Genomic DNA, 46,342 nt, shown 5'->3' with positions numbered 1-46,342 from the left:
CCATGCTGGGCACACTAACAAAAAAAAGTGGTTTTAACCACTTTTACGGGAACAGATATTCCATTCTACTAATTTTTCGGTTTCCTTTAATGCTTTGCCTACTCGGTACCCTTTATCGATAACAGTTTGCGTTTGAGTCGATCTTTCTTGAATAAAACGCGCTTCTAAAATATGCTCGACCAATGACAATTGTTCAATTAATAGTTCAATTCTTCTCATCGTGCATCCCTCCAGTTGCTATCAAATTCTGCATTTAATGAAGAATACCTCTCTCCATGACAAAACTAGAAGTATTATGCTAATACCTTTGATAATTCGACACACAAACTTGAAACCTTCAAGATAGAATCTCGTCTAGTAGTATGTGGTTATGATACACTGATACCCGAGGTGACGAGCTTGGAAATTAACTACCCGAACGGTAAAATTTACACTCCTAAAAAAAATAATAGTGAAATTCGCTCAAAAAAGGATTATTCCTATAGTAATAGGGGAAAAACGTTAGAGGATGAGATTAATGAAACGAATGACTACTACATGCAAAAGGGTACAGCCGTCATCCACAAGAAACCAGTACCGATTCAAGTAGTCAAAGTAGAATATCCATCCAGAAGTGCCGCTGTCATAAAGGAAGCTTATTACCGTATTGCTTCGACGACAGATTTCAATGGGGTCTGGAAAGGGCTACATGTGGATTTTGAAGCGAAAGAAACAAAAAATAAAACCTCGTTTCCTTTAAAAAATATCCACGCTCACCAAATTGACCACATGCGACTAGTCACAGAACAAAAAGGAATTACCTTTTTAATTGTTCGGTTTTCATTGATTAACCGCTATTTCATTCTACCATTTCAACCCTTGCAAGATGCTTGGAATGTAATGTGTAATGGTGGTAAAAAATCAATACCGTTCGATTTTTTTGAACAACACGCCTTTGAAGTAGTCCCAGGAGCATACCCTCCGATAGACTATTTACAAGGAGTAACAAAGATGCTTTCAGAGTAATCTGTAAAGCCACGAAAGTGAGGCGTCGATCGTGAGCGAAAATATTAACTCTCGTGGACAACGAAGAAAAGAATTAGAGAAACAGAAGAAAACCAAAAAGATATCTAAAACAGGTTGGATTCGACGCATTGTAGTTGCCATTTTTATCATCGGATTAGCCGGTTTATTATTCGGTGGAGGACTTTTTGCATTTTACGCTAGCTCTGCCCCAAAATTAGATGAAGAATCGTTGAAAGATCCAATTACATCCGTAATTTTAGATAAAAATGATGATGTATTCGCTACAATTGGATCATCAGAAAAACGTGATTATGTCAATTATAAGGATATACCGAAAGGTATGGAAGATGCGATTTTAGCAACTGAAGATGTGCGTTTCTATAAACATAATGGAATAGACTTTTATCGTTTAGGTGGAGCAGTTCTTGCAAACATTACAAGTGGTTTTGGTTCACAAGGTGCAAGTACAATAACACAGCAAGTGATTAAAAATTCATTTCTTCAAAATGAAAAAACGCTAAAACGTAAAGCACAAGAAGCCTATCTTTCCTACCAACTAGAAAAGAAATACGAAAAAGAAGAAATTTTTGAAATGTACTTTAACAAAGTATTAATGTCAGGTAATATATACGGATTTGGTACGGCTTCAAATAGCTTTTTCGGTAGAGATATTAAAGATTTGAAGTTACATGAGATGGCATTGTTAGCTGGTATGCCACAAAGTCCAAACAACTATCACCCTTTTGATGACCCAGAGGCTGCAGAAAAACGCCGTAATATTGTGTTACGACTTATGGAACAACATGGAAAAATAACGAAAGCAGAAATGGAAGAACAACAAGCGATTCCTATTGCAGAAGGATTGTTGCCTGAAGAAAAACGTCAAATTTCTAAAGAAAATAAATACGACGCTTATATAGATATTGTAAAAAAAGAATTAGCTGCAAAAGGTGAAGATGATTCACTAAATTATGGAATAAAAATTTACACCACCCTTGATCCACAAGCTCAAGTTTCGGTTGAAGAAGCATTAGCTAGTGCAAACTTCCCTACTGAAAGCATGCAAGCTGGTATGACCGTACTCGATACCAAAACAGGTGCAATCGTCGCAGTTGGTGGCGGTAGAAATTATGAAAATGGAACAAATTATGCGAGACAAACCGATCGTTCAATAGGCTCCACTGTTAAGCCTATTCTTGATTATGGTCCTGCAATCGAATATTTAGACTGGTCAACCGGACATACAATTGTAGATGAAAAGATGACTTACACAGGAACAGATCAACAAATTCGCAATTTTGACGGGGAATATTTAGGTTCTATGACGATAAGAGAAGCATTATTTCGTTCTAGAAATATTCCAGCTGTAAAAGTATTTAAAGAAGTAGATGCAGGAAAGCGAAATGAGTTTGCAAATAAGTTAGGTTTTACAGGAGATTCTCTTGATTTTGAAGCTGCAGCAATCGGGGGAACGTATAATAAAATTAATACAATGAAATTAGCTGCCTCATATGCAGCATTCGGTAATGCAGGGATTTATTCAGAACCTTACACTATTAGAGAAATTGTCTTCCGTGATGGAGAAACGAAAAAAACCTATAAACCAAAATCTACACCTGCCATGAAGGATTCAACTGCTTTTATGGTAACTGATATGTTGCGTGATGTAGTAAGTGAGCGAAGTGGTTCAACCGGTAAAGCAGCAAACATTTCGGGACTTGATGTGGCTGGTAAAACGGGTACAACTAATTATGATGCAGATGAATTTAATAAGTACAATTTAAAAGATGGATCAGCACCTGATGTTTGGTTTGCTGGTTACACATCAAACTATTCAATCGCAGTTTGGACAGGATATCATACACGAAAAGACGCAATTGATACAACTAATCAAAATGAGCGTACATTTGCTCAAAGATTATTTAAAAACGTTATGACAAGTGTATCCGATGGCAAAAACACAGCAAGTTTCAAACGTCCAAATTCAGTTATTGAAGCAACCGTTGAAGTAGGCACTTCCCCTCTTCGACTTGCAAGTGAATTTACACCTGCAAGCTTAAAGCGCACGGAATTATTCGTTCGCGGGTCAGAGCCAACACAAGTATCTTATGAATACGAAAAAGTTGAAGTCGATGCTCCAACTAAACTAAAAGCAGACTATAGTGAAGGCGATCAAACTGCTACCTTATCTTGGGACCATAAAGCACCTTCTAAACGTGGCAAAAAGAGTAATCTTGATGTAGCATTTGAAGTTTCCTATGCGATTGATGGAGGTACCCCTACCGTTCTTCAGAGTACAAGCCAAAAAGGTTTAATTGTTACAGGGATTGCACCAGGAAGTACGTATACATTTACTGTTGTAGCAATAGCAGATAATATCAGAAGTTCACCAGCAAGCACCACTTTAGAAATTGATGCTGTTGAAGTACCTGAACCGGTTGAAGAAGAAATTCCCGAAGAAGATAAAGACGTGGAAAAAGACAAAGAAAAAGATAAAGATAAAGATAAAGATAAAGATAAAGAAGCACCACCTGAAGAGGAACCTGCACCACCTGCAGAAGAACCAACACCTCCTGAAGAAGAACCAACACCACCAGTAGAAGAGCCAACGCCACCTATAGAAGAACCAACACCACCTGAAGATGGCGATGATGATTCTGCTGATGAAGCAACAGCAGCTTTATCTAACAGACAAAATAACTGACGTTACATCCTTAACTCCATAACGAAAAAAAGAAGCAGATCTGTGAAAAGATCTGCTTCTTTTTTATTTAAATTTATTTAAATAAAGCTATTTTATCATTTCTTTAACTGGCTAATCTAGTTGCTAATGTGGAATTCTGCTTGAACTATTGAAGTGCAAGAACAATTGAATTAATTGGATACCAACACTTTATTCATACGTTTTTTACCTTCTCTACATATTGATAAAAGTGGACACACTGAGCATTGTGGATTTTGTGCTTTACAATGATAACGACCGAAGAATATAAGTTGATGATGTGTTCGCGTCCACTTGTCCTTTGGCGTCTTCTTCATAATTGTTTCTTCTACTTGGAGAACTGAATCTTTCCATCTGCAAAGTCCCAATCGTTTAGACACACGTTCTACATGCGTATCAACTGCTAATGCCGGGATATTAAACGCAACTGACACGACTACATTAGCTGTTTTCCGCCCTACTCCAGGAAGTGTTGTTAACAAATCTCGATTTTCTGGAATTGCTCCGTCAAATTGTTCTATTACCATTCGACTTAAGGCTTGAATGTTTTTGGCTTTGTTACGAAATAATCCAATTGATCGAATATCGTTTTGAAGCTCTTCTATAGGAACGTTCAAATAGTCTTGTGGTGTTTGATACTTTGCAAATAAACTTGGTGTCACTCTATTAACTAGCACATCTGTACATTGTGCGGATAGTAATGTAGCGATTGTCAGCTCAAATGGATTACTGTGAACGAGCTCACAATGAGCATCAGGGAACATTCTGTCCATTTCTGATAAACAGTACTCCCATTGAACTTTTGTTATCATATACTCACTTCCTTACTCTCGCTCTTCTAACCAATTATAAAAAGGAATTTTATTTGTTTTTTGTGGTTGCGTCGGTGCTGTTCTTTCCGGTACTGTTCGGAATTGACTTGCTTGTTTTTCGACGTCTTTCATGGTTTTGACGTTTTTCTTTTTCCATTCAAACAAGATACGATCAATATAACGTAAACTCATTTTTTGACCAAGAACCGCTTCTTTTAATGCTGCACGAATAAGCTCAGGTGATTGCTGATCTTGATCCATCCACATAGTTATGGTTTCACTTTCCATTGGTGAAAGAAAACGACCAAATTCTTGCTCGAACAAGCGGAAAATCTCGCCTTCCTGTTCTTTTTGAGTTAGTTCTTTTTTAGAGGTTTTTTCGCTCAGAATATGGTCAATTAAACGATTCCATAATGCATGAAATGAAAAAGCCTCAAAGAGAATACCGTTTTCGTCGTATCTTTGCTGAATCGATAAATAGCCTTTTTGAAATAGTCTTTGCATATGTTGACTGACTTGATCATGCGAAAAATGAGAACGATCCACTAAATCATCCGGCGTTGGAAAATGGTTTCCCTTTTCAATAAAAGCTAACATATGAAGAATGAGCAAAGCTTCGTCATCTTGTATATCACATTTTTTATAATGTTGAAAAAAGAGCTGGGAAATGGTTACATTTCCCTGCTCTGTCCACATACGGAGCCGATCTGGTTGTTGTTGTTGCATAACCGAAATCCTCCTTTGTTTTTATTATGGGTATAAACGGTTTAACAGACGTGGGAATGGAATTGCTTCACGAACGTGCTCTGCACCACTAATCCATGCTACAGTTCGTTCTAGCCCTAGACCAAATCCTGAATGCGGTACTGAACCTTGTTTACGAAGTTCTAAATACCATGCATATGCTTTTTGATCAAGACCATGTTCATCTAAACGTTGTTTTAATAATTCGTAATCGTGAACACGTTCAGATCCACCAATAATTTCACCGTATCCTTCTGGTGCGATTAAATCCGCACATAATACAACATCGTCACGATCCGGGTGAGGTTGCATGTAAAATGGTTTAATACCAATTGGATAATGCGTAATAAATACCGGTTTCTTATAATGTTCCGCGATTGCAGTTTCATGCGGTGAACCGAAATCTTCTCCCCACTTAATGTCATCAAATCCATTTTCATTTAAGAATATGATGGCATCATCATATGAAATTCGTGGGAACGGAGCTTGAATATGTTCAAGTTTCGTTACATCACGTTCCAAACGCTCTAATTCTAATTTACAGTTTTTTAAAACTGATTGAATGACATAAGATACAAATTGTTCTTGTACTTCTAAGTTTTCTTCAAACTCAACAAACGCCATCTCTGGTTCAATCATCCAGAATTCGATTAGGTGACGACGTGTTTTAGATTTTTCTGCACGGAAAGTAGGGCCAAAAGAAAATACTTTTCCTAGTGCCATTGCAGCGGCTTCCATATAAAGCTGACCTGATTGTGATAGGTATGCGTCTTCATCAAAATATTTAGTTTTGAATAATTCAGATGTCCCTTCAGGAGCAGATCCAGTCAAAATTGGTGGATCTACTTTTGAAAAGCCATTATCATTGAAAAATTCATACGTTGCACGAATTACTTCATTTCTTATTTTCATGATGGCATGTTGTTTGCGTGAACGTAACCATAGATGGCGATTGTCCATTAAAAATTCAGTTCCATGCTCTTTAGGAGTGATAGGATAGTCTACCGCTTCGTGAATGACTTCGATTTCTTTTACTTGAAGTTCAAAACCAAACGAAGAACGCTCGTCTTTCTTCACTTCCCCGATTATATACATAGAAGTTTCTTGTGATAATGATTTTGCAGTGGCAAATAATTCTTCAGATACTTCTGCCTTTACAACGACTCCTTGAACAAATCCAGAGCCATCGCGAAGCTGTAAAAACGCGATTTTTCCACTTGAGCGTTTATTCGCTAACCAAGCGCCTAATTTTATTGTTTCACCTAAATGATTATGCAAATCTTGAATCATAATTTTTTTCATAAGTTCCTCCAGAAATTATAGCAAATCTTCTTGCCATTTTGATCGTACAAATGAATCTATACGTGCAACAGCCGCTTCAAGTAAATCAAGCGAAGTTGCATATGATAAACGAATAGTTGATGGAGCTCCAAAACCAGATCCAGGAATTACCGCAACATTAGCTTCAGTTAGTATGGCTTCCACAAATGCATCTACAGAGTCGTAACCTGTCATTCGTGCTGCTTCAGAAACATCTGGTAATAAATAAAAAGCACCTTGAGGTTTTAATACTTTAAAACCTGGAATAGCAGTGACTTTCGGGAAAATAATTTCTAAGCGCGATTCAAATGCTGCTCGCATTTCTTCAACCGCATCTTGTGTGCCATTATACGCTTCGATTGCAGCATATTGAGATGTTGTCACAGGATTTGAAGTAGAGTGACTTGCTAAATCCGTCATTGCTTTAATGATTTGTTTGTTACCAGCAGCGTAACCAATACGCCAGCCAGTCATTGAATGGGATTTTGAAACTCCATTAATGATTATTGTACGCTCTTTTGCATCATCTGAAACTTGTGCAATCGATACGTGCTGTGCATCTCCATAAATTAATTTTTCATAAATCTCATCTGAAATAATCCAAATGTTTGCTTCTTTACAGACAAGTGCAATCTCTTGTAACTCAGCTTCCGAATAAATCATACCGGAAGGATTGCTAGGGGAATTTAAGATTATCGCGCGTGTTTTATCAGTAATAGCACTTTTAATCTGTTGCGCCGTAATTTTATATTGTTGTTTTGCAGTTCCTTCTATGTATACGGGAACTCCACCTGCAAGTTTGACTTGTTCAGGATAACTCACCCAATAAGGAATTGGAATGATGACTTCTTCTAATTCATTCAAAAAGACTTGGAAAAATGTATAAAGTACGTGTTTTGCTCCGATTCCAACTAAAATTTCAGAAGGTTCATAACTTAACTCTTGATCACGCTGCAGCTTGTCTATAACGGCCTTTTTCAAAGCAGGTAAGCCACCAGCAGGGGTATATTTGGTCTTGCCCTCATTCATGGACTTAAGAGCTGCGTCTAAAATGTTTTGTGGCGTATTATAATCGGGTTCTCCAGCTCCAAGACCAATCACGTCAATACCTTGTTCTTTTAGATCTTTCGCTTTTGCTGTAATAGCAAGTGTCGTTGATGGCGTCAATGTGTGAACACGGTTAGCTAATTGCGGTTTCAAAATCGATCGTCCCCTTTTACAAATTTAAAATACGTTTCCACCATTTTCCGTCTTCGAAAAGTAAGTACACGTAATTTAACTTGTCATTTTGATTCAAAAAAGTAATTTCCCAAACCGCAGTGTCTTGCTCCCAACCAAGTTTAGTATGTAGCACTTCCTTCACTTCAAACTCATCTTGTACCACTGTTAAGGCTTGTTGTTTTGAAATCCCATTTTTTAGTATTACTTCTTCAATAACTAAATTTTCGCGATTAGTTGGGATAAAAACAGCTTTTTCTTCCCCATTTCCATCTTTTCCACGAACAGTAATATATATGGTTGATCCACTGTACACCATTGAATCCGACACTTCTTTTAAATTTCCCTCACTAACTGCTAGTTGTTCAGCTTTTTCTTTGACGTCTGCAAAAGGTTGTCCTGCTTTCCAAATGACAAACAAGCTAATACACAGACTTAGTGAAATAATAAAAACACTTATAAATATAACCCAACTTTTCATGTTTGCACCTTACGTTTTATAAATTGTGAAAACGGCTTTCTCTTGATTGTCTTTCTCTAGTGCAAGTCCAAACATTAAATCTCTATGTTTTAAAGTGCGATTTAGGGCGTCTACAATTTTATACAAGTCTGATTGATAGTCAACCGTAACCGTTGAAATTATTTCAATTTTGCTTTCGATTCTAAACCCCTTCTCTCTTTACTCATACTTTCTCATTATACCAATGTTCTAGGTCTAAGACCATATCTTCTAATGATACTTTCTTTACCTGAATATCAGGTAAAGCTCTAATAAATTCTTTTCCGTACGACTTTGATTGGATACGACGATCGAGCACAATAAAAACACCTCGATCTGAAGATGAGCGAATTAATCGTCCAAAACCTTGTCGGAATCTAAGAATTGCTTCAGGCAATGCTAGTGATGAAAAAGAATTAATTCCTTGCTTTGTTAAACGCTGTGCTTGTGTTTTAAAGACAGGTTCATCTGGAGATGAAAATGGCAATCGCACCATGATAACTGCAGACAACGCATCTCCTGGTACATCGACACCCTCCCAAAAACTATTGGTACCAAATAGCACCGATTTACGAAAGCGTTGGAATGATTTTAACAACTTCATCCGACTACCTGAAGTCATGCCTTGTGCAAATAACATATACCCTTCAAGTAATGTTGTATCTTGAATTAGGTCAACTGTTTTTCTTAACATATCTTGAGATGTAAACAACACAAAACATCGGCCTTCCGTTACAAGGACAGTTTGAATGACTGCATCTGCAACGGCGTCTATAAAGTCAGATTGTGATACATTTTGAATATCAGGCATGTCATCCACAATAAATAAGTTTGCACCTTGGTAAAAATCTCTTGAAGCATTATAGGTTTTGATTTGCACACTTTCAGGAAGTCCTAATTTATTTACAATAAATCGACTATTTCCTGGCACTGATAATGTACCTGAGGTCCAAACTATAGCAGCATCCCCTCGCCACTCATTAAATACTTCATCTACAGCATGTGTACTATTAATTGGCTTTTTATACACATGAAGACTACTAGGAATACTTCTTCGATCAAGCTCTATCCAAACAGAATATTCTTTCGGAGATGATAGAAAAATGTCGACCCATTCTCCAGTTTTAATTTTCATTTCATTTAGCCAATATTGCCATTCTGCTGTTACTAATTTGTCAACATGCGTTGAATCTAATAAACTTTTCGACAATCGGTCAAGTAAATTTTGTGCAATTGTAATCCATCTTTGGAGATACTGGTAAACTTCCTCTAATAAAGCATAATCAATTGAAAGCTCTTCAAGTAATATCGTTTGTTTGGAATGAGATTTATGTGTACTTTTTCCTCTTACATTTTGTACAAGTGATTGGACGGCTTCATCAAACTTACTACTACATCGTGCATAGATTCGATCTAGTTCTTCAAATGACCCTATCGTGTTAAAACCATGATTTTCTAAAACTTTTGCAAAAGATGAAGTTAATTGCTCTTGATCACGTGTCCCTAGTTGTCCAAATACATATCTCCATTGAGTGTAAGAAAAGATTCGCTCTTCACGGGCATTCGCCGCTTGAACAAATTGATGAGCTTCATCGATAACAAACGAAGTAATTTCATTGGTCAACAGTGGCTCTAAACGATGTTTATCTGTAAATAACATCGCATGATTGGTAATGAGTAAATCTGCTTGATGACTTTGAGCTAATGCATATGAATGAAAATCATGGTTACTTACTTCTGATGTTTTTATTGAAAATGCATTTTTCCGTACTTTGTCTAGAAAATATTGACCTCCACTAGACGTATTTAATTCGCCTAGATCTCCTGTTACTGTAGTTGTTAGCCACACTAATAACTGACAAATAGTAAATGTATCATCATAGGATTCATCTTCAGCTCGTAGTAACTCTTCAAATCGATGTAAGTCCATATAATGTCTTGCACCTTTTAGTATGGCCACATTTACTTTACTTTTGACGATTGCTTCTAATTTAGGTACTTCCACTTCAACCAATTGCTCCATCAAATGTGAAGTATATGTACTAATTAATACTTTCTTTCCTTGTTGTTTTGCATGGAAATAACTAGGCATTAAATAACTCAATGTCTTGCCTATACCTGTTGATGCTTCAATCGCTATTTCATCTTTTGCTTGTAAGGTTTTCCATATGGAATCCATCATTTGAAACTGACCATCACGCTCTTTAAAGTCTTTAAGCCCTTCTGAAAAAAACAATCGTTTCTGATTTTTTGTTTCAGGATAATTAATAGATGATTCAACAGGTCCAGGTTGGACTTGTTTTCTACGTAAAGCAATCCCTTTATAGATATCCAAATCATCTTTTACTATCATCAATCTTTTTTTCTGAAGTGCTTCAAAAAATAAAGAAGAACTATCATATTTTAGTTGGAACGATCTTTTATGGATATGTTCCAACGTTTGAATAGGTAGTTTTTCAATTTCTTTCATACATTCAATAAACAGTTCAGCTGTTGCGTATGCATCATCGTCTGCACGATGTGCGTTTGTCATCTCGATGCCTCGTTCTAATGTAATATCTTGTAATTTATAACTAAAAGAAGTGGGAAATAGTAAGCGAGATAATTCAACAGTATCCATCTTTTTACCTTTCCACAAAGGAAATCCAATTCGCTTAAATTCAGCTTGAACAAAAGACAAATCAAAATTAGTATTGTGAGCGACAAATATACAATTTTCAAGCATATCAAAGACGTCTCCTGCAACCTCTTCAAAAATAGGTGCTTGTTTAACATCTTCATCAGAAATATTTGTTAGATCTTGTATGAAAAAAGGAATTTTCTTGCCAGGTTGGATGAAGGTTGTATAGGTTGATTGTATTTTCCAATCTTTAACGAAAACAACAGCAAATTGAATCATTCGATCTCCTTTTGCAGGAGAATGACCCGTTGTTTCAATATCAACGATGGCATAGGTAGGGCTTAACATAAAATATCAACTCACAATTTAGACTTCTTACAAAAAATTGTATCACAAAACATCTATTTAGGTGTAACTGACACTAAGTAAACACGTCTATGTCAACAAAGAGATTTTTGTCAAATAACATATGACTGAAGTATACTTTGATTGGATTATTAGTCTTGTCATTAACTGCTTGTACCACAACATCTGAAGGTGGTATGAATGATGAAATTAAAAGCGGTAATATCTTCTGAGTTATTGAGCTAACGACTCAAGTAGAAGTTGTTTTTAAAGGGTTTTTAGGGAACGGCCAAATAAGGTCACTAACAATTATGAAGGTAAAGAAAAAACCTTTGAAATTACTGAAGATGCAATTGGCGGTTTTGATTACGTTAATGAAATTGATTACATTGCGTACTCTAAAAAAATGGTAAAACATTGCTATTAAATTTACTCTTGGTCTCTTTAGATGAACCGATCTCAAGAATTAAAAATAAAGTAATAGACGAAGTTACTTTCGTCCATTACTTTTTTCATTTTTCTTTACAAGTTTCTTAGCAAATTATTTCTTCTATAGCTAACCATTAGGTAGTAGGAATTATATTATTTAAAGGAATATCTAAAAACTTTCTATATTTATTTGGTTCAATTTCTTGATAAACTCTTACAAATCTAACTTCAAAAGTTGGAAAAGGAATAAGTTCTTTTTCTGCTAAGTTCCCCATTTCTCTAAGTTCCTTGTTTGATAAACCATAATTTATTTTCCCTAAAGTCATATGTGGGACAAAATCGTCAAGTTCAAAAAACTTTTTAATTAAATCATTAGAAGGAGAAATTACTCGCACTATACTTTTATGTAGTTTATATAATTCATTTGAAGTTGCACTTAAATAAAGGATATCCTCACCAAAAAACATTGGTTTTTCCAGTGTTATTTGAAAGGAATTAAAGTTATTACATACTTCTTTAACTTTACTAAGCCACTTCTCATCTGTGGTTAATCCACCTTGTGCCTTCAGAGTTATATGTGGTTCGACAACATCTGTAATACGATTGTTTTTCCATTTATGGTGAAAATCTAGTAGTCTTTTTTTGTATTCATCTGAAGGCACAATTCCAATAAAAAATCGCATTTAATATCACTCCTTAAATAAATCTATTCCTTCATGAGATATACTGACCATTTACAACGATCTCAAAGTAATGCACACCGTAATTTCAATAACGTTCCGTTAGCAAAAAAAGTCTAATTAAAATGCAATATAAAAAGGCTGAAGTTTGTCATCTATACAATATTCAATTCTTTGCCTAAAATTTTTCCACGTGACCATATCCAATGCTTCATCAATAGGAAAATAACCTACTTCTAGACTCTCAGTACTAGTTGTAAGTGCTCCTCCAATCGGTGTACCCAAAAATAATGTATTACAAATTGAACCACTTACATTTTGAAATACTCCACAAAATTTTGTTATTTCAATATCTATTCCCGATTCTTCTTTGGTTTCCCTGATTGCAGCTTCATTCAAGGATTCGCCTTCTTCAACCTGTCCACCAGGCATTTCCCATCCTCTTCTTGGTCCTTTAATCAATAAAATTTCTTTTTGATCATTTAGTACAATCGTTGCTGCTGAAACAATATGTTTTGGTGTCATTATCTCAATCTCCATTTCCATATTTGTTTTTATACCAATCCAACTAACTTCTTTAAAAACACGTGCAAAGATATCGAACCCATTATTTCCTTTTCTTCTCTTAATTTACGTTCCCAATCGTCTTTTATATTTTAACATAAATATCCAATTGGCATTTAACGAAATTTTTTATCAATTTTAATTATGAAAACTGAAAGTCGTGAATCGAATAAAAAACAAAATAACACCTCAATTCGCACGTAGCAACAGCAAATTGAGGTGTTATTTTATCTTCTAAAACATGTACAATCACCAATAACCTACTAGATATCATAAACGAATAGAAAAAATATATTTTAATTATTGTTAAAAATTGTTAATATAATTTTAAGTCTTTTTTATAAAAATGCTATGTTAAAGAAGGATGTTAATTTTTCTTGAAAAACAAACGAGTACATTTGCGCCTAGCAAGCCGCAAGCGCAAATGGACGATAAAACATCATGTTAATTTAACAGAGCTATATAAAAAGATCTATAATTTTTAAAAAATAGAGGTGAGCTATGTGAATGTTGATAATACACAAGAGAATTTGGAATGTTTAGGATGTGCATTGGCGAATCAAGATTTATTAGTTCATGTGGTTTATGAAGATAAGTTTGTCTGTTGTATTTTAGACCATGATCCTTTTAATGAGGGACACGCTTTAATATTACCTAAGAAACACTTTCGTTATGTCGATGAATTTGATCCACAAACAGCCATTGCAATAATGAAGGCATCTCAACTACTTTCAAAGGCTATAAAAAAGCTATATAATCCCGATGGTATAACGATATGTCAAAATGGTGGAACAATTGATGAATTGTCTCATTACCATATGCATGTTGTACCAAGATATGAAAATCAATCTTTTGCTCGTTTTTACACAGAAGAATCTTGGAGCAATGATGATCTTAAAAACAAATTCTTAACTACAAGGAATGAATTATCGAAAATAATTGCTGAGTTATTATAGTGCATTTTCAAATAGGCTGTCTAATAAGTCCCTAAAACACTTGTTACTTGGTTATATGATTGTAGTTAAAGGCGGCGAAAAACATCTGCTCCTGAATTGCACTGCACCGCTGCGGTAGCTTCGTCGCAAAGATTAGGACCAAAAGCAATTTGGCCCTAATCTTTCCAGCGGGAAAAGCGAGTCCAGGTGAAGATCTCGTAGTCGAACAAAGGAACTAAGGCTAAGAACGCCATATCTTATGGCAACTTCTTAGTGACCAACATCCTGTTGACCTAAGGTGGTTCACGGTCCGCCTATTTCTGTTTCTGCATCGCTTCGCTAACTTCGAAACATGAAGGGCTTTGTCACGGAAAACAGTAGAGTTGTTTAATAGAGCCAACAACGTTAAAAAGTCCGCTAATTCAAATGCGAATTAGCGGTCTTTTTTGATGTTTATTTTAAGGTTTGTATCAGAGAACTTCTTCTCTTATTGTTCATTTCATTAAGTTAGAAACCAAAGTGAACATGTAAAGAAGTTTTATTTATGATTACATAACGGTTGCTTCAGGCTCGTGGCTAATGATTTCTCGGATTGAATTGTTTTCATTCATAATTGCGACAGTTGGTTTATGCTCTTTAGCCTCATCGTTCATCATATATACATACGATAAAATAATAACGATATCCCCTTTTTGAACAAGACGAGCTGCTGCACCGTTTACACAAATAACTCCGCTGCCTCTTTCCCCTGCAATTATATAGGTTTCAAAACGCGCTCCGTTATTGTTATTTACAATATGAACTTTCTCATTTGGCAACATACCTACAGCATCTAAAAGGTTTTGATCAATTGTAATACTTCCTACATAATTTAAATCCGCTTCTGTAACTACAGCACGGTGAAGTTTTGAATTTAACATCATACGTAACATCGTTTACTCTCCTTTACGATCCAACAACATATTGTCGATCAGACGTGCTTTTTCGAAAAAGACAGCTACCGCTAATATAACTGTCGTGTCATTTGATACGTCAGTTGTCAGGTTTGGATAGCTTAACAATTCAACATAATCAATTTTTCCTGAAATGGCATTTTCAATGTGTTGGGTGGTAACTTGTTTAGCTTGTTCTATATTTTGATTCAACTTATACTGTTCAATTCCAAGTTGAATTGCTTGATGGATAATTGGTGCATGTGCTCGCTCTGCTTTACTTAAGAAAACGTTTCGAGAACTTTTTGCTAGACCGTCTGGTTCCCGAACTGTGGCTCCCCTGCGAACTTCCAGTGGAAAATTATAATCTCGGACCATTGTCTCGATAATCGCCAATTGTTGTGCATCTTTTTGACCAAAATAAACGGTCGTTGGTTCGACTATATGAAAAAGCTTCGTGACTACTTTTAATACACCATCAAAATGTCCCGGTCTTGAAGCGCCACATAGTACATTTGCTTGAGCTCCTGCATGTATCGAAATACCTCCATCTTGTGGATATATTTCATTTACTTGAGGGAAAAACAATAAGTCTACACCGGCTTCTTTTGCTAATTTTGTATCTCGTTCTAAATCACGAGGATAGCTATCCAAATCTTCATTAGGTCCAAATTGGGCAGGATTAACAAAGATACTCATGACTACATAGTCATTCTCTTCTCTAGCTTGTTTAACAAGGGATATATGTCCTTCATGTAAATAGCCCATAGTAGGGACAAAACCGATGCTCTTGCCAGAAACTCTTTGTGTCTTAATATATTCTTTTAGCTCCTTAATCACTTGCACTTGGATCATTATTTTCCTCCGTATAACTGTTGGTATTCGTCATCTTTCATTGTAAAACGATGTTCAACTGCTGGAAATTCTCCAGTTTTAACTTCTTCTACATATTGGGCCAAGCCAGCAGAAATTTCTTTCCCTGCTTGAGAGAAGGCTTTTACAAACTTCGGCATGTGATGACTACCATACGTCACAGTGTCATGAAAAACGAGGACTTGACCGTCTGTTTCTGCCCCTGCACCAATGCCAATTACAGGAATTGAAAGTGTTTCAGTTATCGTTTTGCCCAGTTGATAGGGAATACATTCTAGAACGACCATAAAAGCTCCTGCAGCTTCACATGCAAGTGCATCTTCAATTAATTTTTGTGCTGCTTGTGCGGTTTTCCCTTGAACCTTATAACCACCCGAAACACTTGCCGACTGTGGTAGGAGACCCAAATGAGCTACTACAGGTATACCTGTACGTGACAATAATCGAATGACATCGATGACTTCGTCTGCCCCTTCAATTTTTAAAGCTTGTGCATTCGTTTCCTGGAATAAACGAATTGCGTTAGTGAGTGTTGTATCAAGTGAGCCATGGTAAGTACCAAAAGGCATATCGACAACTACAAAAGTATCAGGTGCCCCACGTCTCGTCGCTTTCCCGTGATGAATCATATCTTCAAGAGTTACTTGAACTGTTGAATCGTAACCAAGAACCACCATACCAAGAGAATCTCCAACAAGTAGAATCTCGACACCTGAGTCTTCAGCAAGTTTTGCTGAAGGATAGTCATATGCAGTTAACATAATAATTTTATTGTTTTCTTTTTTCATCTTCATAAATTCAGTAGTCGTTTTCATTTCCTATCTCCTCTCTTTTGAGAGAAAACCAAAATAAAAACCCTTCTGGCCAAAAAAATGGACAGAAGGGTGGTTTAGGTAAAAGAATTGGTTTCCTCCGTCCCTGTCGATTAAGATCAAGGCAGAAATTATTCAATTTTATAATATCAAGTTTGTTCATCAGGTGCAGTTCTACTCAGATACTGCCCTTCGCATTTACTATAACAGAAATGAAATACACATTCTATATTAATTCATTTTTGTTAATTTTGAATTTGAATGTCCGCAGAATAAATTCCATGAATTTGTCCGTCGTCTGTTTTTACTTGTAAAACGCCTTCATTTGTTATGCCAAGAGCCATTCCTTCAATTGTTTGGTGAATCATAATCGCTTTTATTCGTTTGCCCAGTGTACACGAATAACTTTCCCAAAGGATTTTTAGTGGTTCAAAACCATGCTTGACGTATAAATCAGTATAAATTTCTAAATGATGCAATATACGAGCTACAAGCTGTGCACGGTCTACAGGCTGTCCTGTGACCATTTGTATGGAAGTGGCAATGGATTGAATCTCTTGTGGAAAATCACTTTGTTGTTGATTTGCATTAACACCAATACCTAAAATGATTGCTTGTACACGATCAATGTCCGCTTGCAACTCAGTTAAGATTCCTGTACATTTCTTTCCATTGATTAGTAAATCATTAGGCCATTTGATCTCAGTTCTAACTTGACAGACTTCTTCAATGGCTCTAGTAACTGCAACAGCAGCAACTAAAGTAAATTGAGGTGCTTTGGTAGGAGGTATTTCCGGTCGAATGATTACACTCATCCAAATCCCTTTGCCTTGAGTAGATGTCCAAGCACGTGCTAAACGTCCTTTTCCTGCAGTCTGCTCTTCACAAATAACAACAGACCCATCAGGAGCTCCCGATTGCACAAGTTGATGGGCGATTGGTTGAGTGGATGGACATGTTACTTGATAATGAATGTTTCGACCAAAACGCTTTGTCGTTAAATACTGGTCTATTTTAGCAGCTTGCAATGAATCAGGTGATGATGTTAAGACATACCCTTTTTTCTTCACCGTATCTATTTCAAAACCTTCTGTTTCAAGTTCTTTTATGTGCTTCCAAATAGCTGTTCTTGACAATCCGAAGTCATCTGCCAATTGTTGACCAGAAATAGGTTGACCATTCGCAGCTAATAAACGTTTTGTAATCTCATATTTAACTGTTGGATTCATTCATTATCCATTCCTTTATTGTGGTAGGATTGTTCACTACTTTTTGATGTAAAACAGCAAGTTCTATTTGAGTAAGTATTTCTTTAATCCAAGGTCCGCTCGGCTTGTTAAACCATTCCATCAAATCTTGTCCTGAAACTTCAAGATCTCGAATCGATTGAATAGGTAACGATTGTTTACGTTTATCAATTTCATCAATCGGCATTGGTTGAATGTCACTTTGAACAACTCTAGATAACAATTCTGCATGAATAAGTATGTTTTTATCAAAGTGATATAGGTCGTCAATTGAAAATAATCGTTCATAGCGTATTTGCGTCGCTTTGATTAATTGGTTAATTTGTTGTTTTAGATCTTTTGATAATTTGAAAATTCTAGCTAGTTCTGAACCATTAGGTGTTTCTTGAAGTAAACATAAAAATGCCCAACACATCAATACATTTTTAGGATTTCCTAATTGAGTCCATTTTTTATGAGTGAAAGGAAAGTCTCCTGGAAGTTGCTTTGCCAAGTTGCTCTTAACAAGGTAAATCATTCCTTGATCTAGATTCGTACTCATCCACATTTTTTCGAGTTCGGCAGTTATTCTTTCGATCGACACATATGAAAGATCGCTTGCGCACGATTTAATCGCATTAAGAGTGTTCAATTCAATTGTAAAACCTAGCTGTGCTGTAAACCGTATCGCACGAAGCATGCGCAATGCATCTTCTTTAAATCGGTCTATTGGCTCTCCCACTGTACGAATCAATCCGTTTTTTAAATCACGCTGACCTTCGAATAAATCGATGATTTCAAAACTCTCATTCATAGCAAGGGCGTTCATTGTAAAATCTCTACGTTTTAAATCATCATCAAGTGAAAGTACGAACTTTACATCAGTTGGTCTACGGTGATCCGTATATTCCCCGTCTGTACGAAACGTCGTCACTTCAATTGGAACACGATTTTCTATTACGACTACAGTTCCATGTGCAAGACCCACATCTGCAGTTCTCTTAAATATCGTTTTTACTTCGACAGGTAAAGCACTTGTTGCAATATCAATATCGTTGGCTTCTTTATGACTAACAAAATCGCGAACTGCCCCACCCACAAATACAGCTTCATATCCGTGTTTTTTTAGTGTTTCAATTATTTTTTTACCAGCTTGCCATTGTTCAGTTGTGAACATGTTGAAGAACTACTTTCTCGTAAAGTTTTTCATATTGGGACACAATTAATGATGAATGGAATTTATGAGAAACTGTTTTAATAGCATTCTCCCTCATACGATTATGTAAGTCTTCATTCGTTAATATTTTAATTGCATAACAAGCTACGGCTTCAGCATCATGTAAAGGAACGATATAACCATTATGACCGTGATTAATTACTTCAGGTATTCCCCCTATATTAGAGCCAATACAAGGAACACCACATGCCATAGCCTCTAATAGTACTAAACCAAAAGCTTCTTTTTCGGACAATAACAGTTTTAAATCACTTATGGCATATAATTCAGAAACATTTTCTTGTTTCCCTAAAAATACGACATCCTTTTCCAAACCTAAAGAACTGACTTGTTTGATAATGTTACTCATTTCAGGACCATCACCAACGAGTAGTAATTTAGCAGGCATTTCTTTTCGAATATAAGCAAAACTTGAGATGACATCGCCAACATGTTTTACTTTGCGAAAGTTTGAAACATGAATGACCACTTTTTCATCCTCTTGAATGTTAAAGCAAGATTTTAAATTTGACGATTTATTTGGAAAGTATTCACGTTCGTCCACAAAATTATAGATGGTTTCTATCGTTTGGTCTGGTTGAATTAAATCATTGGTTTGATTTTTGAGCGAGTCTGAAACTGCGGTCACAACATCTGATTTCTCTATACCATAACGAATGGCACCTGAAAGTGATGAATCGTAGCCTAAAACACTAATATCAGTACCATGGAGCGTCGTAACAATGCCAACACGCTGCCCCGCCATATCACGAGCTAAAACTGCGCAAACCGCATGCGGGATAGCGTAGTGGACGTGAAGGATATCTAAATTTTCCTTTTTTATGACTTCTGCCATTTTACTGGCTAAGGCAATATCGTATGGTGCATATTGAAATACCGAATACTTATTTACTTCTACTTGATGAAAAAAAATATTTGGGACCACACGATTTAACTTAAATGGCATGCTTGAAGTGATGAAATGAATTTCATGGCCACGCTCTGCAAGTAACTTTCCGAGTTCAGTTGCAATTACACCTGAGCCTCCTACTGTTGGATAGCAAGTGATGCCAATTTTTAATTTCTTCACGAAGTCACCTTCCTTTCTTATGAACGTCTTTCTTCTAGCAGTCGCCAATTAATAAATCCTTCTTGTAAACCTTTTAATAATACTTCAGCTGTTCCCATATTTGTTGCTAATGGGATTTGGTATACATCACATAATCGAATTAGTGCCGTAACATCAGGTTCATGAGGTTGTGCTGTTAAAGGGTCACGGAAGAAAATGATCATGTCCATCTCATTTTTTGCAACCATAGCACCAATTTGTTGATCTCCACCTAGTGGACCAGATTGAAAGAGAAATACTGGTAAACCCGTCTCATCAATAATTCGCTTTCCAGTAGTACCAGTAGCACATAAATCATGTTCAGACAATATGGACAAATATGCTGTCACAAATTGAATTAAATCATCTTTTTTTCGGTCATGTGCGATTAAAGCAATTCTCATAAAATTCCCATCCCATCATTTATAAAATATTTTCTAGTCCGTAAACAAGTTCTTTTATCTCCATTACTTGATTAATAGAAAATGTAACACCCGACATAAAAGATTGTCGATTATATGAATCATGACGTAGCGTAAATAGTTGTCCCTCTCCTCCAAATAAAATTTGTTGGTGAGCAATTAAGCCAGGTAAACGTACGCTATGTATTGGAATTCCATCATACGAAGCACCTCTAGCTCCCTCCAACGTCTCTTTTTCATTTGGATGGCCTTGTTTATGTGAAGGTCGCACTTCAGCAATCATTTGTGCTGTCTTATAAGCTGTTCCTGATGGGGCATCGAGTTTTTGATCATGATGCATTTCAATGATTTCAACATCGGGAAAATAGGCAGCTGCTAACGATGCAAATTTCATCATCAATACTGCACCAATCGCAAAATTTGGAGCTACAATACAGCCAAGTTTATTCACTTCTGCAAGTATAGTGCACTGTTGTAATTGCTCATCAGTAAAACCAGTTGTTCCAATGACTGGTCTTACATTATTTTGCAAACACAACATTGTATGTTCAAACACTTGATGTGGTGTTGTTAAATCCAGAAACACATCTGGTTTTATCGTGACGATCAAGCTTTCTAAGTTTAGGAAAACAGGAACTTCATAACTTGCTGGGAAATTAGGCGACTCACTTAACAAATCACCTATATCTTTGTGATCTAGAACTGCAACTAGTTCCATATTCTCATTATTCATTACAGTATGTACAGCTTCTTGCCCCATTTTTCCACGTGGTCCACCAATCGCAACTCGAATCATGACTGTTCCTCCTTCAACGTCCAACGGTTTTTATCTCTTGAATTAAACTTGTCCATCACTTGATCATGTGCTCTTTGTATATCAATTTTCTCTGCATTTGCAAAACAAATGAGAACAAATAGTAAGTCCCCTAATTCTTCTTCCAAGCTTTTTTGCGCTTCAGAGGATTTTTTCTTTTTAATGCCGTGCACATGCTGAACTTCTCTAGATAACTCACCAAGTTCTTCTGTCATCCGAGCAAGCATTTCAAAAGGAGGAAAATAACCTTCTTTAAATTGTCCTATATAGTCATCGACTTCTTTTTGTAATGTTTGAATCGTTTTTTCAGTTGTCATATGTTTCACACTCCTAACCCTATCCTAATAATAAGAAATCATGTTGTCAAAACACTTATAATGCATGATAATAGCGTAGTGTTCTTTTTAAGAAATTGAGGTGTTTGTATGCTTAAAGGTATTAAATTCAAAAATATCTTTTTCATTTTGCTAGGTTCAGCCATTTTTAGTTTTGGTTTTGTCCATTTTAACATTCAAAACGAACTCGGTGAAGGCGGGTTTAGCGGGATTACATTAATATTGTTCTTCGTCTTTAAATTTGATCCAGCATTAATGAATTTATTATTAAATATACCAATGTTTATTATTGGTTGGCGCCTTCTTGGTCAAAAAGTATTTGTTTATACGATTATCGGAACTGTTTCTGTATCTATATTTATAAAGATATTCCAAATATATGAAATCAATATTCAATTACAAGACGATTTATTTTTAGCATCGCTATTTGCAGGCGTTTTTGTTGGAATTGGACTTGGTATAATTTTTAGATATGGCGGAACAACTGGTGGCGTAGATATTATTGCCCGACTCGCACATAAATATGTTGGATGGAGTATGGGGAAAACAATGTTTATCTTTGATGCAGCGGTAATTTTGCTTTCATGGTTAACATTTTTAGATCATCGCTCCATGATGTATACCTTGGTTGCCGTCTTTATCGGTTCTCGTGTCATTGACTTTGTTCAAGAAGCTGCATACAAAGCTCGCGGTGCTTTTATTATTTCTGAATTTCAAAGTGAGATAGGTGATCGAATTGCAAGTGACATGGATCGCGGAGTAACCGTATTAAGAGGCTTTGGCCATTTCACAAAAGCTGATCGCGAAGTACTCTATTGCGTGGTTGGTCGCAATGAAATTGTGCGTTTAAAAAATATTATAACATCGATTGATCCACATGCCTTTGTGTCTGTAACAGAAGTTCACGATGTCATGGGTGAAGGGTTTACACTCGACGAGCAAAAACGCCCGATAGATTAACATGATTGCGAATCAAGCCATTTTAGAAAAAACTCTTTACAAACTAATAGTACAAAAAAACTCACGAAGCATGATATTCATGCTCGTGAGTTTTTTGGTTCTATTCTGAACGACTCATTCCTGTGTACATGAGTACTAAACGTACTAATTCAAGAACAGCAACTGCCGCAGCAGCTACATATGTCATTGCAGCAGCATTTAATACTTTTTTAGCATGTTTTTCTTCTTCGTTACGAATGACCCCATGAGATACAATTTCAGTCATCGCGCGACTAGATGCATTGAACTCTACCGGTAAAGTAACAATTTGAAAAACTACCCCTACAGCTAATAAAACGATACCTAATAGCAACATGTTAGACATTCCAGCAAAAATACCAATCATTACGAAAATCCATGATGCATTTGAAGAAATGTTAGCAACAGGTACTAATTTATGACGCCATTGTAAAAACGTATATGCTTCTTTATGTTGAATCGCATGACCGACTTCGTGAGCAGCAATTGCTGTCCCTGCTACAGATGCTTCATGGTAGTTGTGAGAAGACAACGCAACAATTCTAGTCATTGGATTATAGTGATCACTTAGAAACCCTTGACTTTCTACAACTTTCACATCTTTCAAATCGTTTTGATCTAAAATTAAACGTGCTACTTGAGCACCTGTCATTCCAGAAGTTGAGCGTACTTTTGAGTACTTTTTATACGTGCGTTTGACTTTAAATTGCGCGTAAAGAGGTAACAATAGTAGTACGGCAAAGTAGAGCAAAAATCCCAAATCAACCATCCTCCTATTTCTATCTACTTATTATTTTATATGCTGTTTAAGAATTGAGCAACTATTTCGTTTGCACATTCCGTGACGATTTGATGACCATGATCGCTAATAAAATACATGCAATTGACAACCAAAACGTAAAATAACCAATCGTCTGGGTAAATTCACTTAAACTGCTATATATCGGCATTTGTCCAAAGACATAGTCAATTACGTCATTATGAAGTGTCCAAATAGCAGCAATCAATAAATGGAACCAATTAAATTTATACATAGGAATATACAACACAGCTTGTAAAGCCATAGCAAAGTGACTAACAACAAGCATCCACCCTACGAAACCAATTGGTCCCGCTTCAAATTGCGTCCAAATATTCATAGCGACTGCCCAAAGGCCATATTTTACTAAAGTAATTAACGCAAGTGCTTCTATTAGTTTAAAATGTAGTCCAATTAACCAACCGAATAAAGCAATTGAGAAAAATAAGCTTGCAGTCGGACTATCTGGAACAAAAATCAGAAATATAGGTTCGGTTATTTCCATCTGCCATCTATACCAATAGTAGCCGTAGACAGTACCTAGAATATTAATAATGAGCAATAACCACATAAATGGTTTATAAAATAATATGTATTTAATTTGAGTGAATAATGGATTCACTTTCACACGACCCCTTTTTCTAGAAATAGCGCCACTCTAGTTAGACTCGCCCTCAAAATGAATGCTCCCACTCATTCATAAACGAGTTTCTTAGCAGGACACAGAAACTATATGTAAAAGCTGTTTTATTGATTAAACATTTTTTTGATAAAGATAATGAAAAGCCTAAAGCCATCTAGTTTGACAGTATTGTTCAAAGACTGAATACAAAGCATTATGTGTAGCTCGATAATACTTATACTTTCTATCTAACAAAAAAAGAGCCAGTTTCCTGACTCTTTCTCGGTTTTATCATGGACTTAACTCATCAATAAATTTAGCTAACTCCTGTAACTCTTCATCAGTACCTTCCCAAAGGCCAGCAGCCATGGTACCTTGACCATTTACCGCGATATCCGCAATTTCTTCAGCTGTTTTATCAGTAGTTGCAAGAGATGGCCCTAAACCGCCTTCAAATGCATTACCGTGACAACCTATACAAGAAGCTTGTGAGTATATCTTATACCCTTCTGCTTCTGTGTCGAATTGTGCTTCTTCACGAATTTCACCTTGAGCTTTTGCTGCTTCCCAATCATGGTTAACAACTGATTCCCAAGTCAGGTAAATCATTGAAGCGAGTGCAAGTAACATAAATGCCGTTGGTAACGGTCGTTTAAATGCACGACGTTCTGGACCTTTGTCCATAAATGGCGCGAGTAATAGTGCACCAAATGCTAATCCTGGAATTACAATTGCTCCGATTACATTAAATGGACCAGAAGCAAATTCATATTTTAGTAATTGATATAAGAATAAGAAATACCAGTCAGGTAATGGAATATATCCTGTGTCTGTTGGATCCGCTTGACGTTCAAGTGGTGATGGATGTGCAACAGTTAAGATTAAATAACCAACTAAGAAAACTGAACCAACCATCCATTCTTTCAATAAGAAGTTAGGCCAGAAAGCTTCTGTTTTGCCTGGATACTCGGAGTAGTCTTTTGGAATATTTGATTTGCGATCTGCAGGTATACGAGAATCCCCGACAAATTTCATTCCTTTTCCGCGATGCATAGTGTCCCCTCCTTTTAGAAATCATCAAAGACGCTGTAGCTTACAACGGTCCTGAAATACCTTGTTTACGAATCATGATAAAGTGTGCTGCAAGCAACCCAAGCAAAGCAGCTGGTAAGAAGAATACATGAATCGCAAAGAATCGTGTTAACGTTTGTGCACCGAGGATAGCTTCATCACCGGCTAACAAGGTTTTTATTGCGCCTCCAATAAATGGAACGGATGCGGCAATTTCAATACCTACTTTCGTCGCAAACAACGCTTTCATGTCCCAAGGAAGTAGATAACCTGTGAAACCTAAACCTAAAATAACGCCTAAAATTAACACGCCGACTACCCAGTTTAGTTCACGAGGTTTTTTATAAGAACCTGTAAAGAATACACGTAATGTGTGAAGGAATATCATCACGATTACGAGTGAAGATCCCCAGTGATGCATACCACGCACAATTTCACCGAATGCTACTTCATTTTGTAAGTAGTAAACTGATTTCCATGCATTTTCAATATCTGGCGTATAGTACATTGTTAAAAACATACCCGAAAGAATTTGAATTACTGTTATGAAGAAAGTTAATCCCCCGAAACAATAAACGAATGCAGAAAAATGATGTGCAGGGTTAACGTGCTCTGGAACTTCATGATCTGCAATATCACGCCAAATAGGAGTAATATCCAGACGTTCATCTACCCAATCGTAAATTTTATTTAGCACTAACGTCGTACCCCCTTACTTTAAACTAATGTATTTGGTCGTGTTTTACCGATTTGTAACAGACCATCTTTTTCGCGTGTTTCGAACTCATCCAAGGGACCAAGCGGTGGTGTACCTTTAACGTTTTTACCATTTTTTTCATATCGGCCAGCATGACACGGACAGAAGAATTGATCTTTATAATCTGGAGATCCTGCCCAGCTTACCGTACAACCTAGATGTTTACATACTGGTGATAATGCAATTAATTTGTCGCCTTCTTTGTAAACCCATACAAAGCTTGTTACATCAGATGTATACCATCCATCCACTTGTTCAAATGAAAAGTCTACTCTTACCGGAACTTCAGTAAGCTCTGCTACTTTTTTATCTGTCGGTATAAAGTCTCCACCTTCAGCTTTTTGCAATACTGGATCGATTGCAAAACGAACCATTGGCATTAACATACCTGCAGCCATAAACCCACCAACACCTGTTAATGTGTAGTTAAGGAATTGACGTCTTGATACTCGATTATTACTCATCCTTTACCCCCCTCTAACTTTAAAGGTCAGTCCAACGGACATACTTATACAAAAAATAGTAAAACTAGGACAGTTCTATGATAGCTCAATAAAAAACGAAGGTCAATATTCCATTAGACGTTAAAGTGTACTTTGTGAACATTTCTTGAAGCTTATGTCGAAGAAATAGCCCAACGTTTTGCAAATACAGGAATTATTTGTCTTAATTGATCTTCCAAGACGGATTGACGCAATCTTTGATCCATATGTTCTAGTGGAATAGATGGCGTATAAATGACATTTAATGCGTTCGCTTCTGTTCCCCAACTCATATCACTAGAAACAAAAAACAAATGCTTAAAACCCGCTTCTTTTAACATTTCAGACCATTCATTCCCTAATTGTTGCCGACTCGACTTAGGTGTATACGATACCGGAGGCAATAAAACTACTCTTCCTTTAAATTGGTTTTCAATAAATACTGTAAGTGCCATTAAAAATTCAGCGCTAGAAGCATTTTGTTTAACTTGACTTGCTTGTCCATCAATTAATAATAATGGAATCACAGCAGTATCAATAAATTCTTTTTGATCTAAAAACACACTCACATCTTTTGAATTCCAATACATATTTTTCAATTCCTCTCAACAAAAAACTTCATCGTATATACGATGAAGTTAAGATTTAGATGATTCTTTCATTCCCCGTAGCAACTTAGACAATTCAAGAAATCGTTCTTTATCATTCGCATCTAAAGCTTCATCAATTTGTTTTAATATATTTTCTTCTCTAAAAGAATTCATACTTATTTTCAGTACTTCTTCTGCTATAAGACGATCTTTATCATTAATGTGCAAATATTTCGGCATAAATGGATTTTCTTCTAATACAGCTAAAAACTCTGAGCTTGGTGGGATGTTTGGGAAATTCAGTTGAATGAACATATCTTCGTTTGGATGTAAACGCAAGTCGTGAAATGATTTTTCAGCATCTGCAGTCATTAAGTTACCTTTATAAAAGCGAAAAGGCACGCCACCAGATTCTGTAACAGACATGACCATGGCTCTCGGACAGTAATGAGCTTCTTCTACAAAATGTACTTTTTGTAGTAAGTCATCATGACTTAATAAATAATTGAGTATCCATACGCATTCTCTTCGTTTCATTTGATATCTTTTCAAAAACCAGCGCACAAATTCTTTCTTTTCAATCACAGAAACAGAAGCGGTCATACTACTCCTCCTTTCACGACAAGGATTCAATCAGGTCTTGCCATCTTTCTTCATTTGGTTCCAAATAAAGTAATTGTTTACCTATTTCTAGGGCTTCATCTCGTTTTCCTTCTTCTAGCAGAAAATAAACGAATTTCTCCATGAAGATTGTGTCTTCCTTATGATCAGTATATGCCAAAGAATAAAATGCGTATGCACGTTCAAAATTTTCTTCTTTCGCGTAAGAATCAGCTGCAAATGGGTATAAAGCTGACCAGTCATCTTGATTGGATGAAATCAATTCCACCAGTTCAATGACATCTTGATCTCTTTCTGATGCATGTAAAAACGATACCAAGGTCAATGTAGCTTCCATATACTCAGGGTCTAATACGATTGCTTGTCGTAAATGTTGTTCAGCATCCGTTGTTATGCCCATTTTCAAGGCCATTTTACCTGCGAATAAATAAAGTTCTTTATCATACTCATCACGTGTTAATCCTTCTAATATCGCTTCGTATGCTTGCTCATGGTCATCTAACATGCTATAAGCTTGTGATAGCAATAAGTGAGCCGAGAAATAATCTGGGTCCAATGTTTTTACTTCATTCAGCTTTCGAACTGACAGGTCATACTCTTTTGCTTGAAAAGCAGCATATGCGAGCCCAAACAGCAAATCAGGTGTAACTTGATGAGTTAAAGATTCTTCATAATAAGGAATTGCATGTTCATAAGCGGCTCCCGCACTATATACTTCAGCTAAGCGTTCTGATAAACGGACTCCTGCAATTTCTTCAGTATGTTCTTTTAAATTTTCATATAAACGAATAGCTTCTAGATATTTCCCCATTTCTAATAATAATTCTGCTTTGGCAAAAATTAATACTGATTCATCTGGCAATAGTATAAGTGCTTGATTAATTTTTTGTTCAGCAGCTTCGTATAATCCTTGCATCTGATAATAATCAGCTAAACTTAACAGTGCTTGAGGATATTCATCCGTATGTTCTTCAATACTAGCAAGTAACAAGAGAGCCTCATCTTCTTCGTCTATTTCCATCAGAACTTGTGCACGATCAATTTTCAGCTGTGCCTCTTCAGGAAATAAAAACTGTAGATATTCTAGTACTTGTTCGCCTTCTTTTAAATAACCAGCTTGAATTAGCATATTTGCAATCTCATATTGAGCTTCTGGTTCACTTGAAAGTTGTAGTGTTTCAATTAAGGATTGGACTGTTTGTAAATCTCCAGCTTCAATAGCTTCAATAAATTTTTGACTTATTTCCATCATTATCACCCGTTTTCTTTCTTATTCATACCATATGCTACATCACGACTATCTCATTCACAAGAAAAAACTCCCCATTAGCGGAGAGTCTCAAAAGACGACACGATTCTTAAATGGTCAAAGAAGTTTGGATAAGATACGGAAATACACGAAGCGTGTTCAATTTCGATTGGTTGTGTTGAAATAACAGAAGCAATCGCACCCATCATGCCGATTCTGTGATCGCCATATGATTGTAATTTCCCTCCAGATAAAGTGACGGGACCTTTAATGATCATACCGTCATCAGTTGCCTCAATATCAGCACCTAATTTTTTTAATTCATGAACTACGGCTGCGATGCGATCTGTCTCTTTTACTTTTAATTCCTCTGCATCTTTAATCACGGTCGTTCCATGTGCTTGGGTCGCAAGCAATGCAATGATAGGAATTTCATCAATTAATCGAGGAATTAGTTCACCACCGATTTCAATAGCATTTAATTTTGATGATTTAATCGTCAATGTACCAATGGGTTCTTCACTTTCAGAGTTGTTTAGTTCTATTTCTAAATTAGCACCCATTTGCTGAAGAACATCTACTATTCCAGTACGAGTTGGATTTAAGCCGACATGCTCTAAACGAATAGAACTCTCTTTAGCAATTGCCCCTGCCACTAAAAAGAAAGCTGCGGAAGAAATATCCCCTGGCACTTCTACGTGGGTTCCTGTCAATTTTTGACCACCTTGCAACTTAATTACACCTTTTTCAGTAGTAATTTCTGCTCCAAACTGCCTTAACATACGCTCTGTATGGTCGCGAGACACTTCGGACTCACGAACAGTCGTTACTCCTTTTGCTCGGAGACCTGCAAGTAAAATAGCAGACTTTACTTGTGCGCTTGCGACAGGCATGGTGTAGTCGATTGCTGATAATTGCGTTCCTTGCACAGCTAGTGGTGTGAATTGCCCATCACATCTCCCTGAAATTAAGGCACCCATTTGTCTTAACGGCTGGATGACTCGTTTCATCGGTCTTTTCGCAATCGATTCATCACCAATTAGGACGCTATGCACCTGAGACCCCGCTAATATTCCAAGCATCAACCTTGTTGTTGTACCAGAGTTACCTGTGTCTAAAATATCAATTGGCTCTTTCCAATTTTCCATTCCATCGCTAGTGATGGTTACATTCGTACCACTTATTTGAATGTCTACACCAAGCTTTTTAAAACACGAGATTGTGCTTAAACAATCGTCACCGAGTAAAAATCCGTTAATCGTTGTATCCCCTTTTGCCATCGCCCCAAACATGATAGAACGATGTGAAATCGACTTATCCCCAGGTACGCGAAGAGAACCTTGAAGAGGCGATTGGTTAGCTTGCAATTTGATGGAATCATTCAATACACTCACATCCTTAATAATATATAAGAAATAATTAAAGTTCTGGTAAAGTTCGCGAGTAATACTTAGACTTACACGAAGTGGATCATAAAGGATTTACGAAAATGCTTTACTCTGCATTTTGCGACGAGTAACCGCAAAAGAATCACGATGTTTCGACTTAAGACTCGGTGTGTTTTCTTATGAAATATACGTTTCATAAGTTGTTTCTTGTTGTATGCTCAAAGCTGCACGTTCGCGGTCTTCTGTCGTTTGAAAGCTAATCACTAAAATCCCGAATACATCTTCACGTGTTTCAACAATACGTAAATTTGTAATACTGATTAAATGCTTCGCTAAAAGTCCCGTCACTTCTGATATGACACCAGGGTAGTCGGGAACATCGATATGTAAATCAAATACAGAGTACATCGCACCTTGAGAAGTTATCGGCAATTCATCTCTTACAAATTTAGCTCTTGTAAAATAATGTTCGATATTTTCGGGTTTCGCTTCCATAAGCATCGTTTTAACTGTATCCATTTCACTTTGCCAATTATCTAGTTGTTTGACTAATTCGAGACGATTTTGAATCGTAATATCTCTCCACATAATTGGGTTTGAAGAGGCAATTCTGGTGATGTCTCTGAAACCGCCTGCAGCAAGCTGTCTAGTAAACGGATATTCCTCATTTTCACTGGATAATTGATGAACTAGAGAAGCTGCAACAAGATGTGGAAAATGGCTTACTACAGCTGTCATATGATCATGCTCTCTTGCATTGATACGCAGTATCTTCCCTTTTGTTGGTTTCAAAATAGCTTCAAGTGTTCGGATTTGAATTTCATCTTCGTGCTCTACTGGTGTAATAATGTAGTAAGCATTTTCAAACAAATGCGCTTTCGCAGCTTCAACTCCACTTTTATGTGAACCTGCCATTGGATGTCCGCCAATAAAAGTGAGTCCAATCTCTTTCAGCGATTTCGCTTTTTCCATTATCATTTTTTTTGTACTGCCCGTGTCTGATAAGATAACACCTTTTTTTAGTTGCCAGTTTTGCACTTCATTCATCAATTGTATTGTGGCATTAACCGGTGTAGCAAAGATAATGACGTCTGCCAATGCCGCGGATTCTTCTAGGTTGAACGCCATATCATCAATGACACCTAATTTTTTTGCTTTTCGAACGGTATGTGAATCCACGTCAAAGCCAATCACGTTTACTTCAGGATTTTTTTGAATCGCTAAAGCAAGTGAACCACCAATCAATCCCAATCCAACAATTAATACATGCGTTGTCATGCAAGTACCTCAGCATCTTTTAATACATCTGCTAACTTCTGTAAGAATTCTTTGTTTTGGTCATTTGTACCAATAGTTACTCGAATATATCCAGGTGTTCCAATCGCGTTTCCACTGCGAATAATAAAGCCTTTTTTCAAAAGACCTTCGAATACTAAATCAGAATCAGCTTTCACTTCAAGAAGAACAAAGTTTCCTTGTGTTGGGTATATGTGTAATTGATGCTCTTTTGCAAACTTCTCAAATTGTTTAATGCCAGATTCATTTTGAATGCGACATGATTCAATAAATGATGAGTCTTGCAATGCCACAAGTGCTACACCTTGACTAATGGCTGCATTGTTAAATGGTTCGCGAACTGGATCTAATTTAGCAATCAATTCTTTTTGTGCCACCGCATAACCTACTCGAAAACCTGCTAGACCATAGGCTTTTGAAAACGTACGTAAAATAATGACATTTTCATGGTCTTTTATTAATTCAATTGAGTTCTTATAAGTAGAATCTGTTATGTACTCGAAATATGCTTCATCCAAAACAATTAGGACTTCTTTGGGAACTTTTTTAATGAATTCTTCCAACTCATGTTGTTCAATTAGCATACCTGTTGGATTATTTGGAGAACACAACCAAACTACGGCTGTAGATTCATCTATTTGAAGAGCCATTTCTTGTAAATCATGTGCGCCTTTAATCAACTGGACTTCACGAACTTCTGCACCTTCAATAATAGAGTTATGACGATATTGAGGGAAAGTAGGCGTGGCCATAACTGTATTGACTCCAGGTTGAAGTAACGCGCGAGAAATCATCATAATAATTTCATCCGAACCATTACCAAATAACAGTTGGTCTTCTTCTACACCTACTACATTTGCTAAAGCGAGACGTAGAGCACTTGCATATCCATCAGGATAAATGGCGTGATTAATCGATAGATTCTCCATAAATTCACGAACCTTTGGTGAACATCCAAAAGGATTCTCGTTGGAGGCTAACTTGACGATTTCATCTAGGCCAAACATCTTTTTCACTTCATCAATGGAACGTCCTGGTTGATATGGTTTCATCCCTGTTAATTGATTTTTCCACTGCATCGTCATTCGCCTCTACTTTCTCAAGTTATGCTTGTAATTAAATCAGGTCTAAGTTTCATTGCTTCATTCAAATACACATGATGAATGTCGCGTTGTGATTTTTCTGTATTGACGTGCATTAATATACGAATACACTTCGTGATGGCGCCTGGTACATCCATTTCATGGGTACACATAACAGGGACATATGTCCATTCAGGGATACTTCGTACAGCTTTAGCTGGAAAAGTAGCAGCAATATCAGTCGTCGTAGAAACGACAACAGATGCTACATCTTCAGGTCTTATATTATTTTCTTTTGCCATCGCTAAAACTAGCTTTTCAGTTTCTGATAATATATGTGATGCCAAATCTTCTGGAATCGTTGTTGCTCCTCGAACGCCTCGTATCATTTGTGCACCTCCATACTCCATTTTCGTAATTGTTCATGTGCTAATAGTACATCTTCAACTGACACGATTTCCATACAAGGTTGACCAATCTGTTCGAGTAATACGAAGTGAAGATCACCGAAAGATGATTTTTTATCTCGTTTCATATACCCAATGAGTGTATCTATTTTATGGTCTAAAACGGGGTCAAAAGAATAACCGAACGCGCACAATGCATCAAATAATTTACGCGCTGTGCCTTGTTGTAGTGATTGTACTTTTTCGCTTAGAAGAAGTGAAATGACCAATCCAATTGCAACAGATTCCCCGTGCGTTATTTTCCCATACCCAGTTGAAGCTTCAATTGCATGGCCATAAGTGTGACCTAAATTTAAATATTTCCTAACCGATTGTTCAAACTCATCAGCTTCAACTATCGCTGCTTTTACTTGTATGCCTTTTACTAAATAAGACAAATACTGGTCACTCGAAATTTCATCAAAAGTTTGAAACGAAAATAACTCTTCTACCCAACGATGATCGGATACGAGTGCATGTTTAATTACTTCTGCCATACCGGATAAGATTTCTTTAGGAGGCAATGTGCTTAATGTTGAGACATCGAATAACACAGCATCAGGCTGATAAAATGAGCCAATCATATTTTTGCCTTGTGGATGATTGATTGCCGTTTTCCCACCTACTGCACTATCATGAGCTAATATAGTCGTTGGACATTGAAAAAAAGGAATACCTCTCATAAATGTCGATGCAACGAAGCCAACGACGTCTCCAGAAGCGCCTCCACCTAGAGCAAAGGCGATTGTTTTTCTTGTGCAGCCTACTTCAAGCAAAAATGAATGACACGCCATAAACGTTTCTACAGCTTTACTTGATTCTCCTGCTGGTAATTCGTATACATGCACAGCTTTTTTACTAATTAATTCAAGAGGCTTTAGTAAATTTTCTAAATGAAGTTTCGCAACCACTTCGTCAACAAAAATAACTACATGGTCAGCTTTTTGTAATTGCTTTTCATAAAGAGTCAATGCACTTTCGTATATGTGTGAACCCACATAAACGTTATAGTGCTTATTTTTCGTATCGATTGAAATGGTCTGCATAAATTAGAACTCCTTTGTATAAGCTCGGTACTGATTAATCGAATCGACAAGTTGAGGCATTTGATCACTATGGAATTTTTCTAAAATCGCATTTGCAATTTCCCAAGCTACGACATGCTCAGCAACAACAGAAGCTGCAGGTACTGCACAACTGTCTGAACGTTCAATACTTGCTTTAAATGGCTCTTTAGTTGAGATATCTACACTTTGTAGAGGTTTGTATAAAGTTGGGATGGGTTTCATCACACCACGAATCACAATTGGCATTCCTGTAGACATACCACCTTCAAGTCCACCCAAACGATTCGTTGTTCTTGTATAACCTTGGTCTTGATCCCACACAATTTCATCATGAACTTGACTTCCTGGCTTACGTGCCATTTCAAATCCCATGCCAACCTCAACACCTTTAAAGGCATTAATACTCATCACAGCCATTGCCAGTTTAGCATCAAGTTTTCGGTCATAATGAACATAACTTCCTACTCCTGCTGGCATACCCTCGACTATTACTTCAACAACCCCACCAATAGAGTCACCGTTTTCTTTTGCTTCATCAATTGCTTTAACCATTAACTTTGAAGCTTCTTGGTCAACGCAATATACGGGATCGGCTTCAACAATTTCTCGTATTTGTGAAACAGATAAACTTTCACTTTTCTTTACATCTGCTTTAACTCCACCAATTTCAGTTACATGGGAGACAATACTGATACCAAGTTCAGACAACAGCTGTTTCGCTACTGCTCCTACCGCAACTCGCACTGTTGTTTCACGTGCTGACGATCGTTCTAATACGTTGCGCAGGTCTGTATGACCATATTTCATGCCACCTACTAAATCTGCGTGGCCAGGCCGTGGACGCGTAATTTGACGCTTAACATCTTCGGGATTTAATCCTTCTACTAAAGGTTCAATGCCCATTACATGTGTCCAATGTTTCCAATCGTCATTTGTTACAACTAGTGCAATAGGAGAACCTAATGTCTTCCCGTGACGCACACCTGACGTAATATCAACTGTGTCTGTCTCAATTTGCATACGTCGGCCTCGACCATGTCCTCCCTGTCTTCTTTTTAAATCTTTATTTATCATTTCTGCAGTAATATGTAATTGTGCAGGTAAACCTTCTATAATGGCGGTCAATTGTGGACCGTGAGATTCTCCAGCTGTTAAATAACGCATAACGCTTTCCCCCTTCAACTCGCTAAAGTGTTTTAAAACACTATAACACAAATTATTTTGAATTTCATCGTTCATTTCCGCAAATAAATGTCCTAAATTTATCTTGAGTTAGATAGAAGGTTGATGTTCTATTAACAAAACCATAGGTTAAGGGTTTAATATTTGTTAAGTACTTCTAATCATACACCTTCTGAACCGTTTATTGAATTCTTGTTAATTCAACATAGACGTTTTTCCTTCTCTTTTTACATATATACATTATAGCGTACAGATAATTGAGAAATTAGAAAAAGCAGTCAAATGAAAAATCATTTGACTGCTTTCTTTTATTAGTTAATCCAGTTGTTAGCATCTTTCGTGTAAGAAACTAGCTCTTCTTCTTTAAAGAATAGACCGATTTCACGAACAGCGCTATCTGCCGAGTCAGAACCATGAATAATGTTTTTGCCAACTGTTACAGCAAAGTCCCCACGGATTGTCCCTGGAGCAGATTCTTTAGGGTTTGTAGCTCCTGTCATCAAACGACCAACAGAAATTACATTTTCACCTTCCCAAACCATTGCGAAAACTGGTCCAGATGTAATGAACTCAACTAGTTCGCCGAAGAAAGGACGTTCTTTATGTTCGCCGTAGTGTTCTGCAGCAAGTTCAGGTGTGATTTGCATTAATTTAGATCCAACTAATTGGAAGCCTTTCTTTTCGAAACGACCTACGATTTCGCCGATCAAGTTACGTTGTACGCCATCAGGTTTTACCATTAAAAATGTTCTTTCCATAATAAACACTCCATTTCAATTGAATCTTAGTAGAATTATCCCCACTTTACAGAGAACTTTATTCACCCTAAAAAATATTACCATTGTCTATACATTTGTTCAACATTTTAAAATTCACGTTTCCCCATATAAAGCGCGATATCCCTTAATGATTTTTTTGCAGGGGATGAGGGTAGTGCATCAATTTCTTTTAATGCTTTTTGTAAATACCGATTGCTAATCGCTTTTGATTTAGGAATTGCGTCTGATTCTCGAATTCTTTTAACCAGTGCAAGTCGCTCGATTTCAGTCATATTTCCAGAAATAGCATGTTCTAGAGCAGGTCTAAATTCGGGTGAATCCTTTAGAAAGAGAATCGGTAATGTAATATTCCCTTGAATTAAATCAGACCCTGCTGGCTTACCTAATTCTTTATCTGTAGAAGTAATATCCAAGATATCATCAATAATTTGGAATGACATACCTACATAATAGCCGAATCGTTTTAAATGATTGGCGGTTTTCTCATCAGCACCTGACACTACAGCACCTAGATGACAGCTCGATGCAATCAATAAAGCGGTTTTTCTTTTAATGCGCCTAAAATAATCTTGAAGTCGTTGATCTAATTTAAATTTATCTTCAATTTGAATAATTTCTCCTACACATATCTCTACCATTGTGTAAGAAAGTATACGATGCGCTAATGGGTTTTTAATATTTGTTATGTATTCAAGCGCACGGGCAAAAATAAAATCGCCAGTATACATGGCGACTCGATTATTCCATTGAGCTTTAACAGTTAACTTCCCACGTCTCATTTGTGAATCATCAATCACATCATCATGTACTAGAGAAGCCATATGTATAAGTTCTAAAGGAACTGCGACATCTTTCATTTGTTGAATTTGATAATGACCAAATTTAGCTGCAAGTAAAACAAAAACGGGTCGCATCCGTTTTCCGCCCGCTTGTAATAAATGAAGAGAAGCTTCATTGAGTAAGTCTGAAGACGAGTTTACCGCTTTTTCTAATTCTTTTTCAATGAGATCTAAGTCTGAACGCATTTCAGAATAGAGCATCTTCAACTTCATCTTTTCCACCGCAACTAACCTTCTCCCAATAATTAAACTTTTTTAATACCAATATGTCTTGCGGCAGCTCCACCGCTATATGGCTTATATTCTACCTGAACAAATCCAGCTTGTTCGAGCATTTTTGCAAGTGCTTTCATCCCTGGGAAATCTTTAGCAGATTCTTGTAACCAAGAATATTCTTTGTAGCTCTTCGCAAAAAACTTACCAAAGACTGGCATCACATATTTAAAATAAAAACGAAACAGTTGCTTAAATACTGGCACATCAGATTGAGATGTTTCTAAACAAACAAACATACCGCCTGGTTTGAGAACGCGATGAATTTCTTTTAATACTTGCATATAATCCGGAACATTACGCAAGCCAAAACCAATCGTGACATAGTCAAACGTTGAATCAAGAAAAGGTAATTCCATTGCATTGCCATGGAGTAACTCAATTTGTGGAAAAGCTTTCACTTTCTCATAACCAACATTCAACATATTTTGGCTGAAATCTAACCCAATTGCTTTTCCTTCTCGCCCAACCGCTTGTCCCATAGAAATAGTCCAATCAGCAGTTCCGCAACAAACATCGAGCGTTGTGCTCCCTGGCTCAACATTTATACGAGACATAGTGTCTTCACGCCATTTTTTATGTTGTTGAAAGCTTATGACTGAATTCATTTTATCGTAATTACCAGAAATCTTTTCAAATACTTCATGTACGCGTTGCTCTTTAGTTTTGGTCAAGACAATGTCACCTTTCTCTCATAACTGACACTTGCTCATTCAATCGTAGTCCATACAAATTCACTAAGAATTGTTGAACAGAATCGCTGAGTAGGCAAGATTGTAATAGTTCTTCCATCATTTTATTTTTTTGTGTTGCTAGTTCCTGATTCAATAATACAAGCCAAGTTTGAGAAAAACCAAATTCAAATTCACTTTGGGCTAAGGATTCTTGGAAACGAGATGCTTTTCCTTGTTTTACAAGTTCTAACTCATATGCAATACGATGAATTAGTAAACCGCGGCGAGCAAAAGGTTTATACATTGCAAAATTAAAATGATCATAAAACTGTTCAATGGATAGACTTTCTATCGTTTGAATAGTCTCCATCCATTTTTCAAAGGATTGCTTTACATCGTCGTATACAGATGCTTTTTTCTCACTAATATCAATAATTCCATTTGATAATGAACGAATTAATTCAATATTAGATAGCCTTGCTAACATTTGATAGTAAAGGCCACTATAATAATCCCCTGCTAAAACTGTTAATTGCTGACTTTTAGAAGATGCGTTTAATTCTTTTATTTGATCATGTGCCGATAGAGCACTATAAATAACTGCTACTGAAATAGCAGACTTTTCATGTTCATCATTCCACCGATTCCCGTTTAGTAAAGGAAGCAGCAAAAAATATAAGCGGTCTTCGCGAAGATCCGGATCTCCCGCATGTTTACGAAGAGTCCGATGACGAACCTGATCTAATATTTTTGTTTTCAATTGTAGGATTGTATGTTGAATGATTTGTTCGGTCATCGTACATGCTCCATTTCGCTATATTGCCGGTGTCGTATTTTGTCATTATAGCACAGCATGCCTAGTCATTCACTTAGACATAACCTATTTTTTAGTTTCACTAAAAATCGTGCCATGTGTTGTTTGTATTTCTGCTTTACCACGGATTTTCATTGCTGAAGTATGTTCAGTAAATTGTGCAACCATAACTTCACCACAATCTAATTTCTCGGAGTGATGAAACTTGGTGTCTGTGCCTCTTGTAAGACCAATTACATTAACACCATCTTCTTCTGCACGAATTACAATGTATTCTGTTTGTGCCATTATACACTCTCCTTTATGAACCAAATTGTCTATATAATATATCATAGCATATCCTATTTCCCGAAGTTTACATGCTCATTTCATTTGTATGAATGACAATATCTCACTACGTTTAACATGATCTTGTTCATAGATTCCACGTGCAACGGCAGTTACAGTTTTTGCTCCAGGTTTTTTTATTCCTCGCATGGTCATACACATATGCTCTGCTTCGATTACAACATAAACACCATAAGGTTTTAGCATCTCCATAATAGAATCTGCAATTGTAGAAGTAATTCGTTCTTGTAGTTGTGGACGTCTAGCAGTTGTTTCAACAGCTCGTGCTAATTTACTTAGACCCGTAACAACTCCACCTCTTGGAATATAGGCAATGTGAGCTTTACCGTAAAAAGGCACTAAGTGATGTTCACACATCGAATGAAAAGGAATATCTTTAACCAATACTAATTCTTCATGTTCTTCGTGAAAGACTGTTTTAAAATATTCTTTTGGATCTTCATTCAATCCTGAAAACATTTCAGCATACATTTTCGCAACACGTTTTGGTGTTTCGATTAAGCCTTCACGTTGTGGATCTTCGCCAACTGCTTCAAGAATCATTTTTACTGCTTCTTCTATTTTTTGTAAATTTACTGTTGACACGACGGACGCCTCCTAATAGTTAAAACACACCTTTAATCGCCCTAATTATGGCGCTTTGTATTCTTGAGTAAAGTAGTGGACACAAAGTGAACTTTTAATTCGCATCATGTACTAACGGGGTTATGAAAGACATCTTATTACCTTTTATATATAAGTGAATCGTAGCACACCATTAAATGTTACGCAAAATCGGTTGATTCGTCTATATTTTTTTCAAAAAAACAACTTACAGCCAAAATAGTCTAAACTGAAGTTTTCTAATACTGATATTTTAAATAATTTTTTTCAAAGTGTACTAAGAAATCGAAAAGCGTTCTTACAAGCCTAAAAGCATAAAATTAAAAAAGAACGGCTTTTGTGAAAAATTCACAAAAGCCGTTCTTATGTACGTGCAAACACGATTTACTTAACCGCGTCCTTAAGAGCTTTACCTGGTTTAAAAGCAGGTACTTTGCTTGCAGCAATGTCAATCTCCATACCTGTTTGTGGGTTACGACCCTTACGAGCAGCACGTTCACGAACTTCAAAGTTACCAAATCCAATAAGTTGGATCTTTTCACCTTTTGCAAGAGCATCTTGTATTGTATCAAATACAGCATCAACTGCTTTAGAAGAATCTTTTTTAGACATATCTGCCGCTTCAGCTACAGAGTTTACTAATTCAGTTTTATTCACACCATTCACCTCCTCTCAAAGGGGATGGAATCTCAATCATGTAAAAAGAGTATCATAACCAAAAAGGCTACGCAACAATATTCCTGCGACAATTGCCAAGTTAATGCAGAAAAACCATAAAAAAAAGGAGAAAAGGACTTTTCGCATAGGTAAATGCGAGGTCCTTTGCTCTTTTACAGGATAAATGTAACCATTCCACGATCGCCTTCATTAACCATACGTTCTATCGTTTCACGCATACGTTTCTTCGCATGTGTAGGAACAGCCTCTGTTTTAAAACGCATACTTTCTTTTAACATTTCGTGTAGGGGAGTTCCGAATAATGAAGTCTCCCATAACGCTTCACGATTATGATAATATGCCTCTTTTAAATCTTTCAATAGCTGTTGACTATGAAATTCAGAGCCAATTAAAGGTGAGAATTCAGCATCCATATCAACGCGGATGATGTGCAGTGAAGGTGCTTTTGCTTTCATTCGTACACCGAAGAAATCATTTTGTTTAATTAATTCTGGAGCAGATGGTTGGAAATCTTGAACCGATGGTAATGAAACACCATAGCCACTTTCTTTGGCCATTTCTATGGCTTCGTGAAATCGAAGATAAGATTTTTTTGCATATGATGATTCTTTTACATATAAAAGCCAGTCTTTTTTCGTAACAATTGGTTCTTCCAAGAAGTCAAGATAGGCTGATTGAAATGCTTCATTAGTTAAATCAACTTGAATTGAAGCACTACCTTTCCCTGCATCTACTTCAATTACCTCAGCATGTTCAACATAAGGCTCTTTTGCTAAAAACGATGCCAAATCCTTAACATCACGTATTTTCGCAACTTGTTTAGACCATGACTCTAATGAATTTTGAAGAGATTGAGTTAAAGGATGATCACTCTCTAGAACATCCATCCATTCAGGTTTTAATAGCTCAAATGTGGTAACAGGAAATTCATAAAGCGCTTCTTTTAAGACGTGTTGAATTTCCTGGACAGTCATTTTATCAACCGCTGCTGCAATGACCGGCACGTTGTATTTGTTTTGTAACTCCGCGCGTAATTTACCTGTTTGTTCATAAGCTGGGAATTTACTATTTAACAATACTACAAATGGTTTGCCAATTTCTTTTAATTGACCAATAATTTCCTCTTCCACTTGCTCTAGAGCTGCTCTAGAAATATCATTTACAGAACCATCCGTTGTCATGACAATCCCAATGGTGGAGTGATCTCTAATCACTTTATCTGTACCAATTCGAGCAGCTTCTTGAAACGGGATTGGTTCGTGATGCCACGGTGTGTGAACCAACTTAGGACCGTTCTCATCTTCATAACCTTTTGCACCATCAATAATATAACCTACACAATCCGCCAGGCGAATATTAAAGCGGAATGCGTCATCGCCGACTTGAATACTAGTACCATGAGCTGGTACAAATTTCGGTTCGGCCGTCATAATTACTGGACCAGGAGAGCTCTGAGGTAGTTCATCTTGGGCACGAAGTCTGTCCACTTCATCCGTCATATTCGGGATTACTAAACTTTCCATTACTCGTCTGACAAAAGTTGATTTCCCAACTCGTACTGGTCCAACAACACCGATATATACATCTCCATTTGTCCGTTCGGCTATTTGCTGATATAGCTCTTCAGTCATATCATTATCCCCTTTCCTACGCACTTTATCGTATGCACAAAAAAAACGTTTCATGCATATGCATGAAACGTTTGTCTTTATTTCTCTAATAAAAATTCTGGTTCATTATTTTCATTAACCGTATACGGAAGTGAATAGGCTGGAACAACAGGGTATTTATCAACAAGAAGATAGCGAATATCTTCTCCAGGTTTGACATCCGGATTATCTTGTTGAAGAATTCGGTTTAACTCAATCGAATAATCGATGTAAATAGTTCCATTTCCAATGGCAACTAATGGGAGATTCACATCTGAATATGGGCTAGGAACAGTTTGTTCATCTTCATAACCCATAATTTTATAATCTAATTTGTAAACATTTTCAGCTACTTTTCCAGCAATCGGACCGTAACCATTAATTTTAATTTGAACATTTAATTCTCTAATTTTTGTTGCAGAACGTAAGTCGACTAATTTGACCGTCGGGTTTTCTTCAACGTTCATAATTACATATTGAAATAAACCACCCTTTTCGTAGGCATTTGGTGGTATTTCACTTAAATATGTAGGTACAATTTTTTGGAAGTCGATTGGGTATTTAATGTATTGGTCAACTTCTTGTTCTCTCGTTTTTATCGGTAATAAACCACCTGACGATTCTTGATATTTCTCAACAGCTGCTTGAACAGATGCCAATTGATCTTCATAAGGTCTTTGGCTCTCAACACTTATAGATTCAGGCAACATGCATCCCGACAACAATATTGTGCTAATAATAAATACATAAACAAGTATTTTTTTCATTGCGCCACCTTACGACCTTCCAGTAGGACCGCTAAATACAATATATATCATACTTAAAAATCCACTTATTAGAAGTACATACGCTACAAGTGCAAAAATAAACTTAATCAATCGATTATTTATTTTGTTTCTACTAATATAAATTAACCCCATAGAGATCATCATAAATCCCATAGATGCAAAAGAAACCCACATTTTATCTAATGATGACATAAATTTAACCACCCTTCACTGTCTCTCGACCCGTAATTATAGCACGAAAAAACAAGAGGTGCAGACCTGCTACCCTCTTGTTTTGTGACGATTTAAAGATATTCAAATAAGTCTTCCATTTCATGCTTTTTGACGCGGTCCATTAATTGATCAACCGCTTGTTTAGGATCGACTTTTTCAAATAACACAGAATAAAGAGCACTTGTTATTGGCATGGGTACCTGATGAAGTTTAGACAACTGGTATGCAGCTTTCGTGGTTCGAACACCTTCGACAACCATACCCATTTGTTCTAATACCTCATCTAACTGCATGCCTTTACCTAACATGTTTCCTGCACGCCAGTTCCTTGAATGGACACTTGTACATGTCACAATTAAGTCACCTATTCCTGTTAAACCTGAAAACGTTAAGGGGTTTGCTCCCATTTTAGTTCCAAGACGAGAAATTTCAGCAATACCTCTAGTAATTAAAGCAGCCTTAGCATTATCACCGTACCCTAAGCCATCTGATATCCCGGCAGCTAATGCAATAATATTTTTTAGCGCACCACCAATTTCAACTCCAATGACGTCTGAATTGGTATAAACGCGGAAATAACTCTGCATAAATAAATCTTGTATTTTTTCAGCGCTCTGAATATCTTCACAAGCAGCTGTTACAGTAGTCGGATGTTTTAAGACCACTTCTTCAGCGTGACTTGGGCCTGATAGGACTACAATTTCTTGAATTAAATCAGAGGGTAATTCCTCTCGCATCACTTCAGATATACGTTTTAAGGAATCAGGTTCTATCCCTTTAGATACATGGACAAAAAGAATAGGCTCTTGAATCCATTCTTTGATATTACGACACACTTCACGTATACCTTTAGTAGGAACAGCCATCACTATTATTTTCCCATGGGTGGCTGCTTCTTTTAAAGATGAAGTTGCTATCACTGTATTTGGTAATACTGTATCTGGTAAATATTTTTTATTTGTATGTTGATTATTAATTTCATTTGCTTGGTCTTCACGATGTGACCATAACAAACAATTGTGACCATTTTGCGAAAGGACAATACTTAGAGCGGTCCCCCAACTACCGGCACCTAAAACAACTACATTTTGCATGTTAGTAACTCCTTTACTGAAAACAGCTTATGTTCTAGCACGAATAATAAGTCGAATTGGTGTCCCTTCGAAATCGAATGCTTCACGAATTCGGTTTTCAAGGAATCGTTCATATGAGAAATGCATAATTTCTGGTTCATTTACAAACACGACAAATGTTGGTGGTTTGATAGCAACTTGTGTAGCGTAGTATATACGCAGACGACGACCTTTGTCTGAAGGGGCAGGGTTTCTAGCTACTGCGTCTTCAATTACCTCGTTTAAGATACTTGATGTCACACGCATTGCATGGTTTTCACTGACACGGTTGATAACTGGTAAAACTGAATGTACACGCTGTTTTGTGACCGCTGAAACAAAAATAATTGGCGCATAGTCTAAGAATAAGAAATGATCACGAATCAATTTGGTTGTTTTATTCATCGTTTTCTCATCTTTTACAACTTTATCCCATTTATTCACAACGATAACGATAGCTTTACCCGCTTCGTGAGCGTATCCAGCAATTTTTTTATCTTGCTCTTGAATTCCTTCTTCTCCGTTTAATACGACTAAAACAACGTCAGAACGTTCAATTGCTTTTAATGCACGAAGTACACTATATTTTTCAGTGCTTTCATAAACTTTACCCTTTTTACGCATTCCGGCTGTATCAATTATGACATAAGGTTGATCTTCATATTCATATTGAGTGTCAATTGCATCACGAGTAGTACCCGCAACATCACTAACAATTACACGGTCATCGCCTAAGAAACTATTCACTAACGAAGACTTCCCTACATTTGGTCGTCCAATTAATGAAAACTTAATAACGTTTTCAGGATATTCTTCTTCATCTTCTTCTGGGAAACTTTTTGCTACTGCATCTAATAAATCACCTAGACCTAGTCCGTGAGAACCTGAAATCGGGAATGGTTCACCGAATCCTAAAGAATAGAAATCGTAAATCATCGGGCGCATATCAGGGTTATCAATTTTATTAATTGCTAACACAACAGGTTTTTTTGTTTTATACAACATTTTCGCTACTTGCTCATCTGCAGATGTAACTCCTTCTCGACCATTGGTCAAGAAAATAATAACGTCTGATTCTTGGATCGCAATTTCAGCTTGTGCTCGAATTTGATCTAAATAGGGCTCGTCCCCAATATCAATTCCGCCTGTATCAATAATATTAAATTCATGAGTTAACCAATCAGCCGCGCTGTAAATACGGTCACGTGTTACACCTGGAATATCTTCCACGATGGAAACGCGCTCCCCAACAATTCGATTAAAGATTGTTGATTTTCCTACATTCGGGCGACCGACGATTGCTACTACCGGTTTGGGCATATCTATTACATCCTTCCAAATTCATCTCTAAGGTATTATACATAAGAATAGAGCAAAACGCTATGAAAGCTCGACATCTAGAAACATGAAGCAGGGGAATTTATCTACGGAGATGACCAATAAATATATTACTGTGATTATAACTCATACTTTAAAGCAGGCAATTACGAATGATTTGATTATCGCTGAAAAGCTTAGAAGAGCATAATGACAACAACATTCTACATTCTTTTACCACCAAAAAAGACCTGATTCGCTTTTTAGGCGAGGGTAGTGACCCCTTAAATTTAGAGTTTTATTTATGCAGCTGATTGGTTGGCATGAGTTCGGTATTTTACTGGACTCAAGCCGGCCAGTTTTTGTTTAATCCGTTCATGGTTATAGTAATAGATATAACGTTCAATTTTCTTCCTCAATTCTTCATACGACATTAATTCTTCACCGTAATACATTTCTTGCTTAAGTAAGCCAAAGAAGTTTTCCATCGTCGCATTGTCTGCACACGTTGCTTTTCGAGACATGCTTTGAAAAATTTTGTTCGTTTTTAATGTTTTCACCCATTTATTATGCTGGTAATGCCAGCCTTGATCGGAGTGAATCGTTGTTCGATAGGTGGCTTCCTTTTTAATGATTTTAATTGCTTGATCTAGTGGTGCTAAAACAAAATCCAATGTTGGTCTTTTCGAAATCCCATAAGAAATAATTTCGCCATTATAGAGGTCTAAAATCGGACTTAAATACAGCTTTTCATCGCCTGTACATTTAAACTCTGTTACATCCGTTACGAGTTTTTGGAGAAGATAAGGTGTCGTAAATCGACGGTTTAGACGGTTTTTAGCGACTTTTCCAACTTTTCCTTTATATGAATTATAACGAGATTTACGTTTGAACTTCACACACTTTAAATTCAGTTCCCCCATAATTCGTTGTACTTTTTTATGGTTAATGATATAGCCTTGCGCTCGCAATTCTAAGTAAATCCGGCGATAAC

General features: G+C 36.7%; 50 protein-coding genes. 4 read left to right on the top strand and 46 right to left on the bottom strand.

What is annotated here, in order from left to right:
- Positions 1-33: 33 nt before the first annotated feature.
- Entirely contained in the window at positions 34-219 is a 186-nt protein-coding gene (locus C406_RS0117070) for a hypothetical protein (protein WP_017381873.1), read from the bottom strand.
- Positions 220-399: 180 nt separating this feature from the next.
- Here C406_RS0117070 and recU point away from each other — a divergent pair, with 180 nt between their 5' ends.
- Both recU and C406_RS0117060 read left to right on the top strand, forming a co-directional pair.
- Positions 400-1,005, top strand: coding sequence for a Holliday junction resolvase RecU (recU, locus tag C406_RS0117065; RefSeq protein WP_017381872.1), 606 nt, complete (start codon positions 400-402; stop codon positions 1,003-1,005).
- A 31-nt stretch (positions 1,006-1,036) separates the two neighbouring features.
- Complete coding sequence (locus C406_RS0117060) at positions 1,037-3,709, top strand: penicillin-binding protein 1A (RefSeq protein ID WP_017381871.1); 2,673 nt, start codon at positions 1,037-1,039, stop codon at positions 3,707-3,709.
- 170 nt (positions 3,710-3,879) lie between these two features.
- Here C406_RS0117060 and nth read toward each other — a convergent pair whose 3' ends face one another.
- The 9 genes from nth to C406_RS0117020 all read right to left on the bottom strand — a co-directional run bounded on the left by nth (position 3,880) and on the right by C406_RS0117020 (position 12,919).
- Complete coding sequence (gene nth / locus C406_RS0117055; protein WP_017381870.1) at positions 3,880-4,539, bottom strand: endonuclease III; 660 nt, start codon at positions 4,537-4,539, stop codon at positions 3,880-3,882.
- Positions 4,540-4,551: 12 nt separating this feature from the next.
- Positions 4,552-5,265: a DnaD domain-containing protein gene (locus C406_RS0117050; protein ID WP_017381869.1), complete on the bottom strand. Its 714-nt coding sequence runs from the start codon at positions 5,263-5,265 to the stop codon at positions 4,552-4,554.
- Positions 5,266-5,289: 24 nt separating this feature from the next.
- Entirely contained in the window at positions 5,290-6,585 is a 1,296-nt protein-coding gene (asnS, locus tag C406_RS0117045) for an asparagine--tRNA ligase (RefSeq protein ID WP_017381868.1), read from the bottom strand.
- 15 nt (positions 6,586-6,600) lie between these two features.
- Positions 6,601-7,803 carry a pyridoxal phosphate-dependent aminotransferase gene (locus C406_RS0117040; RefSeq protein WP_017381867.1) on the bottom strand — a complete coding sequence of 401 codons (1,203 nt, stop codon included), beginning with the start codon at positions 7,801-7,803 and terminating at the stop codon, positions 6,601-6,603.
- 16 nt (positions 7,804-7,819) lie between these two features.
- Complete coding sequence (locus tag C406_RS0117035; protein ID WP_017381866.1) at positions 7,820-8,302, bottom strand: cell wall elongation regulator TseB-like domain-containing protein; 483 nt, start codon at positions 8,300-8,302, stop codon at positions 7,820-7,822.
- 9 nt (positions 8,303-8,311) lie between these two features.
- The gene (locus C406_RS20330) at positions 8,312-8,482 is read right to left on the bottom strand and encodes a YpmA family protein (RefSeq protein WP_081503781.1); all 171 of its coding nucleotides are present in this window, start codon (positions 8,480-8,482) and stop codon (positions 8,312-8,314) included.
- A gap of 22 nt (positions 8,483-8,504) precedes the next feature.
- Positions 8,505-11,288: an ATP-dependent DNA helicase DinG gene (gene dinG, locus C406_RS0117030; RefSeq protein WP_017381865.1), complete on the bottom strand. Its 2,784-nt coding sequence runs from the start codon at positions 11,286-11,288 to the stop codon at positions 8,505-8,507.
- 560 nt (positions 11,289-11,848) lie between these two features.
- Positions 11,849-12,397, bottom strand: a complete 549-nt coding sequence (locus tag C406_RS0117025; protein WP_017381864.1) for a 2'-5' RNA ligase family protein — start codon at positions 12,395-12,397, stop codon at positions 11,849-11,851.
- Between the two features lie 117 nt (positions 12,398-12,514).
- A complete protein-coding gene (locus tag C406_RS0117020; RefSeq protein WP_017381863.1) occupies positions 12,515-12,919 on the bottom strand; it encodes an NUDIX hydrolase in 405 nt (134 codons plus the stop codon).
- A gap of 542 nt (positions 12,920-13,461) precedes the next feature.
- On the opposite strand from C406_RS0117020, the gene C406_RS0117015 reads away from it, so the two are divergent.
- Complete coding sequence (locus C406_RS0117015) at positions 13,462-13,914, top strand: HIT family protein (protein WP_017381862.1); 453 nt, start codon at positions 13,462-13,464, stop codon at positions 13,912-13,914.
- Positions 13,915-14,441: 527 nt separating this feature from the next.
- Here C406_RS0117015 and panD read toward each other — a convergent pair.
- From panD to C406_RS0116970, 9 genes are all read right to left on the bottom strand, one after another.
- Positions 14,442-14,825 (bottom strand): aspartate 1-decarboxylase, encoded by a 384-nt coding sequence (gene panD, locus C406_RS0117010; RefSeq protein ID WP_017381861.1) that lies wholly within the window; start codon positions 14,823-14,825, stop codon positions 14,442-14,444.
- A 3-nt stretch (positions 14,826-14,828) separates the two neighbouring features.
- Positions 14,829-15,680, bottom strand: a complete 852-nt coding sequence (gene panC / locus C406_RS0117005) for a pantoate--beta-alanine ligase (RefSeq protein WP_017381860.1) — start codon at positions 15,678-15,680, stop codon at positions 14,829-14,831.
- On the bottom strand, positions 15,680-16,513 hold the full coding sequence (gene panB / locus C406_RS0117000) for a 3-methyl-2-oxobutanoate hydroxymethyltransferase (RefSeq protein WP_017381859.1): 834 nt from the start codon (positions 16,511-16,513) through the stop codon (positions 15,680-15,682). Before panB ends, panC begins: the two co-directional genes overlap by 1 nt.
- 242 nt (positions 16,514-16,755) lie before the next feature.
- Entirely contained in the window at positions 16,756-17,739 is a 984-nt protein-coding gene (locus C406_RS0116995; protein ID WP_017381858.1) for a biotin--[acetyl-CoA-carboxylase] ligase, read from the bottom strand.
- On the bottom strand, positions 17,723-18,913 hold the full coding sequence (locus tag C406_RS0116990) for a CCA tRNA nucleotidyltransferase (RefSeq protein ID WP_017381857.1): 1,191 nt from the start codon (positions 18,911-18,913) through the stop codon (positions 17,723-17,725). Before C406_RS0116990 ends, C406_RS0116995 begins: the two co-directional genes overlap by 17 nt.
- Positions 18,900-20,042 carry an N-acetyl-alpha-D-glucosaminyl L-malate synthase BshA gene (bshA, locus tag C406_RS0116985; RefSeq protein WP_017381856.1) on the bottom strand — a complete coding sequence of 381 codons (1,143 nt, stop codon included), beginning with the start codon at positions 20,040-20,042 and terminating at the stop codon, positions 18,900-18,902. The genes C406_RS0116990 and bshA overlap by 14 nt, the downstream gene beginning before the upstream one ends.
- A gap of 17 nt (positions 20,043-20,059) precedes the next feature.
- Positions 20,060-20,464, bottom strand: coding sequence for a methylglyoxal synthase (mgsA, locus tag C406_RS0116980; RefSeq protein WP_017381855.1), 405 nt, complete (start codon positions 20,462-20,464; stop codon positions 20,060-20,062).
- A gap of 19 nt (positions 20,465-20,483) precedes the next feature.
- Positions 20,484-21,278, bottom strand: coding sequence for a 4-hydroxy-tetrahydrodipicolinate reductase (gene dapB / locus C406_RS0116975; RefSeq protein WP_017381854.1), 795 nt, complete (start codon positions 21,276-21,278; stop codon positions 20,484-20,486).
- Entirely contained in the window at positions 21,275-21,613 is a 339-nt protein-coding gene (locus C406_RS0116970; RefSeq protein WP_017381853.1) for a nucleotide pyrophosphohydrolase, read from the bottom strand. Before C406_RS0116970 ends, dapB begins: the two co-directional genes overlap by 4 nt.
- A 108-nt stretch (positions 21,614-21,721) precedes the next feature.
- Here C406_RS0116970 and C406_RS0116965 point away from each other — a divergent pair, with 108 nt between their 5' ends.
- Positions 21,722-22,591 carry a YitT family protein gene (locus C406_RS0116965; RefSeq protein ID WP_017381852.1) on the top strand — a complete coding sequence of 290 codons (870 nt, stop codon included), beginning with the start codon at positions 21,722-21,724 and terminating at the stop codon, positions 22,589-22,591.
- Between the two features lie 100 nt (positions 22,592-22,691).
- On the opposite strand, the gene C406_RS0116960 is transcribed toward C406_RS0116965, so the two are convergent.
- The 27 genes from C406_RS0116960 to C406_RS0116830 form a co-directional block, all read right to left on the bottom strand.
- Positions 22,692-23,378: a zinc metallopeptidase gene (locus tag C406_RS0116960; RefSeq protein ID WP_036654991.1), complete on the bottom strand. Its 687-nt coding sequence runs from the start codon at positions 23,376-23,378 to the stop codon at positions 22,692-22,694.
- A gap of 52 nt (positions 23,379-23,430) precedes the next feature.
- Positions 23,431-24,030: a DUF1405 domain-containing protein gene (locus tag C406_RS0116955; protein ID WP_017381850.1), complete on the bottom strand. Its 600-nt coding sequence runs from the start codon at positions 24,028-24,030 to the stop codon at positions 23,431-23,433.
- Positions 24,031-24,321: 291 nt separating this feature from the next.
- Positions 24,322-25,083, bottom strand: a complete 762-nt coding sequence (locus C406_RS0116950) for a menaquinol-cytochrome c reductase cytochrome b/c subunit (protein ID WP_017381849.1) — start codon at positions 25,081-25,083, stop codon at positions 24,322-24,324.
- Positions 25,084-25,123: 40 nt separating this feature from the next.
- Positions 25,124-25,798, bottom strand: a complete 675-nt coding sequence (gene qcrB, locus C406_RS0116945) for a menaquinol-cytochrome c reductase cytochrome b subunit (protein WP_017381848.1) — start codon at positions 25,796-25,798, stop codon at positions 25,124-25,126.
- 20 nt (positions 25,799-25,818) lie between these two features.
- Positions 25,819-26,322, bottom strand: coding sequence for a ubiquinol-cytochrome c reductase iron-sulfur subunit (locus tag C406_RS0116940; protein WP_017381847.1), 504 nt, complete (start codon positions 26,320-26,322; stop codon positions 25,819-25,821).
- 152 nt (positions 26,323-26,474) lie between these two features.
- Positions 26,475-26,930, bottom strand: coding sequence for a YpiF family protein (locus C406_RS0116935; RefSeq protein ID WP_017381846.1), 456 nt, complete (start codon positions 26,928-26,930; stop codon positions 26,475-26,477).
- 48 nt (positions 26,931-26,978) lie between these two features.
- Entirely contained in the window at positions 26,979-27,533 is a 555-nt protein-coding gene (locus tag C406_RS0116930; protein ID WP_017381845.1) for a ReoY family proteolytic degradation factor, read from the bottom strand.
- Positions 27,534-27,546: 13 nt separating this feature from the next.
- Complete coding sequence (locus C406_RS0116925; protein ID WP_017381844.1) at positions 27,547-28,800, bottom strand: tetratricopeptide repeat protein; 1,254 nt, start codon at positions 28,798-28,800, stop codon at positions 27,547-27,549.
- A 77-nt stretch (positions 28,801-28,877) separates the two neighbouring features.
- Positions 28,878-30,185 (bottom strand): 3-phosphoshikimate 1-carboxyvinyltransferase, encoded by a 1,308-nt coding sequence (aroA, locus tag C406_RS0116920; RefSeq protein WP_017381843.1) that lies wholly within the window; start codon positions 30,183-30,185, stop codon positions 28,878-28,880.
- Positions 30,186-30,365: 180 nt separating this feature from the next.
- The gene (locus C406_RS0116915; protein WP_017381842.1) at positions 30,366-31,466 is read right to left on the bottom strand and encodes a prephenate dehydrogenase; all 1,101 of its coding nucleotides are present in this window, start codon (positions 31,464-31,466) and stop codon (positions 30,366-30,368) included.
- A complete protein-coding gene (gene hisC / locus C406_RS0116910; protein ID WP_017381841.1) occupies positions 31,463-32,563 on the bottom strand; it encodes a histidinol-phosphate transaminase in 1,101 nt (366 codons plus the stop codon). The genes C406_RS0116915 and hisC overlap by 4 nt, the downstream gene beginning before the upstream one ends.
- Positions 32,564-32,583: 20 nt before the next feature.
- Positions 32,584-32,955 (bottom strand): chorismate mutase, encoded by a 372-nt coding sequence (gene aroH / locus C406_RS0116905; RefSeq protein ID WP_017381840.1) that lies wholly within the window; start codon positions 32,953-32,955, stop codon positions 32,584-32,586.
- On the bottom strand, positions 32,952-34,058 hold the full coding sequence (aroB, locus tag C406_RS0116900) for a 3-dehydroquinate synthase (protein WP_017381839.1): 1,107 nt from the start codon (positions 34,056-34,058) through the stop codon (positions 32,952-32,954). The genes aroH and aroB overlap by 4 nt, the downstream gene beginning before the upstream one ends.
- Before the next feature lie 3 nt (positions 34,059-34,061).
- Positions 34,062-35,243 (bottom strand): chorismate synthase, encoded by a 1,182-nt coding sequence (gene aroC / locus C406_RS0116895; RefSeq protein WP_017381838.1) that lies wholly within the window; start codon positions 35,241-35,243, stop codon positions 34,062-34,064.
- Between the two features lie 329 nt (positions 35,244-35,572).
- Positions 35,573-36,019, bottom strand: a complete 447-nt coding sequence (gene ndk / locus C406_RS0116890; protein ID WP_017381837.1) for a nucleoside-diphosphate kinase — start codon at positions 36,017-36,019, stop codon at positions 35,573-35,575.
- A gap of 107 nt (positions 36,020-36,126) precedes the next feature.
- The gene (hepT, locus tag C406_RS0116885; RefSeq protein WP_017381836.1) at positions 36,127-37,101 is read right to left on the bottom strand and encodes a heptaprenyl diphosphate synthase component II; all 975 of its coding nucleotides are present in this window, start codon (positions 37,099-37,101) and stop codon (positions 36,127-36,129) included.
- 23 nt (positions 37,102-37,124) lie between these two features.
- Entirely contained in the window at positions 37,125-37,826 is a 702-nt protein-coding gene (locus C406_RS0116880; RefSeq protein ID WP_017381835.1) for a demethylmenaquinone methyltransferase, read from the bottom strand.
- Positions 37,827-37,833: 7 nt separating this feature from the next.
- On the bottom strand, positions 37,834-38,622 hold the full coding sequence (locus C406_RS0116875) for a heptaprenyl diphosphate synthase component 1 (RefSeq protein WP_017381834.1): 789 nt from the start codon (positions 38,620-38,622) through the stop codon (positions 37,834-37,836).
- Between the two features lie 84 nt (positions 38,623-38,706).
- Complete coding sequence (mtrB, locus tag C406_RS0116870) at positions 38,707-38,928, bottom strand: trp RNA-binding attenuation protein MtrB (RefSeq protein ID WP_017381833.1); 222 nt, start codon at positions 38,926-38,928, stop codon at positions 38,707-38,709.
- 75 nt (positions 38,929-39,003) lie between these two features.
- Positions 39,004-39,573: a GTP cyclohydrolase I FolE gene (gene folE, locus C406_RS0116865; RefSeq protein WP_017381832.1), complete on the bottom strand. Its 570-nt coding sequence runs from the start codon at positions 39,571-39,573 to the stop codon at positions 39,004-39,006.
- Between the two features lie 402 nt (positions 39,574-39,975).
- A complete protein-coding gene (locus tag C406_RS0116860; protein ID WP_443146808.1) occupies positions 39,976-40,203 on the bottom strand; it encodes an HU family DNA-binding protein in 228 nt (75 codons plus the stop codon).
- A gap of 218 nt (positions 40,204-40,421) precedes the next feature.
- Positions 40,422-41,900 (bottom strand): stage IV sporulation protein A, encoded by a 1,479-nt coding sequence (spoIVA, locus tag C406_RS0116855; protein ID WP_017381830.1) that lies wholly within the window; start codon positions 41,898-41,900, stop codon positions 40,422-40,424.
- 77 nt (positions 41,901-41,977) lie between these two features.
- Positions 41,978-42,685: a hypothetical protein gene (locus C406_RS0116850; RefSeq protein ID WP_017381829.1), complete on the bottom strand. Its 708-nt coding sequence runs from the start codon at positions 42,683-42,685 to the stop codon at positions 41,978-41,980.
- 9 nt (positions 42,686-42,694) lie between these two features.
- On the bottom strand, positions 42,695-42,898 hold the full coding sequence (locus C406_RS0116845) for a DUF2768 domain-containing protein (RefSeq protein WP_017381828.1): 204 nt from the start codon (positions 42,896-42,898) through the stop codon (positions 42,695-42,697).
- Between the two features lie 92 nt (positions 42,899-42,990).
- Positions 42,991-44,013 carry an NAD(P)H-dependent glycerol-3-phosphate dehydrogenase gene (locus tag C406_RS0116840; protein ID WP_017381827.1) on the bottom strand — a complete coding sequence of 341 codons (1,023 nt, stop codon included), beginning with the start codon at positions 44,011-44,013 and terminating at the stop codon, positions 42,991-42,993.
- 27 nt (positions 44,014-44,040) lie between these two features.
- Positions 44,041-45,351 carry a ribosome biogenesis GTPase Der gene (der, locus tag C406_RS0116835; protein WP_017381826.1) on the bottom strand — a complete coding sequence of 437 codons (1,311 nt, stop codon included), beginning with the start codon at positions 45,349-45,351 and terminating at the stop codon, positions 44,041-44,043.
- 299 nt (positions 45,352-45,650) lie between these two features.
- A partial coding sequence (locus tag C406_RS0116830) for an IS3 family transposase (RefSeq protein WP_017381825.1) occupies positions 45,651-46,342 on the bottom strand: 692 nt, incomplete at its 5' end.

This window comes from Paenisporosarcina sp. TG-14 (genome assembly GCF_000297555.1).
Classification (GTDB): Bacteria; Bacillota; Bacilli; order Bacillales_A; family Planococcaceae; genus Paenisporosarcina; species Paenisporosarcina antarctica.
Note: the sequence above shows the minus strand (reverse complement) of the source record. Positions and strands in the feature narration are given on the sequence as shown.

Excerpts from the sequence above, each read along its gene's own strand:
- C406_RS0117070 (WP_017381873.1), bottom strand. The coding sequence starts at position 219 with ATGAGAAGAATTGAACTATTAATTGAACAATTGTCATTGGTCGAGCAT.
- nth (WP_017381870.1), bottom strand. The coding sequence starts at position 4,539 with ATGATAACAAAAGTTCAATGGGAGTACTGTTTATCAGAAATGGACAGA.
- C406_RS0117050 (WP_017381869.1), bottom strand. The coding sequence starts at position 5,265 with ATGCAACAACAACAACCAGATCGGCTCCGTATGTGGACAGAGCAGGGA.
- asnS (WP_017381868.1), bottom strand. The coding sequence starts at position 6,585 with ATGAAAAAAATTATGATTCAAGATTTGCATAATCATTTAGGTGAAACA.
- C406_RS0117035 (WP_017381866.1), bottom strand. The coding sequence starts at position 8,302 with ATGAAAAGTTGGGTTATATTTATAAGTGTTTTTATTATTTCACTAAGT.
- dinG (WP_017381865.1), bottom strand. The coding sequence starts at position 11,288 with ATGTTAAGCCCTACCTATGCCATCGTTGATATTGAAACAACGGGTCAT.
- C406_RS0117025 (WP_017381864.1), bottom strand. The coding sequence starts at position 12,397 with ATGCGATTTTTTATTGGAATTGTGCCTTCAGATGAATACAAAAAAAGA.
- C406_RS0117020 (WP_017381863.1), bottom strand. The coding sequence starts at position 12,919 with ATGACACCAAAACATATTGTTTCAGCAGCAACGATTGTACTAAATGAT.
- panD (WP_017381861.1), bottom strand. The coding sequence starts at position 14,825 with ATGTTACGTATGATGTTAAATTCAAAACTTCACCGTGCTGTAGTTACA.
- panC (WP_017381860.1), bottom strand. The coding sequence starts at position 15,680 with ATGATCCAAGTGCAAGTGATTAAGGAGCTAAAAGAATATATTAAGACA.
- panB (WP_017381859.1), bottom strand. The coding sequence starts at position 16,513 with ATGAAAACGACTACTGAATTTATGAAGATGAAAAAAGAAAACAATAAA.
- C406_RS0116995 (WP_017381858.1), bottom strand. The coding sequence starts at position 17,739 with ATGAATCCAACAGTTAAATATGAGATTACAAAACGTTTATTAGCTGCG.
- C406_RS0116990 (WP_017381857.1), bottom strand. The coding sequence starts at position 18,913 with ATGTTCACAACTGAACAATGGCAAGCTGGTAAAAAAATAATTGAAACA.
- mgsA (WP_017381855.1), bottom strand. The coding sequence starts at position 20,464 with ATGAGAATTGCTTTAATCGCACATGACCGAAAAAAAGATGATTTAATT.
- dapB (WP_017381854.1), bottom strand. The coding sequence starts at position 21,278 with ATGATTCGAGTTGCGATTGGTGGACCACGTGGAAAAATGGGGCAAGAA.
- C406_RS0116970 (WP_017381853.1), bottom strand. The coding sequence starts at position 21,613 with ATGACAACTGAAAAAACGATTCAAACATTACAAAAAGAAGTCGATGAC.
- C406_RS0116965 (WP_017381852.1), top strand. The coding sequence starts at position 21,722 with ATGCTTAAAGGTATTAAATTCAAAAATATCTTTTTCATTTTGCTAGGT.
- C406_RS0116960 (WP_036654991.1), bottom strand. The coding sequence starts at position 23,378 with ATGGTTGATTTGGGATTTTTGCTCTACTTTGCCGTACTACTATTGTTA.
- C406_RS0116950 (WP_017381849.1), bottom strand. The coding sequence starts at position 25,083 with ATGCATCGCGGAAAAGGAATGAAATTTGTCGGGGATTCTCGTATACCT.
- C406_RS0116940 (WP_017381847.1), bottom strand. The coding sequence starts at position 26,322 with ATGAGTAATAATCGAGTATCAAGACGTCAATTCCTTAACTACACATTA.
- C406_RS0116935 (WP_017381846.1), bottom strand. The coding sequence starts at position 26,930 with ATGTATTGGAATTCAAAAGATGTGAGTGTGTTTTTAGATCAAAAAGAA.
- C406_RS0116930 (WP_017381845.1), bottom strand. The coding sequence starts at position 27,533 with ATGACCGCTTCTGTTTCTGTGATTGAAAAGAAAGAATTTGTGCGCTGG.
- C406_RS0116925 (WP_017381844.1), bottom strand. The coding sequence starts at position 28,800 with ATGGAAATAAGTCAAAAATTTATTGAAGCTATTGAAGCTGGAGATTTA.
- C406_RS0116915 (WP_017381842.1), bottom strand. The coding sequence starts at position 31,466 with ATGACAACGCATGTATTAATTGTTGGATTGGGATTGATTGGTGGTTCA.
- hisC (WP_017381841.1), bottom strand. The coding sequence starts at position 32,563 with ATGCAGTGGAAAAATCAATTAACAGGGATGAAACCATATCAACCAGGA.
- aroH (WP_017381840.1), bottom strand. The coding sequence starts at position 32,955 with ATGATACGAGGCGTTCGAGGAGCAACAACGATTCCAGAAGATTTGGCA.
- aroB (WP_017381839.1), bottom strand. The coding sequence starts at position 34,058 with ATGCAGACCATTTCAATCGATACGAAAAATAAGCACTATAACGTTTAT.
- aroC (WP_017381838.1), bottom strand. The coding sequence starts at position 35,243 with ATGCGTTATTTAACAGCTGGAGAATCTCACGGTCCACAATTGACCGCC.
- ndk (WP_017381837.1), bottom strand. The coding sequence starts at position 36,019 with ATGGAAAGAACATTTTTAATGGTAAAACCTGATGGCGTACAACGTAAC.
- C406_RS0116875 (WP_017381834.1), bottom strand. The coding sequence starts at position 38,622 with ATGACCGAACAAATCATTCAACATACAATCCTACAATTGAAAACAAAA.
- mtrB (WP_017381833.1), bottom strand. The coding sequence starts at position 38,928 with ATGGCACAAACAGAATACATTGTAATTCGTGCAGAAGAAGATGGTGTT.
- C406_RS0116860 (WP_443146808.1), bottom strand. The coding sequence starts at position 40,203 with ATGTCTAAAAAAGATTCTTCTAAAGCAGTTGATGCTGTATTTGATACA.
- spoIVA (WP_017381830.1), bottom strand. The coding sequence starts at position 41,900 with ATGACTGAAGAGCTATATCAGCAAATAGCCGAACGGACAAATGGAGAT.
- C406_RS0116850 (WP_017381829.1), bottom strand. The coding sequence starts at position 42,685 with ATGAAAAAAATACTTGTTTATGTATTTATTATTAGCACAATATTGTTG.
- C406_RS0116845 (WP_017381828.1), bottom strand. The coding sequence starts at position 42,898 with ATGTCATCATTAGATAAAATGTGGGTTTCTTTTGCATCTATGGGATTT.
- C406_RS0116840 (WP_017381827.1), bottom strand. The coding sequence starts at position 44,013 with ATGCAAAATGTAGTTGTTTTAGGTGCCGGTAGTTGGGGGACCGCTCTA.
- der (WP_017381826.1), bottom strand. The coding sequence starts at position 45,351 with ATGCCCAAACCGGTAGTAGCAATCGTCGGTCGCCCGAATGTAGGAAAA.